This is a genomic window from Microvirga arsenatis (genome assembly GCF_009910705.1).
Taxonomy (GTDB): Bacteria; Pseudomonadota; Alphaproteobacteria; order Rhizobiales; family Beijerinckiaceae; genus Microvirga; species Microvirga arsenatis.
Genome location: NZ_JAAAXJ010000001.1, coordinates 508,942 through 565,482, shown reverse-complemented (window position 1 = coordinate 565,482; position 56,541 = coordinate 508,942). Strand labels below are relative to the sequence as shown.

Annotated in this window: 54 protein-coding genes (1 of these 54 only partly in view); 29 read left to right on the top strand and 25 right to left on the bottom strand. The window is 66.3% G+C overall.

Annotated elements, in window-relative coordinates; genetic code table 11:
* The 9 genes from alr to GR303_RS02570 all read left to right on the top strand — a co-directional run.
* Window positions 1-26: the final stretch of an alanine racemase gene (gene alr / locus GR303_RS02610; RefSeq protein WP_161721841.1), read on the top strand. Its footprint begins 1,141 nt before the window's first position; 26 of the gene's 1,167 nt are visible here — the last part of the coding sequence; the start codon falls outside the window, past its left edge; it ends in the stop codon at window positions 24-26.
* Complete coding sequence (gene radA, locus GR303_RS02605) at window positions 26-1,435, top strand: DNA repair protein RadA (protein WP_161721840.1); 1,410 nt, start codon at window positions 26-28, stop codon at window positions 1,433-1,435. Before alr ends, radA begins: the two co-directional genes overlap by 1 nt.
* Before the next feature lie 454 nt (window positions 1,436-1,889).
* Entirely contained in the window at window positions 1,890-2,819 is a 930-nt protein-coding gene (locus tag GR303_RS02600) for a cadherin domain-containing protein (protein WP_161721839.1), read from the top strand.
* A 173-nt stretch (window positions 2,820-2,992) separates the two neighbouring features.
* A complete protein-coding gene (locus GR303_RS02595; protein WP_425487090.1) occupies window positions 2,993-4,009 on the top strand; it encodes an NADP-dependent oxidoreductase in 1,017 nt (338 codons plus the stop codon).
* Between the two features lie 229 nt (window positions 4,010-4,238).
* Complete coding sequence (locus tag GR303_RS02590) at window positions 4,239-4,838, top strand: CvpA family protein (protein WP_161721837.1); 600 nt, start codon at window positions 4,239-4,241, stop codon at window positions 4,836-4,838.
* Window positions 4,839-4,948: 110 nt separating this feature from the next.
* On the top strand, window positions 4,949-6,436 hold the full coding sequence (gene purF, locus GR303_RS02585; protein WP_161721836.1) for an amidophosphoribosyltransferase: 1,488 nt from the start codon (window positions 4,949-4,951) through the stop codon (window positions 6,434-6,436).
* 6 nt (window positions 6,437-6,442) lie between these two features.
* Window positions 6,443-7,186, top strand: a complete 744-nt coding sequence (locus tag GR303_RS02580; RefSeq protein ID WP_161721835.1) for an SDR family NAD(P)-dependent oxidoreductase — start codon at window positions 6,443-6,445, stop codon at window positions 7,184-7,186.
* Window positions 7,187-7,358: 172 nt separating this feature from the next.
* Window positions 7,359-7,907: a M10 family metallopeptidase C-terminal domain-containing protein gene (locus tag GR303_RS25095; RefSeq protein ID WP_161721834.1), complete on the top strand. Its 549-nt coding sequence runs from the start codon at window positions 7,359-7,361 to the stop codon at window positions 7,905-7,907.
* A gap of 927 nt (window positions 7,908-8,834) precedes the next feature.
* Window positions 8,835-10,826, top strand: a complete 1,992-nt coding sequence (locus GR303_RS02570) for an ATP-binding protein (RefSeq protein WP_161721833.1) — start codon at window positions 8,835-8,837, stop codon at window positions 10,824-10,826.
* Window positions 10,827-10,926: 100 nt separating this feature from the next.
* On the opposite strand, the gene GR303_RS02565 is transcribed toward GR303_RS02570, so the two are convergent.
* Window positions 10,927-11,523, bottom strand: a complete 597-nt coding sequence (locus GR303_RS02565) for a hypothetical protein (protein ID WP_425487092.1) — start codon at window positions 11,521-11,523, stop codon at window positions 10,927-10,929.
* Window positions 11,524-11,574: 51 nt separating this feature from the next.
* Window positions 11,575-13,002 carry an aminotransferase-like domain-containing protein gene (locus GR303_RS02560; protein WP_161721831.1) on the bottom strand — a complete coding sequence of 476 codons (1,428 nt, stop codon included), beginning with the start codon at window positions 13,000-13,002 and terminating at the stop codon, window positions 11,575-11,577.
* Window positions 13,003-13,094: 92 nt separating this feature from the next.
* Here GR303_RS02560 and GR303_RS02555 point away from each other — a divergent pair, with 92 nt between their 5' ends.
* A complete protein-coding gene (locus GR303_RS02555) occupies window positions 13,095-14,036 on the top strand; it encodes a DMT family transporter (protein ID WP_161721830.1) in 942 nt (313 codons plus the stop codon).
* A gap of 9 nt (window positions 14,037-14,045) precedes the next feature.
* Here the strand turns inward: GR303_RS02555 and der are convergent, their stop codons facing one another.
* The 3 genes from der to GR303_RS02540 all read right to left on the bottom strand — a co-directional run bounded on the left by der (window position 14,046) and on the right by GR303_RS02540 (window position 16,772).
* A complete protein-coding gene (gene der / locus GR303_RS02550) occupies window positions 14,046-15,395 on the bottom strand; it encodes a ribosome biogenesis GTPase Der (protein ID WP_161721829.1) in 1,350 nt (449 codons plus the stop codon).
* 12 nt (window positions 15,396-15,407) lie between these two features.
* Window positions 15,408-16,082, bottom strand: a complete 675-nt coding sequence (locus GR303_RS02545) for a tetratricopeptide repeat protein (RefSeq protein ID WP_161721828.1) — start codon at window positions 16,080-16,082, stop codon at window positions 15,408-15,410.
* A gap of 99 nt (window positions 16,083-16,181) precedes the next feature.
* The gene (locus GR303_RS02540) at window positions 16,182-16,772 is read right to left on the bottom strand and encodes an NnrU family protein (protein ID WP_161721827.1); all 591 of its coding nucleotides are present in this window, start codon (window positions 16,770-16,772) and stop codon (window positions 16,182-16,184) included.
* 294 nt (window positions 16,773-17,066) lie between these two features.
* Between GR303_RS02540 and GR303_RS02535 the strand changes: the two genes are divergently transcribed.
* Both GR303_RS02535 and GR303_RS02530 read left to right on the top strand, forming a co-directional pair.
* Window positions 17,067-17,696, top strand: coding sequence for a TRAP transporter small permease subunit (locus GR303_RS02535; RefSeq protein ID WP_161721826.1), 630 nt, complete (start codon window positions 17,067-17,069; stop codon window positions 17,694-17,696).
* Between the two features lie 35 nt (window positions 17,697-17,731).
* On the top strand, window positions 17,732-19,624 hold the full coding sequence (locus GR303_RS02530) for a TRAP transporter large permease (RefSeq protein WP_161721825.1): 1,893 nt from the start codon (window positions 17,732-17,734) through the stop codon (window positions 19,622-19,624).
* 479 nt (window positions 19,625-20,103) lie between these two features.
* On the opposite strand, the gene GR303_RS02525 is transcribed toward GR303_RS02530, so the two are convergent.
* Genes GR303_RS02525 through GR303_RS02515 form a run of 3 tightly spaced genes read right to left on the bottom strand, consistent with a single transcriptional unit; the run spans window position 20,104 to window position 23,365 of the window.
* Window positions 20,104-20,451, bottom strand: coding sequence for an ArsC family reductase (locus GR303_RS02525; RefSeq protein ID WP_161721824.1), 348 nt, complete (start codon window positions 20,449-20,451; stop codon window positions 20,104-20,106).
* Between the two features lie 3 nt (window positions 20,452-20,454).
* Window positions 20,455-22,011 (bottom strand): glutamine-hydrolyzing GMP synthase, encoded by a 1,557-nt coding sequence (gene guaA, locus GR303_RS02520; protein ID WP_161721823.1) that lies wholly within the window; start codon window positions 22,009-22,011, stop codon window positions 20,455-20,457.
* A 55-nt stretch (window positions 22,012-22,066) separates the two neighbouring features.
* Window positions 22,067-23,365 (bottom strand): RsmB/NOP family class I SAM-dependent RNA methyltransferase, encoded by a 1,299-nt coding sequence (locus tag GR303_RS02515; RefSeq protein ID WP_161721822.1) that lies wholly within the window; start codon window positions 23,363-23,365, stop codon window positions 22,067-22,069.
* A 122-nt stretch (window positions 23,366-23,487) separates the two neighbouring features.
* Here GR303_RS02515 and GR303_RS02510 point away from each other — a divergent pair, with 122 nt between their 5' ends.
* Complete coding sequence (locus GR303_RS02510; protein ID WP_161721821.1) at window positions 23,488-23,637, top strand: hypothetical protein; 150 nt, start codon at window positions 23,488-23,490, stop codon at window positions 23,635-23,637.
* Between the two features lie 42 nt (window positions 23,638-23,679).
* Here the strand turns inward: GR303_RS02510 and GR303_RS02505 are convergent, their stop codons facing one another.
* Both GR303_RS02505 and guaB read right to left on the bottom strand, forming a co-directional pair.
* Window positions 23,680-24,111 carry an MAPEG family protein gene (locus GR303_RS02505; RefSeq protein ID WP_161721820.1) on the bottom strand — a complete coding sequence of 144 codons (432 nt, stop codon included), beginning with the start codon at window positions 24,109-24,111 and terminating at the stop codon, window positions 23,680-23,682.
* A 21-nt stretch (window positions 24,112-24,132) separates the two neighbouring features.
* Window positions 24,133-25,626, bottom strand: coding sequence for an IMP dehydrogenase (guaB, locus tag GR303_RS02500; protein ID WP_161721819.1), 1,494 nt, complete (start codon window positions 25,624-25,626; stop codon window positions 24,133-24,135).
* Between the two features lie 175 nt (window positions 25,627-25,801).
* Between guaB and GR303_RS02495 the strand changes: the two genes are divergently transcribed.
* Entirely contained in the window at window positions 25,802-27,259 is a 1,458-nt protein-coding gene (locus tag GR303_RS02495; RefSeq protein WP_161721818.1) for a DHA2 family efflux MFS transporter permease subunit, read from the top strand.
* Window positions 27,260-27,295: 36 nt separating this feature from the next.
* Complete coding sequence (locus GR303_RS02490) at window positions 27,296-28,156, top strand: dienelactone hydrolase family protein (protein ID WP_161721817.1); 861 nt, start codon at window positions 27,296-27,298, stop codon at window positions 28,154-28,156.
* 127 nt (window positions 28,157-28,283) lie between these two features.
* On the opposite strand, the gene GR303_RS02485 is transcribed toward GR303_RS02490, so the two are convergent.
* The 5 genes from GR303_RS02485 to efp form a co-directional block, all read right to left on the bottom strand.
* Window positions 28,284-29,219: a Gfo/Idh/MocA family protein gene (locus GR303_RS02485; RefSeq protein ID WP_161721816.1), complete on the bottom strand. Its 936-nt coding sequence runs from the start codon at window positions 29,217-29,219 to the stop codon at window positions 28,284-28,286.
* A gap of 40 nt (window positions 29,220-29,259) precedes the next feature.
* Complete coding sequence (locus GR303_RS02480) at window positions 29,260-29,958, bottom strand: SAM-dependent methyltransferase (protein WP_161721815.1); 699 nt, start codon at window positions 29,956-29,958, stop codon at window positions 29,260-29,262.
* A complete protein-coding gene (locus tag GR303_RS02475; protein ID WP_246205322.1) occupies window positions 29,955-31,073 on the bottom strand; it encodes a Ppx/GppA phosphatase family protein in 1,119 nt (372 codons plus the stop codon). The genes GR303_RS02480 and GR303_RS02475 overlap by 4 nt, the downstream gene beginning before the upstream one ends.
* A 113-nt stretch (window positions 31,074-31,186) precedes the next feature.
* Window positions 31,187-32,371 (bottom strand): aminotransferase, encoded by a 1,185-nt coding sequence (locus tag GR303_RS02470; RefSeq protein WP_161721813.1) that lies wholly within the window; start codon window positions 32,369-32,371, stop codon window positions 31,187-31,189.
* A gap of 251 nt (window positions 32,372-32,622) precedes the next feature.
* Window positions 32,623-33,189 (bottom strand): elongation factor P, encoded by a 567-nt coding sequence (efp, locus tag GR303_RS02465; protein WP_161721812.1) that lies wholly within the window; start codon window positions 33,187-33,189, stop codon window positions 32,623-32,625.
* Between the two features lie 142 nt (window positions 33,190-33,331).
* Between efp and epmA the strand changes: the two genes are divergently transcribed.
* Window positions 33,332-34,396: an EF-P lysine aminoacylase EpmA gene (gene epmA / locus GR303_RS02460; protein ID WP_161721811.1), complete on the top strand. Its 1,065-nt coding sequence runs from the start codon at window positions 33,332-33,334 to the stop codon at window positions 34,394-34,396.
* Complete coding sequence (locus tag GR303_RS02455; RefSeq protein WP_161721810.1) at window positions 34,393-35,448, top strand: lysine-2,3-aminomutase-like protein; 1,056 nt, start codon at window positions 34,393-34,395, stop codon at window positions 35,446-35,448. Before epmA ends, GR303_RS02455 begins: the two co-directional genes overlap by 4 nt.
* Here the strand turns inward: GR303_RS02455 and arfB are convergent.
* The gene (gene arfB, locus GR303_RS02450; RefSeq protein WP_161721809.1) at window positions 35,445-35,867 is read right to left on the bottom strand and encodes an alternative ribosome rescue aminoacyl-tRNA hydrolase ArfB; all 423 of its coding nucleotides are present in this window, start codon (window positions 35,865-35,867) and stop codon (window positions 35,445-35,447) included. The two genes, GR303_RS02455 and arfB, sit on opposite strands and share 4 nt — an antisense overlap.
* 159 nt (window positions 35,868-36,026) lie before the next feature.
* Between arfB and GR303_RS02445 the strand changes: the two genes are divergently transcribed.
* On the top strand, window positions 36,027-36,953 hold the full coding sequence (locus tag GR303_RS02445; RefSeq protein WP_161721808.1) for an AEC family transporter: 927 nt from the start codon (window positions 36,027-36,029) through the stop codon (window positions 36,951-36,953).
* A 105-nt stretch (window positions 36,954-37,058) separates the two neighbouring features.
* On the top strand, window positions 37,059-37,304 hold the full coding sequence (locus GR303_RS02440) for a hypothetical protein (protein WP_161721807.1): 246 nt from the start codon (window positions 37,059-37,061) through the stop codon (window positions 37,302-37,304).
* Here the strand turns inward: GR303_RS02440 and dprA are convergent.
* From dprA to GR303_RS02415, 5 genes are all read right to left on the bottom strand, one after another.
* Complete coding sequence (gene dprA / locus GR303_RS02435; protein WP_161721806.1) at window positions 37,301-38,485, bottom strand: DNA-processing protein DprA; 1,185 nt, start codon at window positions 38,483-38,485, stop codon at window positions 37,301-37,303. The two genes, GR303_RS02440 and dprA, sit on opposite strands and share 4 nt — an antisense overlap.
* A 4-nt stretch (window positions 38,486-38,489) precedes the next feature.
* Window positions 38,490-39,092 (bottom strand): glycerol-3-phosphate 1-O-acyltransferase PlsY, encoded by a 603-nt coding sequence (plsY, locus tag GR303_RS02430; protein ID WP_161721805.1) that lies wholly within the window; start codon window positions 39,090-39,092, stop codon window positions 38,490-38,492.
* A 10-nt stretch (window positions 39,093-39,102) separates the two neighbouring features.
* Window positions 39,103-40,398 (bottom strand): dihydroorotase, encoded by a 1,296-nt coding sequence (locus GR303_RS02425; RefSeq protein ID WP_161721804.1) that lies wholly within the window; start codon window positions 40,396-40,398, stop codon window positions 39,103-39,105.
* Between the two features lie 116 nt (window positions 40,399-40,514).
* Complete coding sequence (locus GR303_RS02420; protein WP_161721803.1) at window positions 40,515-40,955, bottom strand: hypothetical protein; 441 nt, start codon at window positions 40,953-40,955, stop codon at window positions 40,515-40,517.
* Between the two features lie 138 nt (window positions 40,956-41,093).
* A complete protein-coding gene (locus tag GR303_RS02415) occupies window positions 41,094-42,041 on the bottom strand; it encodes an aspartate carbamoyltransferase catalytic subunit (protein ID WP_161721802.1) in 948 nt (315 codons plus the stop codon).
* A 109-nt stretch (window positions 42,042-42,150) separates the two neighbouring features.
* Between GR303_RS02415 and GR303_RS02410 the strand changes: the two genes are divergently transcribed.
* The 3 genes from GR303_RS02410 to GR303_RS02400 all read left to right on the top strand — a co-directional run bounded on the left by GR303_RS02410 (window position 42,151) and on the right by GR303_RS02400 (window position 47,156).
* Complete coding sequence (locus GR303_RS02410) at window positions 42,151-43,785, top strand: isovaleryl-CoA dehydrogenase (RefSeq protein ID WP_161721801.1); 1,635 nt, start codon at window positions 42,151-42,153, stop codon at window positions 43,783-43,785.
* A gap of 138 nt (window positions 43,786-43,923) precedes the next feature.
* Window positions 43,924-46,644: a type I DNA topoisomerase gene (gene topA, locus GR303_RS02405; protein ID WP_161721800.1), complete on the top strand. Its 2,721-nt coding sequence runs from the start codon at window positions 43,924-43,926 to the stop codon at window positions 46,642-46,644.
* A 5-nt stretch (window positions 46,645-46,649) separates the two neighbouring features.
* Window positions 46,650-47,156, top strand: coding sequence for an MgtC/SapB family protein (locus tag GR303_RS02400; protein ID WP_161721799.1), 507 nt, complete (start codon window positions 46,650-46,652; stop codon window positions 47,154-47,156).
* On the opposite strand, the gene GR303_RS02395 is transcribed toward GR303_RS02400, so the two are convergent.
* On the bottom strand, window positions 47,145-47,333 hold the full coding sequence (locus tag GR303_RS02395; protein WP_161721798.1) for a hypothetical protein: 189 nt from the start codon (window positions 47,331-47,333) through the stop codon (window positions 47,145-47,147). The two genes, GR303_RS02400 and GR303_RS02395, sit on opposite strands and share 12 nt — an antisense overlap.
* A gap of 194 nt (window positions 47,334-47,527) precedes the next feature.
* Between GR303_RS02395 and parE the strand changes: the two genes are divergently transcribed.
* The 6 genes from parE (at window position 47,528) to rpmG (ending at window position 54,338) form a co-directional block, all read left to right on the top strand.
* Window positions 47,528-49,636, top strand: a complete 2,109-nt coding sequence (gene parE, locus GR303_RS02390; RefSeq protein ID WP_425487089.1) for a DNA topoisomerase IV subunit B — start codon at window positions 47,528-47,530, stop codon at window positions 49,634-49,636.
* A 103-nt stretch (window positions 49,637-49,739) separates the two neighbouring features.
* A complete protein-coding gene (locus tag GR303_RS02385; RefSeq protein WP_161721796.1) occupies window positions 49,740-50,144 on the top strand; it encodes a VOC family protein in 405 nt (134 codons plus the stop codon).
* Window positions 50,145-50,446: 302 nt separating this feature from the next.
* Window positions 50,447-52,765 (top strand): ribonuclease R, encoded by a 2,319-nt coding sequence (gene rnr / locus GR303_RS02380; protein WP_161721795.1) that lies wholly within the window; start codon window positions 50,447-50,449, stop codon window positions 52,763-52,765.
* A 14-nt stretch (window positions 52,766-52,779) separates the two neighbouring features.
* Window positions 52,780-53,211, top strand: a complete 432-nt coding sequence (locus GR303_RS02375) for a DUF983 domain-containing protein (RefSeq protein ID WP_161721794.1) — start codon at window positions 52,780-52,782, stop codon at window positions 53,209-53,211.
* A gap of 28 nt (window positions 53,212-53,239) precedes the next feature.
* Window positions 53,240-53,965, top strand: a complete 726-nt coding sequence (locus GR303_RS02370; protein WP_201751873.1) for an NUDIX hydrolase — start codon at window positions 53,240-53,242, stop codon at window positions 53,963-53,965.
* A gap of 205 nt (window positions 53,966-54,170) precedes the next feature.
* Window positions 54,171-54,338, top strand: a complete 168-nt coding sequence (gene rpmG, locus GR303_RS02365; protein WP_027317288.1) for a 50S ribosomal protein L33 — start codon at window positions 54,171-54,173, stop codon at window positions 54,336-54,338.
* Between the two features lie 78 nt (window positions 54,339-54,416).
* On the opposite strand, the gene GR303_RS02360 is transcribed toward rpmG, so the two are convergent.
* The 3 genes from GR303_RS02360 to GR303_RS02350 form a co-directional block, all read right to left on the bottom strand.
* A complete protein-coding gene (locus GR303_RS02360; protein WP_161721792.1) occupies window positions 54,417-54,986 on the bottom strand; it encodes a hypothetical protein in 570 nt (189 codons plus the stop codon).
* A 144-nt stretch (window positions 54,987-55,130) separates the two neighbouring features.
* Window positions 55,131-55,766, bottom strand: coding sequence for an SGNH/GDSL hydrolase family protein (locus GR303_RS02355; RefSeq protein WP_161721791.1), 636 nt, complete (start codon window positions 55,764-55,766; stop codon window positions 55,131-55,133).
* Window positions 55,763-56,143, bottom strand: a complete 381-nt coding sequence (locus GR303_RS02350) for a response regulator (RefSeq protein ID WP_161721790.1) — start codon at window positions 56,141-56,143, stop codon at window positions 55,763-55,765. The genes GR303_RS02355 and GR303_RS02350 overlap by 4 nt, the downstream gene beginning before the upstream one ends.
* Window positions 56,144-56,283: 140 nt before the next feature.
* Here GR303_RS02350 and GR303_RS02345 point away from each other — a divergent pair, with 140 nt between their 5' ends.
* Window positions 56,284-56,535 carry a hypothetical protein gene (locus tag GR303_RS02345; protein WP_161721789.1) on the top strand — a complete coding sequence of 84 codons (252 nt, stop codon included), beginning with the start codon at window positions 56,284-56,286 and terminating at the stop codon, window positions 56,533-56,535.
* The last annotated feature ends 6 nt before the right edge of the window (window positions 56,536-56,541 follow it).

Sequence of the window (56,541 nt, the reverse complement as noted above, 5' to 3'; positions counted from 1 at the left end):
GCGCCTATCGGGGCGGAGAAGGCTGATGGCCAAGCGTCACCCCTCCTTCGTCTGCCAGGAATGCGGCGCGGTCTACAACCGCTGGAAGGGCAAGTGCGAGGCCTGCGGCGGCTGGAACACCATCGTGGAGGAAGACGGCGCCGCAAGCCCGATGGCCGGGCCCGCCGCCACCCGCCCCTCCCGCGCCAAGGGCCGGGTCTTTCCGCTCGAAGGGCTCTCCGGCGAGATCAAGGAGGCCCCGCGCACGCCCTCCGGCATCGCCGAGCTCGACCGGGTCACCGGCGGCGGCTTCGTGCGCGGCTCCATCATCCTGCTCGGCGGCGACCCGGGCATCGGCAAGTCGACGCTCCTGATGCAGGCCTCGGCGGCGCTCGCCAATCGCGGCCAGCGCGTCGCCTACATTTCGGGCGAGGAGGCGGTGGCGCAGGTGCGCCTGCGGGCCGAGCGCCTCGGCCTCGGCCAGGCTCCCGTCGAGCTCGCCTCGGAGACCAATGTCGAGGACATCGTCGCGACCCTGAGCCAGGGCCGCCCGCCGGCGCTTGCGATCATCGACTCGATCCAGACCATGTGGACCGAGACCGTGGAATCGGCGCCGGGCACCGTCACCCAGGTGCGCGGCTCGGCCCAGGCGCTGATCCGCTTCGCCAAGACCACCGGCACCGCCGTGATCCTCGTGGGCCATGTGACGAAGGACGGCCAGATCGCCGGCCCCCGCGTGGTGGAGCACATGGTCGATGCCGTCGTTTCCTTCGAAGGCGACACGGGCCACCATTTCCGCATCCTGCGCGCCGTGAAAAACCGCTTCGGCCCCACGGACGAGATCGGCGTGTTCGAGATGTCCGATCTCGGCCTGCGGGAGGTGCCCAACCCCTCCGAGCTCTTTCTCGCCGGGCGCGACATGGCCACCCCCGGCACGGCGGTCTTCGCCGGGATGGAAGGCACCCGGCCCCTCCTCGTGGAGATCCAGGCCCTCGTCGCCCCCACGTCCCTCGGCACGCCCCGCCGCGCCGTGGTGGGATGGGACCAGAGCCGCTTGTCCATGGTGCTGGCGGTGCTGGAGGCCCATGGGGGGCTGAAGCTCGGCATGCACGACGTCTATCTCAACGTCGCCGGCGGCCTGCGCATCACGGAGCCTGCCGCGGACCTTGCCGCTGCGGCCGCCCTGGTCTCGTCGCTCTCCGGCAATCCCCTGCCGCCCGATACGGTCTATTTCGGCGAAATGGGCCTCTCCGGCGCCATCCGTCCGGTGGCCCAGGAGCAGGCGCGGCTGAAGGAAGCGGCGAAGCTCGGCTTCTCCAGCGCCGTCGGGCCCGCGCCCCGGGTGGACAAGGCGAAGAACGGCAAGGCGGAGCGCCTTCCGCTGGCCACCTCCGCCATCGGGCACATCACGGACCTGGTGGCGGGAATTGCCGCAAGGCGGAGGAAGGTGTCCTGAGTTGTCTTTGCAAGCAAGAAAGGGGCCGAACCGAGTTTACATATATAAAACCATATTGTTCATAGATACGAAGTAACATAACCTGAAGGGCGCCAGTGAGCGCCTCTTGCTCACCTCAGAGGGGCTTGAATCAATGCCGACCACCATTGAACTTAGCAGCACAAGCATTCCTGAAGACATTGGCTTTAGTACGACCGGGATCGGGAACATCGTCATCAGGGTCGATGGAACTCCGATCAGCAACTACTCAGGATACACATTCGAAATTACAGTAAACGGCGGGGAGAACACCCTCTTCAGCGGCTTTTCGTTTGGCGGCGGTGCGGCTCTCCACATTGAGCAATCAGCAATCGGCCTCTTCAACTTCGAGGGGAATGGCCCGAAGTCGTATGAAATCACGATCACTGCCAAGAAGGCGGGTGAAGCTGACGTTACGGCCGATTTCACGCTGAACGTGACCGACGTTGAAGAGAGTCCAACGGACATTCTCGTTGCCGGCGGCACCATTGCCGAGAATACAGCCGTTGGAGACGACGTCGCCACTCTGAATGGAGTGGATGAGGACCAAGGCGAGACTTTCACCTACAAGATCGTCGACGCCAACGGCACCGAGATCTCCCATTCGCTGTTCACCGTCGACGGCGCAAAGATCAAGCTGAAGGCACCCTTGGACGACGCGCAAGTCGGTTCGCACACGCTCCGTATCCAGGTGACGGACAGCTCCCAGCGCACCTATGCCGAGAATGTGACGATCACCGTCACGAACTCTGCCGAGACCTCCACCGGCACCAACAAGAACGACCGGCTTACCGGCACGGCCGACCACGACATCATCAACGGTCTTGCCGGCAACGACAGGATCGAGGGTCTCGCCGGCAACGACACGATCAACGGCGGCCTGGGCAAGGACAAGCTCTTCGGCGGCGAAGGCCAGGATACCTTCGTGTTCGACACGGCGGTGAAGAAGGGCCATTTCGACCATATCGAGGACTTCAAGCCCTCCGACGACACGATCCAGATCAGCCTTGCCGCCCTCAAGGCCTTCAAGGTGAAGGGTCCGAAATCGGGCGACGTCCATTCGAAAAAGGGCTCGGACGACGGGGGCAAGCCCGACGACCAGGGCGGCAGGCCGGACAAGGGACCCACCAAGTCGGTGGGCTTCGACAAGATCTTCGTGAAGGGCCAGAAGCTCCAGAAGAAGTTCTTCAACGTCGGCACCAAGCTCAACGACACGCCGGACGGCTCGAACGACTACATCTTCTACAACAAGAAGAACGGCATCGTTTACCTGGACGTGGACGGCTCAGGCAAAGGCAAGGGCATCGAGATCCTCAAGGTGAAGCCGGGCACCGCCCTCACCGCCGACGATTTCCTGTTCATCTGAAGCGAGGAGAGCTCCGCTCCTTCAAGGCCCCGGCATACCCGCCGGGGCTTTTTCCTTGTGACTTTCCCGAATTGGCATCGACGGAGGCTTGACGCCCGGCGGCTGCGCCCCTCCCCTTGGGGCAAAGGGCGGTCGGCCCTTGCATGCAAGCCTATCCGCTTCAGGAGAGCACTTTGCCAGATCGCAACCTCCGGATCGTCCTCGCCTCCCGGCCCGTCGGACCTCCCTCGCCCGACAACTTCAGGATCGAGCAGGCGCCGGTTCCGAGCCCCGGCGAGGGGCAGGTGCTGCTGAAGATCCTTTATCTCTCGCTCGATCCCTACATGCGGGGGCGGATGAGCGCCGCGAAGTCCTACGCGGCTCCGGTGGAGATCGGCCAGGTGATGGAAGGCGGCACGGTCGCCGAGGTGCTGGAGAGCCGGCATCCCGGCTACAGCCCCGGCGACCTCGTCCTCTCCCATTCCGGCTGGCAGACCCACGCCTTGTCGGACGGAGCCGGCCTCCGCAAGCTCGATCCGGCACAGGCCCCGGTCACGACAGCCCTTGGCGTGCTCGGCATGCCGGGCTTCACCGCCTATGCGGGCCTGCTCACCATCGGGCAGCCCAAGCCTGGGGAGACCGTGGTCGTTGCCGCGGCGAGCGGGCCTGTCGGCGCCACCGTCGGGCAGATCGCGAAGATCAAGGGCGCCCGGGCGGTCGGGATTGCCGGAGGGCCGGAGAAATGCGCCCTGGTGCGCGACGCATTCGGCTTCGACGCAGTCATCGACCACCGTTCGCCTACCTTCGCGGAGGAGTTGCGGGCCGCCTGCCCGGATGGAATCGACGTCTATTTCGAGAACGTGGGCGGCAAGGTCTGGGAGGCGGTCTTTCCGCTGCTCAACCCCTTCGCGCGCATCCCGGTCTGCGGGCTCATCGCCCAGTACAACGCCACCGGTCCCTTCGAGGGGCCGGACCGCCTCCCCGTCCTCATGCGGGACGTGCTGACGAAAAGCCTGACCATCCGCGGCTTCATCCAGCGGGAGTTCCAGGCCCAGCGCCCGGCCTTCTACCGGGAGATGGCGCAGTGGATCGCCGAGGGTCGGGTCAGGTACAAGGAGGACATCGTCCTGGGGCTCGAGAACGCGCCGGAAGCCTTCATCGGCCTGCTCGAAGGCAGGAATTTCGGCAAGCTCATCGTCCAGATCGCCTGATCCGCTCTCGTGTCATCCCCGGCGGTCCGCAGGACCGGAAAGGCGGGTCCATGGCGCTGAGCGTGTGAGTGGATTCCCTTCCCCTCCGCTGCGCGTCCTTCCGGAAATGACGCGAGAGCATCGTTCGCCGAGCTTCCCCGGGGTGACGAAAGCCTTTCTTAAGGCTATAGAGCCAGGCTTCGAACCCGCAAAGGCGGCTCCATTCCTGTTTTCTGCGTAGGCCCGGCCCATGCCCGTTTCCGTCCTGGATCTCGTCGTCATCGGTATCGTCCTGATCTCGGCCCTTCTCGCCGCCGTGCGCGGCTTCACCCGCGAGGTGCTGGCCATCGTGGCCTGGGTCGTCGCGGCCGCGGCCGCCTGGTACCTGCACCCCATGGCCCTGCCGATCGCGCAGCAATACATCAGCAGCAACACCGTAGCCCTGGTGGCCTCCATCGGCGGGATCTTCATCGTCACCCTGATCATCGTCTCGATCATTACGGTGCAGATCTCCGACCTGATCCTCGATTCCCGCATCGGCGCCCTCGACCGGACGCTGGGCCTCTTCTTCGGCGCCGCCCGCGGCTTCCTGATCTGCGTGATCGGCTGGGCCTTCCTGAGCTGGCTGCTCCAGGGCAAGGAGCCGCCATGGGCCACCGCCTCGAAGACCCGGCCCGCCATGGAGAACGCCCGCGACAGCATCATCGCCATGCTGCCGGAGAACGCCGAGACCCTGCTCCAGCGCCTGCGCAACCGGGATGCGGCGCCGGAGGCCGAGCCCGCCGAGCCCGACCCGCAGCGGCCGGCGGCCCCGCCTGCCGCCCCCCAGCCGCCCCAGCGGCGCAGCTGAGGCGCAGCCTTCACGTTTGGGACAGCCTCAGAATAGTCGTTGGCGTTCCGCCTCAGGACGACTATGTAAAGGCGGCGCCGGTGGGGGCGCGAATCCCGAAGGTTAGATCGATGTCTGCTTTGTCTGAGACGTGGCAGGTCACGCCGAAACAGGTGGACCTCGACCTCGACGGCGATACCCTGCGCGAAGAATGCGGCGTCTTCGGCATCTACGGACACCCGGATGCCGCCGCCATCACGGCGCTGGGCCTCCACGCCCTGCAGCATCGCGGCCAGGAGGCGGCGGGCATCGTCACCTACAACGGCTCCGTCTTCCATTCCGAGCGCAAGCTCGGCCTCGTGGGCGACAGCTTCTCCGACCGGGCGACCATCGAGCGCCTGGAGGGCCTCTCCGCCATCGGCCACGTCCGCTACTCGACCACTGGCGAGACGGTTCTGCGCAACGTGCAGCCGCTCTTCGCCGAGCTCGACGGCGGCGGCTTCGCCGTCGCGCACAACGGCAACCTCACCAACGGCCTGACGCTTCGCCGCAACCTGATCCGCGACGGCGCCATCTGCCAGTCGACCACCGACACGGAGGTGATCGTCCACCTCGTCGCCCGCTCCCGCAAGAGCCGGGTGGTGGAGCGCTTCGTGGAGGCGATCCAGAAGATCGAGGGCGCCTACGCCCTCGTGGCGCTCACCAACAAGAAGCTGATCGGCGCCCGGGACCCGATGGGCATCCGCCCGCTGGTGCTGGGCGAGCTCGACGGCCGCTACATCCTCACCTCCGAGACCTGCGCGCTCGACATCATCGGCGCCCGCTTCGTCCGCGATATCGAGAACGGCGAATGCGTGGTGATCTCGGACGATGGGCTTGAGTCCTTCCGCTTCGCGCCGGAGGTGGCGCCCCGCCCCTGCATCTTCGAATACATCTACTTCGCCCGCCCCGATTCCGTCGTGAACGGCCGCAGCGTCTACGAGGTGCGCAAGGGCATGGGCCGCGAGCTTGCCGCCGAGGCCCCCGCCGATGCGGACGTGGTGATCCCGGTGCCGGATTCCGGCGTGCCGGCGGCGCTCGGCTATGCCCAGTCCTGCGGGCTGCCCTACGAGCTCGGAATCATCCGCAACCATTATGTCGGCCGCACCTTCATCCAGCCGACGCAATCCGTGCGGGAGCTCGGGGTGCGCATGAAGCACTCGGCCAACCGCGCGGCCATCGCCGGCAAGCGGATCGTGCTCGTGGACGACAGCCTCGTGCGCGGCACCACCTCGGTGAAGATCGTGCGCATGATGCGCGAGGCCGGCGCGAAGGAGGTGCATTTCCGCATTGCCAGCCCGCCGATCACGCATCCGGACTTCTACGGCATCGACACGCCGGAGAAGGAGAAGCTGCTGGCCGCCACGCACAACCTGGAGCAGATGCGCGAGTATATCGGGGCGGATTCGCTGGCCTTCCTCTCCATCGAGGGCATCTACCGGGCCATGGGCGAGGCGCAGCGCGATCCCGCGCAGCCGCAATTCACCGACCATTGCTTCACCGGCGACTACCCGACGCCGCTGACGGACCTGACCGTCGCCACCCCGCGCCGTCTCGCCGTTCTCGCCGAAGCCGACTGAGGAACCATGGACAAGCCCCTTCAGAACCGCGTCGCGGTCGTCACCGGCGCCTCCCGCGGCATCGGGCGCGCGGCGGCGCTGGCTCTCGCCGAAGCCGGCGCGCATGTGATCGCGCTCGCCCGCACCCAGGGAGCCCTCGAATCCCTCGACGACGAGATCCGCGCCAAGGGCGGCTCGGCCACCCTCGTGCCGGTGAACCTGAAGGACCTCGAGGCCCTCGACCGCCTCGGCGCCGCGATCTACGAGCGCTGGGGCAAGCTCGACATCCTCCTCGGCAATGCGGGCCAGCTCGGCGAGCTCGCGCCGATCACCCATGTCGACCAGCCGGTCTGGGACGAGGTGATGACCGTCAACGTGACGGCGAACTACCGCCTGATCCGCTCCCTCGACCCGCTGCTGCGCGCGTCCGATGCGGGCCGGGCGATCTTTCTCACCTCCGGCGCCGCCCATAAGCACAAGGCCTATTGGGGCGTCTACTCCGTCTCCAAGGCCGCGCTCGAGGCCCTGGTGCGCACCTATGCGGCCGAGACGGTGACGACCCCGGTCCGGGTCATGCTGCTCAATCCCGGTCCGCTGCGCACGAACATGCGCCGCGCCGCCATGCCCGGCGAGGATCCGCTGACCCTTAAGACCCCGGAGGACCTGGCTCCTCACGTGGTGAAGCTCGCCCTGCCCTCCTGGACCGAGACCGGCAAGATCTACGACTTCACGCAAGGTGGCAAGGTCATCGAGCCGCAGCCGCCGGCCTGAGCCGCAGGCCTCCGTCCGCTCCCTCACAGTTTCTCGAACGGCCGACGTGCGCTCGCGCACGGACCGGATCATCCGGCCAATCTGACGCAAGATGATAGCATTGCGTTAAGGATCGTTTGTTCTTATGCAAAGCTGCTTCGACAAGCGACTCGACTGATTTGAGGACCAGAGCATGAGCACCAGAACCACAAGCTGGACTTTTTCCGGCAGCCAGATGGAAAGCGCCCTGTGGGGCCAGGCGAGCATGACCCTTCCCCCCATCGGCACTCCCGGAAACGACGTGCTGAAGGGCACCAGCGGCATCGACGGCTTCTACGGCCTCAGCGGCAACGACGTCATCTACGGCTACGGCGGGAACGATGCCCTCGCAGGCGGCTCCGGCAACGACCGGCTCTATGGCGGCGCCGGGAACGACTACTTCTTCTTCGACAGCCGCCTGAACGCCACGACCAACGTCGACAAGATCATGGACTTCCGCGCTGCCGACGACGCCATCGGCCTGTCGCGCTCGATCTTCAGGAAGATCGGCTCCGGCCCCCTGAAGGAGTCCGCCTTCCACGTGGGCAAGAAGGCTCACGACAAGGACGACCGCATCATCTACGACAAGGCGACCGGCTCCCTCTACTACGATCCGGACGGCACCGGCGCCGCCGCGAAGATCAAGTTCGCGATCCTGGCGAACAAGGCCACGATCACCTTCGCGGATTTCGCGGTGAGCTGAGCCGTTCCGCAGGACGTCAGAACAGGCCCCTCCGGCATCCGGAGGGGCTTTTTCGTTGGCGCCGCCTCACGGCCCCGAAGCGGGGGCGCCCTAAGCCCTCATCCCCCCACAAGCCTGGGCTTGCCCGAGACTTGTCTTGGGTCTGCCGCAAGTCGGGAACACCCGACTTGCGCTGGGGAGGAGGTGGAGGTGGGGGTATGAGCGAGAGCCTATGCAGGCCTGGCGCTGGCTCACCTCTCCCTGAGGGAGAGGTCGGACCGTCAGGTCCGGGTGAGGGGTTAGTGTCCTCTCCGGCACCCGCTCTCCCCCTCACCCTCGCGTTCGCTCGACCTCTCCCCGCCGGGGAGAGGTGGGCTGTGGCAGCCGTGGCGCCTGAAGCGAGAACAGCGCCGGCACCCCCACCCTGGCTCTCCCCACAAGGGGGATGGAAAGAGCGCCTCATGGGTCATGCGATCCCGGATCGGCGTGCGCAGTCCGGGATGACGCTGTTGCTTAGCGTGTCACAGATCCAGCGCCTTCGGGCCCGCAGCGTGAGCTGCGAGCCGTCAGGGTTTGCTCGAGGGTGGCGCGGAGTAGCAGCCCAGCTCGATGGGTGGTGGTGTGGATGGAAGAGCCGGACTGCCTCTTCGCGCACGGTTCTTTTCAGGCGGACCTGGAGCAGGCCAGGGTCGGCCTCCCGCGACCACAGGAGTGCGAGCCCTGCGGCGGGACCGTGCCTGCTCCCACACTGCGACGCCTCGCGAGCGCGCCCCTCGACAGGAGCAGATCTACACAATGATATAGCCGAGCTTGCAGCCGAAGTCAAGAACAAAATGAGAACATGAAGCGGTCTGCCTTCGGTGTGCATAACACCCGCTCAACTTGACCGGTATATAATTACCAGCTTAGGTTGAAAACAAAACACCAGCTTAAAGAATGGGGGCAGAAATGGCGGACATGTTGGGGGATATCGTCAACCGAGTTAAGCGTCTGCCTAAACCATCAAATAATACCGAGGCTCTCCAACCACTGTTCGAAGCTATTAGCAACGCGATCCACGCGGTAGATGACAGATTTAAAGAGCATGCACCTGAGCATGGTCATATCTCTGTCTCAATCTCAAACCTCGGTGATGTGTCAAATCTTGAGATAGTGGTTCGCGACAATGGAGTAGGACTAGAGCGTGATCGTTTCAATGCATTCCGTACGACGGACACACCATTCAAGATTGAACGCGGCGGCAAAGGCATAGGACGACTGCTTTGGCTTGATGCGTTCGATCAAGTGTCGGTTGACAGCACGTTTATGACTAATGGTTCACCTGAAAGGCGCGTATTCGACTTTCAATTAACCTCAACAAATCAGATCGCTGAGCATCCTGAGTTCACAGCGAGCACGAACTCCCAGACAGGAACTGTGGTTAGGTTTAAAGGTCTACGTGGCACGGCGTACCAGAAATATTTTCCCGCCTATCCTAAGACGTTGATAAGGCACTTTGGATCCCACTTTCTTGCCGACTTCATTTTAGGACGGTGCCCTAGAATTGATCTCTCAGTGAATGGTGAGACGACACAATTCCCTGAAGGAGTTACCGCATTCCTAGTCGAAAAGCGCCCTTCTGAACTAATCAGCACGGAAGAGTATGGAGAACTCAAATTGTCGAACTTCGTATTTAGGAAGGAGGCTAGTTCAGAGTTCGATGGATTACATCAGCTTCATTTCATCGCTGGACGCAGGACAGTTATTACGCGAAAGATTGATGGATTGCTCGGTGTTGGCAGGTTCGGCGACGAAAACGATTATGTCTATCACGGTTGCGTAGAAGGGACATTTCTAGATGAACGTGTAAATCAGGAACGCACCTACTTCAATTTCAGTGATCAGATAGCTGAAGATATCGCCAAGCTCTGTGCCGAAAGAATTCGAAAAACATCATTAGAGAAAGAGGTCACTTCATTTGATGCTGGCAGGCTTTCGGGAATACAGAGATTCCTGGAAGTTTATCCGTCCTTCCAATTCGATACTCCTGAAGAGCTTCTCAGTAAGACTCCAAAAAATGCGACCAAACCAGAAGAGTTTGCCCGCGCCCTTATTCCTCATCGAATTCGCCGAGATAATGAACGGCGCAACCAGGTACAGGAGATCGTTGCGAAGTTGAACTCTGAAGATGAGGTGCCTGAGGATTTTGCAGTCGCTGTTCGGAAGGCTGCAGATGATGTACGGGCGGAGGAACAACGTCAGCTTACCGAGTACGTTCTCCGCCGAAAGATGGCCCTAGACGTTCTTGAAGTATTGATACGCCGAGTTCGTGAGACGGCCAGCGGCGAGCGCATTCCTCATCTTGAGCAAACACTTCATAAATTCATTTGTCCCATGCGAGTGCGAGGGGATGATGCAAGACGTATAGAAGCAACAGATCACGACTTATGGATTATCGATGAGCGGTTAGCATTCGCACGGTACTTCGCATCTGATGTTCCATTTACTCAGATCATTGAAGAGTCAAGAAACTCAGAGCGCCCTGACCTACTGATTTTCGACAGATTGCACGGTTTGGGAATAAAGGGGGAAGACCCTCTCGAACGTATCATGTTAGTAGAGCTTAAGCACCCAGGTCGCACAGACTATGATGAAAAGTATTTACCTGGAAATCAGATAATCCGGTACTTGCATGAGCTTTCCGGAGGTACGATTATGGCGTATAATGGAGAGGATCTTCGGATTTCAAAAGATTGTGTTTTTCACTGTTTTGTTGTCGCCGACATTGTGGGAAAATTGAAGGTGCATACTAGCGGATGGGAGACCACAGCAAATGGGCGTGGAAAGTGGATGGCTCTAAAGGGCGACTATCGTGGTTCGATAGAGATTATTGAGTGGAAAGACCTAATCAAGGATGCACGACTTCGCAGTCACGCATTCACCCATGCTGCGGGAATGTGAATTACTTTGGCAGTTCCTTTGTGCACTCACAAGCAGGAAGTGAGGGGCGGGTTATCCGTACTTTATTGATGTAGGTGGAAAGCAGGAATTGCGGCCCGCCCTACCGCACCGCATCTGCCGTTACCTCTCCCCGCCCGGCCCTCCGAAACAGCCAGGCCGAGAGGAGCCACAGGGCGGCGAAGAAGGCGGTGAGGACCACGATCACCCTGGGCCAGTTCGCGCCCGTGGAGCCCCATCCGGCGAGGACGGCGATGGCGCCCGCCAGGGTCTGGGCGAGCGCGGTCGCGGCCAGGGTCAGCGCCATGCCGCCGGGCCGGAAGCGCGCCATGAGGGAGCCGAGGAGCGCCACGGCGAGGACGCCGGCATAGATGAGGTTCGCCGGGTTGTCCTCGGAGCCGACGATGCCGACGGCGAGGTTCATCCAGACCAGGATGAAGGCCGCCGCGAGGGCGACGGCGACGGCGGCCCGATAGGCGATGTTCGCCGTCATCCGCGCAGCCAGCTCCCAGGCGCCGCAGGCGCCGAACAGCATGGCGCCGAAGACGATGAAATCGGTCTCGTCCCAATCCATCTCGTCGGTGAAGAGCATGGCGACCAGGGGCAGCAGGAGAAGGAAGGCTGCCGCGATCCAGGGCGCTCTGCGCCAGAGATGCCCGCGCCGTCCGCCGTGATTGCCCGTGTGTCCTGCCATCGCGATGCCTTTCCTGCTGAAGGACGCCGGGAAGGATACCCGGCTTTCCCGGCCGCATCACCCCCGCGCCGCGAGCCGCATCGCCCTCTCGAGTTCCCTGAACACCCGCTCGTCCGCGCATTGGGCCACATTGAAGCGCATGAAGCTCCTGGCGGATTGCGCGGCGCTGAAGACGTTGCCGGGGGCGAGCACGACGTTCTCGTTCAGGGCATGGCGGGCGACGGCAGCCGCGTCGAGATCGTCGGGCAGGCGGCACCAGACGAACATGCCGGCCTTCGGCTCGGTCCAGGGCGTGACGCCGAGCGCCTGCAGGCGCGGGACGACGGACGCCATGCTTTTCGCCAGCCGCGTCCTCAAGGCGTCCAGGTGCCGGCGGTAGCCGCTGGAGCCGAGAACGGCGAGGACCAGCTCTTCCGACAGGCGATGGCTGGAAAAGCCGGCGGCGATCCTCAGGTCCGTGAGCTTGTCGATCCAGTCGGGCCGGGCGGCGATGTAGCCGCAGCGGAACGAGGCCGAGAGGGTTTTCGAAAAGCTGCCGATGCGCACCACCCGCTCGAAGCCGTCGAGGGCGGCCAGCCGCGGGGCGGGGTCGTGCTCGAAATCGGCGAAGATGTCATCCTCGACCACGACGAGGCCGTACTGCTCGGCGAGCTTCAGGAGCCGGTGCGCCGTGACGGCGGAGAGGGCAGCACCCGTCGGGTTGTGCAGGCCGGAATTGGTGATGTAGAGGCGCGGTTTGTGCGCGGCGAGCGCCTGTTCGAAGAGGCTCAGATCGGGGCCCGTCGGCGTGAACGGCACGCCGACGACCGTGACCTGATGGGCACGCAGCAGGGCCAGGAAGTTGAAGTAGCAGGGGTCGTCCACCAGCACCGTGTCGCCGGGCTGGAGCAGCAGCCGGCCCACGAGGTCGATGGCCTGGGTGCCGGAATCGGCCAGCAGGATCCCGTCGGGCGCGGCCTCGACGCCCTGCTCCGCCAGACGGCGCGAGAGGAAGGCGCGCAAGGGAGCAAGGCCGAGCGGCGTGCCGTAATCGGTAAGGCCCGTGGGATCCTTGGTGCGCGCCAGGCCGCGCAGGGCGCGGCGGATCTCGTCCTCGGGCATCCAGGCGCCCGGCAGCCAGCCGCAGCCGGGCTTGAGCACCTCCCGGCGCGCTTCCAGGGATTGCCGGGAGACCCAGAACGGATCGACCGCCCGGTCGAGGCGCGGGGCAATCTCGGCCAGCGACAGGGGCGCGAGAGCGGCCGCGCTGAAGAAGCCGGAGCCCGGCCGCGAGCGGATGACGCCCTCGGCGGCGAGCCGCTCATAGGCCTCCACCACGGTGGATTTCGACACCTGCATGGTTTGCGCGAGCGCCCGGATGGACGGGAGCTTGCCGCCCGGCGCCAGGGAGCGGCTGGCGATCCGGTGGCGGATCGCCGCCATGACGTGCTCGACGAGGGTGCCGCCGCTCTTGGTGAGGGTGAGGTCGTCCACTGTACCGGCCATCGTTCCATGACAGTTCGGCCCAACCGTACTGCACTGTCCCTGGAAAGGCCATGCCGTCCGCGCCGAGAATACGAGGCGGCGGAGGATGGCGCATGGACAGGACGACCGAGGGGTGGATCAGCGGTTTTCTCGGGGTGCTGATCTTCAGCGGCTCGTTGCCTGCAACCCGCATCGCCGTGCTCGACATCGACCCGCTGTTCCTCACCCTGGCGCGGGCCACGATCGCCGGGCTGCTCGCGATGGCGCTGCTCGTGCTGTTGCGTCAGAAGCGCCCCGGCCGAGGCGATCTCCTGTCGCTCGCCATCGTGTCGCTCGGCGTGGTGGCCGGCTTTCCGCTGCTGACGGCGCTGGCCCTGCAGTACATCACCTCCGCGCAATCCATCGTCTTCGTCGGCCTGCTGCCCCTGGCAACGGCGATCTTCGGCATCCTGCGCGGCGGGGAACGGCCGCGGGCGGCCTTCTGGATCTTCTCCTGCCTGGGGGCCGCTCTCGTGGCGGGCTTCGCCCTGCTGCAGGGCTCGACGACATCCCCCGCCGGCAGCCTCCTCATGCTCGCTGCCATCGTGCTCTGCGGCCTCGGCTACGCGGAGGGGGCCAAGCTGTCGCGGACGCTCGGCGGCTGGCAGGTGATCTCCTGGGCGCTCGTCCTTTCCCTGCCGCTCACCGCGGGCCTGATGCTGTTCACCCTCCCCGCCTCCTGGAGCGGGATCGGGATGCCCGCCTGGATCGCGCTCGCCTACGTCTCCCTGTTCTCCATGCTCATCGGTTTCGTGTTCTGGTATCGCGGCCTGGCGCTGGGCGGCATCGCGGGCGTGTCGCAGTTGCAGCTGCTCCAGCCCTTCTTCGGGCTCATGCTGGCGGCGATGCTTCTCAACGAAACGGTCGGCTGGGGAATGGTGGCCGTCAACGTCGCGGTGATCGCCTGCGTGGCGGGGGCGAAGCATTTTGCGAAGCCCGGAGCCGCGAGCGCCGCATCGAGCCCCGGAAACGCAGATGCCCGGAACGAGCCCGGGCATGGCGCGATGAAGGCGTGACGAAGGCCCCTACCCGCGCCTGTCCTTGTCGAACGGGTTCTGCCCCATGCGCAGCGACACCCGGATCGGGGTGCCGGGCAGGTCGAAGGCCTCGCGGATGCCGTTGACCAGGTAGCGGGTGTAGCTCTTCGGCAGGGCGTCGAGCTGGTTGCCGAAGACCGCGAAATGCGGCGGGCGCGACTTCACCTGGGTCATGTAGCGGATCTTGATCCGGCGACCGGAGACGGCGGGCGGCGGGTTGGCCTCGAGGGCCTCGGTGAGCCATTGGTTCAGCCGCGCGGTCGAGATGCGGGTGTTCCACTTCTCGTAGACGTGCAGCACCGCCTTCATGAGCGGGTCGATTCCGCTGCCGGCGAGGCCCGAAAGCGGCACCACCGGCGCCCCGCGCACCTGCGGCAGGAGGCGCGTGGCCTTCTCCTTCAGATCGCTCAGCAGGCCCTTCTGATCGGCCACGAGATCCCACTTGTTGAGGCCGATCACGAGGGCGCGGCCCTCCTGCTCCACCAGGTCGACGATGGAGAGATCCTGCTTCTCGAACGGGATCGTGGCGTCGAGGAGGACCACCACGACTTCCGCGAAGCGCACGGCCCGCAGGGCATCCGCGACGGAGAGCTTTTCGAGCTTGTCCTCGACCCGGGCGCGCTTGCGCAGGCCCGCGGTGTCGAAGAGCTTGATCGGCCGCCCGCGCCATTCCCAGTCGAGGGAGATGGAATCGCGGGTGATGCCGGCCTCGGGGCCGGTGAGCAGGCGTTCCTCGCCGACCATGCGGTTGATGAGGGTGGACTTGCCCGCATTGGGCCGCCCGACGATGGCCACCTGCAGCGGCTTGCCCGGGTCGTCCTCGTCCTCCTCCACGTCCTCCGGATCGGGGAAATGGGGCATCAGTGCCTCGAAGAGGTCGGCCATGCCCTCCCCGTGCTCGGCGGAGAGCGGGACCGGCTCGCCCAGGCCCAGGGAGAAGGCGTCGTAGGCGCCCGCCATGCCGCCGGCGCCCTCGGCCTTGTTGGCCACGAGGATCACGGGCTTGCCGGAGCGGCGCACCATCTCGGCGAAGGGCCGGTCGGCGGGCAGGATGCCGGCGCGGGCATCGACCACGAAGAGGATGACGTCGGCATCCTCGATGGCGGCCTCGGTCTGGGCGCGCATGCGGCCGAGGAGCGATTCCTCCGTGGCCTCCTCCAGGCCCGCCGTGTCGATGACGCGGAACTCGAGGTCGCCGAGCCGGGCCTCGCCCTCGCGGCGATCGCGGGTCACGCCCGGGCGGTCGTCCACCAGGGCGAGCTTCTTGCCGACGAGACGGTTGAAGAGGGTCGATTTGCCGACATTCGGCCGCCCGACAATGGCGACGGTGGGCGTCATGCCTGTCCTACCTTATTGGGTCGCCTGCACCGGACCGCCCGCCACGAGGGCGGTATAGACGGCAAGGCGCTGCCGCAAGGTGGCGGGCGTCTCGCGGTCGGCTGCGATCTGGTCGAACCAGCGACCGGCGTAATCCATGTCACCGGCCTTAAGGCCGGACAGGCCCAAGAGTTCCCGTGCGGAATGGCGCCAGGCATTGGACGGCGCGGCCAGCGGCTCGAGCGCCTGGCGGATGCGCGCGGGCTCCGCGGTGTCGAGGCGCAGCCACGCGGCGCGCAGGCGCGCCAGGTCCTTCCACAGGGCCGGGACGGAAGCGTCGTTGGCGAGCGCATCGAAGGCGGAGGCGCCGTTCTCCGCATTCTGCTGGCCGAGCTCGGCGGCGAGGCGGAAGCGGGCGAGCATGGCATAGCCGTTGCCGCCATCCTCCTTCGCCAGGGCCTCGAAGGCGCTTTGCGCCTCCTGCCCCTTGTCCTCGGAGGACAGGCGCAGGGCCTCCTCGTAGCGGAGCGCCGCGGCCTGGGCGCGGGTTTCCTGGTGATGCTGCCAGTAGCGCCAGCCTCCGACCGAGGCGACGATCAGGACCACTATGCCGATGATGATTCCGTTGTAGCGCTGCCAGATCTGGGCGAGCTGGTCGCGGCGGTATTCCTCGTCGACTTCGCGAATGAACTCGTCGTTCGGGGCCATGGCGTCTCTCATGCGGCCAACAGGCGGCCGCCTCCTGCAATCGAAGGAGGGTCGCCTAGCACACACCTCCGCACAAGGCGAGAGCCTTCATGCCCTCCTTCATGCCCGCATGGGCAGAACCGAGACGCCGATGAGCCAGGGGTGAAGCCAGTACACGAAGGCGAGATAGGCCGCCGTGCCGATCGTCACCGCCAGGACATCGTTGCGCCAGCCCGCCGGGGCCGCCGTGCCGCCGTGCTGGGCCGCCACGTCCCGGCGCTTGGCGCTGATGCGCGCGAGCACCGCCCAGGCCAGGAAGGAGCCGAAGAGCAGGATCGAGCCCAGGTCCCCATTGGCGATGAGGTGCGCGAAGGCCCAGATCTTCACGCCGGCGAGCATGGGGTGCTTGAGCCGCGCCTTGATGCGGCCCGGCAGATAGGCCGCCACGAAGCAGATGAAGGCGACGAGAACCAGCAGCAGGGCGAGGTGGCGCGTCCAGACCGGCGGGTCCCAGACCGGGATGTAGCCGTTGGCGCGATACTGCCCGTAGCCGATGGAGACCAGGACGATGCCGGCGAGCGAAGCCAGGGAGTAAAGCCCCTTGTACGGCCCCTCCCCGATGCGGCCGATGAGGGCCGCCCGGCGCGTCCGCGCCATGCTGAAGGAATGGGTGCCGAGAAAGATCACGAGGCCGAGAACGAGCAGCGTCACAGGTACCCTCCGGAAGATAGGAACTTATAGCCTCAGGCTTCCGGAAACGACAACCGGCGCGGCGAAAGGGGCGGCAGGGCAAAGGCTCGATGGCCGCAGCCCGCAAGGTTCGGGCGCGCATCAAAGTCTTGGACTGCCTAAACTTTTAACAAGGCCTCCTCTTGCAGCCCGAAAATTTCCCGGCTAGGACCCGTCGAAACCTTGCATTCGACTAAAACGGCACTAGCGGGGCTGGTCCAAGTCCGATAGCTAGGCCGCAAGATTTCCAACCAACAAGTTCCAAGGGGGAGACAGGTGACGGCGCTTCTTCGGCTATCCCGTGTCATCGACTCGTTCAACGAACGCATCGGCAAGGTGGCGGCCTGGGCCATCGTGGTGGCCATCCTGGTCTCCGCCGTGAATGCCATCATCCGGCGCATCTTCGGCGTCTCGTCCAATGCCTGGCTCGAGCTGCAATGGTACCTGTTCGGCGCCGTGTTCATGCTCTGCGCCGCCTGGACCCTGAAGGCGAACGAGCACATCCGCATCGACATCGTGTCCAACAAGCTCACGAAGCGCGGGCGCGACACCATCGACTTGATCGGACACCTCTTCTTCCTGCTCCCCTTCGTGGCCCTGATGCTCTATCTGGCCGTCCCCTACTTCCTGAACTCCTACCGCTCCGGCGAGGTCTCCTCCAATGCGGGCGGCCTGCTGATCTGGCCGGCCAAGGGTCTGATTCTCCTCGGCTTCATCTCGCTCGCCTTCCAGTGGCTGAGCGAGCTCATCAAGCGCGTGGCGATCATGAACGGCCAGCTCGTCGACGAGCACGATCACGTGGGCGCCCACGCCGCGGCCGAGGCGGAAGCCGAGCGGCTGATCGCGGAACTGGCCGATACCAGCACCACCAAGGGCGGCGAGCCCCCAGGCGACGGCATCCGCTGACGCCCCCGCCCTGATCTGATTCCGGAGTCACTCGCATGGCTGCCTTCATTGCCCAGAACCTCGCACCGATCATGTTCGGCGCGCTGGTGATCTTCCTTCTCCTCGGCTACCCGGTCGCCTTCTCGCTCGCGGCCAACGGCCTCCTGTTCTTCTTCATCGCGGTCGAGCTCGCTCCCTATGCGCCGGCCAACATCAACCTGTCATGGCCGCTCCTGCAGGCCCTGCCGGACCGCATCTACGGCACCATGTCGAACGAGGTGCTGCTGGCGATCCCGTTCTTCACCTTCATGGGCTACATCCTCGAACGCTCCGGCATGGCGGAGGACCTGCTCGACACCATCGGCCAGCTCTTCGGCCCGCTGCGCGGCGGCCTCGCCTATGCGGTGATCTTCGTGGGCGCCCTGCTCGCCGCCACCACCGGCGTCGTCGCCGCCTCCGTGATCTCCATGGGCCTGATCTCCCTGCCGATCATGCTGCGCTACGGCTACGACCGGCGCCTCGCCTCGGGCGTGATCGCCGCCTCCGGCACGCTGGCCCAGATCATTCCGCCCTCGCTGGTTCTCATCGTCATGGCCGACCAGCTCGGCCGCTCGGTGGGCGACATGTACGAGGGCGCGTTCCTGCCGGGCATCATCCTGGCGGGCCTCTATGCCGTCTATGTGCTCATCGCCTCGCTCATCGATCCGAAGGCCGCCCCCGGCCTGCCGCTGGAGGCGGTCGGCTACCGCGAGCCCAACGGCTCCCGCGGCGTGTGGCAGCTCGGCGTCCTGGTGCTGTTCTCCGGCCTCGTCGGCTACTACGTCCTGTCGCAGACCGGCACCCGCGCCGGTGCGGACTTCGTGATCCTGACCATCTGCGTCGGCACGGTCGTGGCCCTGATCTGCGCCGTGATGAACAAGCTGCTCGGCGCCAAGCGAATCGCGATCTCCGCGGTGCTGGTCGTGCTGCTCGTCGGCGCTTATGTGGTCCTGCACAACCAGGGCTATGAGGGTCTCGCGCTCACCATGGAGATGGTCCTCGCGGGCGCCGTCTATGCGCTCGTGGTGGGCATCGTCGAGCGGTTCACGGGCCTTCGCCTGATGTCGAACATGGCCCAGCAGACCACCTTCGTCATGGTGCCGCCGCTGCTGCTGATCTTCCTCGTGCTCGGCACCATCTTCATTGGTCTCGCCACTCCGACCGAGGGCGGCGCCATGGGCGCGCTCGGCTCCGTCATCCTGGCGGCGGTCAAGCGCCGGCTGGACAACAACCCCAACCGCTTCAACTTCACCATCGTGCGCCAGGCGACGGAGGCGACCGCGAAGCTCTCCGCCTTCGTGCTCTTCATCCTGATCGGCGCCCGCGTGTTCTCGCTCACCTTCTACGGCGTGAACGGGCACATCTGGGTGGAGCACCTGCTGACCTCGCTTCCGGGCGGTCAGGTGGGCTTCCTGATCGTGGTGAACGCCCTGGTCTTCCTGCTGGCCTTCTTCCTCGACTTCTTCGAGCTGGCCTTCATCGTGGTGCCGCTGCTCGGCCCCGCGGCCGAAAAGCTGGGGATCGACCTGATCTGGTTCGGCGTCATGCTGGGCGTGAACATGCAGACCTCGTTCATGCACCCGCCCTTCGGCTTCGCCCTGTTCTTCCTGCGCTCGGTGGCCCCGAAGGTGCCCTATGTCGACCGGGTGACGGGCAAGCGCATGGAGCCGGTGACCACGGGCCAGATCTACTGGGGCGCCATCCCCTTCGTGGTCATCCAGCTCATCATGGTCGGCATCGTGATCCTGTTCCCGAACATCGTGATGCACTACAAGGCGGCCGGCCCCGCGGTCGATCCGGCAGCGGTGCAGAAGAAGCTCGACGAGCTGCTGGTCCCCGGCCTCGGCGCCCCCGGAGACCCGGGCGGCCTCCCCGGCCTGAACTTCAACGAGCCGCCGAAGATCCAGTAAGGCGGCCTACTTCAGACACGAAAAAGGCGGGCTTTGCGGCCCGCCTTTTTGCTTGACCAAGTGGGATTATGACTGCTGAAGCGCACCACCTGGCATCCCCGCGAAGGCGGGGATCCATAACCGCGACGTCTCAGGAAAGAGTGATCAGCGTTGCGTGCTATCCTGCATCGTCAGCGGCTATGGATCCCGGGCTCCGCTGCGCGGCCCCGGGATGACACCCGCCCCTTCACGGCCGGGCTTGTCCCGTCCATCCACGTCTTTGCACACAGTTAAGCAGTCTCGAACCTCATCCTGAGGAGCAGACCTCAGTCTGCGTCTCGAAGGATGATCCAGTGCTCTCTGGAGCCTCCTTCGAGACGCCGCTGCGCGGCTCCTCAGGATGAGGTTTGAGTGTTGTTAGCCTCGAACGCGAATGCCCGGCTCAAGGCCGGGCATGACGATGAAGGGTGATCGATGACAGTGCAGGGTAGGAAACGCGCCTACCGAACCGCTTCCTCATACATCTCCGGCTTGAACCCGACGAGAAGACGTCCGCCGAGATCGAGCACCGGGCGCTTGATCATGGAAGGCTGGTCGAGCATGAGCGCGAGCGCCTTGCGCTCGTCGATGCCGGCGCGCTCGGCCTCCGGGAGCTTGCGGAAGGTCGTGCCGGCGCGGTTGAGCAGCGTCTCCCAGCCCACGGATCGCGCCCAGGATTCCAGCCGCGCCCGATCGATCCCGTCCACCTTGTAGTCGTGGAACCTGTAGGCCACGTCCCTGACGTCGAGCCAGGCGCGGGCTTTCTTCATCGTGTCGCAGTTCTTGATGCCGTAGAGCGTCACTGCCATCGCTTATTCCCATTCGATGGTGCCCGGCGGCTTCGAGGTGATGTCGTAGGTGACGCGGTTGATGCCCTTCACCTCGTTGATGATGCGGGTGGCGACCCGGCCCAAAAACTTCATGTCGAAGGGATAGAAATCGGCCGTCATGCCGTCGATGGAGGTCACGGCACGCAGCGCGCAGACATGGTCGTAGGTGCGCGCGTCGCCCATCACGCCCACGGTCTTCACCGGCAGCAGCACGGCGAAGGCCTGCCAGATCTCGTCGTAGAGGCCGGCATTGCGGATCTCCTCGAGATAGATGGCATCGGCCTTGCGCAGGATCTCGAGCTTCTCGCGGGTGATCTCGCCGGGCACGCGGATGGCCAGCCCCGGCCCCGGGAACGGGTGACGGCCGACGAAGGCGTCCGGCAGGCCGAGCTCGCGGCCGAGCACCCGCACCTCGTCCTTGAACAGCTCGCGCAGGGGCTCCACGAGCTTCATCTTCATGCGCTCGGGCAGGCCGCCCACGTTGTGGTGGCTCTTGATGGTGACGGAGGGGCCGCCGGTGAAGGAGACGCTCTCGATCACGTCCGGGTAGAGCGTGCCCTGAGCCAGGAAGTCGGCGCCGCCGATCTTCTTGGCCTCCTCGTCGAAGACCTCGATGAAGAGCCGGCCGATGGTCTTGCGCTTGACCTCCGGGTCCGACACGCCCTCGAGCGCGCCGATGAACAGGTCCTGCGCCTGCACGTGGACGAGGGGGATGTTGTAGTGGTCGCGGAACAGCGTCACCACCTGCCCGGCCTCGCCCATGCGCAGCAGGCCGTGATCGACGAAGACGCAGGTGAGCTGGTCGCCGATAGCCTCGTGGATCAGCACCGCCGCCACGGCGGAATCGACGCCGCCGGACAGGCCGCAGATGACGCGGCCGGAGCCGACCTGCGCGCGGATGCGCTCGATGGCCTCCTCGCGGAAGGCCTTCATGGTCCAGTCGCCCTTGCAGCCGGCGATGTCGCGCACGAAGTTGCGGATGAGCTGGGCTCCTTGAGGGGTGTGCACCACCTCCGGATGGAACTGCACGCCGTAGAACTTGTGCTCCTCGTCGGCCACCACCGCGAAGGGCGCGTTCTCGGACGCCGCCAGAACCTCGAAGCCCTCCGGCAGCCGGGTGACCCGGTCGCCATGGCTCATCCAGACCGGGTATTTCTTGCCGACCTGCCACACGCCCTGGAAGAGCGGGCTCTCGGTGAGCACCTCGACCTCCGCGCGGCCGAACTCGGAATGGTGGCCTCCCTCGACCTCGCCGCCGAGCTGGGCCGCCATGGTCTGCTGGCCGTAGCAGATGCCGAAGACCGGCAGCCCCGCCTCGAACAGCTCCTTCGGCGCCCGGGGGGATGCGTCGGTCGTCACCGATTCCGGGCCGCCCGACAGGATCACGCCCTTCGGCTTCATGGTCCGGATCGCCTCGGCCGCCTTCTGGAACGGCACGACCTCGGAATAGACCCCGTCCTCGCGCACGCGCCGGGCAATGAGCTGGGTCACCTGGGAGCCGAAATCGACGATGAGGATCTTGTCGTGGGTCTGGGTCATGGCGAGGTCTTTACGGCCTTTGGGGTCGGGTCAACAACGGGAATATGACGCTTATTCATGGCTTTCGCACCAGCACGGCGGCATAAAAGCCGTCCGTCCCGGTCTTCAGCGGAGTCATCTGCAGCCCATGAGCGGTCGGGCGCACGACATCCGCAAGATGGGTGAGGCCTACCGCCCCGAGCACCTGAGCGACGGGCTTCGACGCGAAGCCCTCGTGGCGCTCCATGAAGGCGGAGAGCGCGTCGTCGTTCTCCTCGGGCAGGATTGAGCAGGTGATGTAGACGATGCGCCCGCCCGGCTTCACCAGGGCTGCGGCGCGGTCGAGCACCGTCGCCTGCTCCTTGCGCCGGGTTTCGAGGCTGCCGGGGCGCAGGCGCCACTTGGCGTCGGGGTTGCGCCGCCAGGTTCCGATTCCGGTGCAGGGCGCGTCCACGAGAACGCAGTCCATGCGCCCGTCGAGATCCGTCACGGCATCGGCCTTGGCCCTGGGCGTGCGCACCTGTACGTTTCGGACGCCCGCCCGGGTCAGCCGGTCGTGGATCGGCGCGAGGCGGCGGGCGTCGTTGTCGGTGGCGTAGATCTGGCCGTGGTTCTCCATCATGGCCGCCAGCGCCAGGGTCTTGCCGCCTCCGCCGGCGCAGAGGTCCACCACCTGCTCGCCGGGCCTGGCGCCGGAGAGCAGCGCCACGAGCTGCGAGCCCTCGTCCTGGATCTCGATCCAGCCTTTCAGGAACTCCGGCTCGGACTGCACGGCGGGCCCGCGCCCGTCCTCCCCCGGCATGATGCGCAATCCCAGCGGCGACAGCGGCGTCTCCACGGCGCCGAGATGCGGCAGGGCATCGTGCGCCTCCTCGCGGGAGGAGACCTTCAGGGTGTTCACACGCAGATCCAGCGGCGCGCGGGTGGCGAGCGCCTGCATCTCAGGAGCCAGGTCCTCGCCGAAGAGGCGCTGCAGGGAGGGCTCGATCCAGTCCGGAAAGTCGCCGGCGACGTGGGCCGGAGCGCCGGACAGGTCCGCCTTCTCCAGCCGCTCGCGCTCGTTCTCCGCGAGCGGCTCCGGCGCGAAGCGCTCGCCGGAGCAGAGCGCCGCGATGTCGCGCGCACCGAGCCCGCGCTGCAGCCGGAGCATGCCGAGCACGATGGCGCGAGGGGTGTTCTCGCCCATGATCCAGGCGGCGGAGGCCTTCCGGCGCAGGGCGTCGTAGACGAGGCTCGCGATGGCGGCCCGGTCCTTGGAGCCGGCGAAGCGGTGCGCGAGGCCCCAATCCTTCAGGGCATCGGTGGCCGGGCGGCGCCGGGCATCGATATCGGCCAGGACCTCGATGGCGGCGGAGATGCGGGCGGCAGGTGTCATGAGAAAAGCACACTCGAGCTTGGCCGTAGATACGACACAAAGTTTCCTATTTTCCGTCAGGATCGGACGTGATTGGGGAAAGCGCGTGCAGTCCGCACGATTCCTTTCCGGAGACACCGCCCATGCTGACCCGTCTGACCCGCGGCCTCGTCGCCGTCGGCCTCACCCTCGCGATTGCCGCCTGCGCCACCGCCCCGGCTGCCGACCTCACGCCGCCTCCGATGAAGCAGACCGACGCCAAGACCCAGCTCGAGAGCGGCCGCCGCTATTAACGGCACCGGCGGGACGGGGGCAACGCCCGTCCCGTCCGCCTCTCAAGCGCCGGCCTCCGCCGAAAAGATGCGGATGCCGAAGATCACCCACATGGCGGCCAGGATCAGCACCCCGACCGCGAAGGCCTGGAAACGCCAGGGCACCTTGTTCGAGGTGACGTGGATCGCCGCATGGACGAGGCGGCTCGCCACGAACATCCAGGCCATCACCACGAAGAGCATGTCCGCCTTGCGGGTGATCAGCGCCAGCGCCACCAGGGCATAGAACAGCACCGGCAGCTCGAACTGGTTCTGATACGAGTTCTGAAGCTGCAGGATGCGCTTGGGCCAGACGCGCTCGCCCAGCGCGATGTCCCTCACCTTCAGCTCGCCGGATTTCAGCGTCGCGAGGCGCGAGCGGCCGAGGGCGAACAGCAGGACGAGGGTGAGCCCGACCTGGACGAGAACGGGCAGGATGACGGCGGAGATGCTCATGGACGGAGACTCGCGAAAAGCTTAGCTGCGAGTCGGATAATTAGGGCTTTCCCGCGTGATCGTCACGTCGTGGACGTGGCTCTCGCGCAGGCCGGCGGAGGTGATGCGGATGAACTGCGCCTTTTTGCGGAATTCCGCTAGCGTCGCGGCGCCCACATAGCCCATGGAGGCGCGTAGCCCCCCGGTGAGCTGGTGCAGCACGCCCGCCACCGGCCCCTTGTAGGCGACCTGCCCCTCGATGCCCTCCGGCACGAGCTTGAGGGTGTCGCGCACCTCGGCCTGGAAATAGCGGTCGGCGGAGCCGCGGGCCATGGCGCCCACCGAGCCCATGCCGCGATAGGCCTTGTAGGAGCGGCCCTGGTACAGGAACACCTCGCCGGGGGTCTCGTCCGTGCCCGCGAGCAGGGAGCCCACCATGGCGCAGGAGGCGCCGGCGGCGAGCGCCTTGGCGAGATCGCCCGAGAACTTGATGCCGCCGTCGGCGATCACCGGGATGTCGGCCGTTGCTGCCGCCTCGACGGCCTCCATGATGGCGGTGAGCTGGGGTACGCCGACGCCCGCCACGATGCGGGTGGTGCAGATGGAGCCCGGCCCGATGCCGACCTTGATCGCATCCGCTCCGGCGTCGATGAGCGCCTGGGCGCCCTCCCGGGTCGCCACGTTGCCGGCCACCACCTGGACGGCGTTCGAGAGCTTCTTCACCCGGGCGACGCTCTCCAGCACCTTCACCGAGTGGCCGTGGGCGGTGTCGACCACCACCACGTCGCAGCCCGCATCGATGAGGCGCTCGGCGCGCTCGAAGCCCTGCTCGCCCGTGGTGGTGGCGGCAGCGACCAGAAGGCGTCCCTGGGCATCCTTGGCGGCGTTCGGATAGGCCACCTGCTTCTCGATGTCCTTCACGGTGATCAGACCGATGCAGCGGAAGTGATCGTCGACGACCAGAAGCTTCTCGATGCGGAACTGGTGCAGGAGGTGGCGGGCCTCGTCCTGGCTCACGCCCTCGCGGACCGTGATCAGCCGGTCCTTGGTCATGAGCTCCGAAACCTTCTGGCCGGGATTGCTGGCAAAGCGCACGTCGCGGTTGGTGAGGATGCCGACGAGCTTGCCCTTGGCGCCGGCCGGTCCGCGTTCGACCACCGGAATGCCCGAGATGCCGTGGTGCTTCATCATGGCCAGCGCATCGGCCAGGGTCTCGTCCGGATGGATGGTGATGGGGTTCATGACCATGCCGGACTCGTAGCGCTTCACGAGGCGCACCTGCTCGGCCTGGGCCTCCGGCTCGAGATTGCGGTGGATCACGCCCAAGCCCCCGTTCTGAGCCATGGCGATGGCCATGCGGGCCTCCGTTACCGTATCCATGGCCGAGGCGATGATCGGCATGTTGAGGCGGATGGTCTTGGTCAGGCGGGTCGCGACGTCCACCTCGCTGGGCATGACCTCCGAGCGGCCGGGCCGCAGCAGCACGTCATCGAAGGTCAGTCCCTCGATGATCTTTTCGGCGAATAGGGAGGCCATGGACCAACTCCTTTAAGGGGTGCGCGGTGGACGGATAACGCTTTGGCGAGTTGGCACGGGTCCGTAGCACGGGGTTTCGACTTAGCAAAGGGGCCAGAGACGCGTCCCCAGAAGATCTGCAATGCGCCGTTTCACCCTTTGCATCGGGGTTACATGGCGCTAAGTCCGACGAGTCATGCGCCAATCCCGCCTTCTCCCGCTGATCATCGCGACGGCCCTGTTCATGGAGAACATGGATTCGACCGTGATCTCCACCTCCCTGCCGATGATCGCCCGGGACCTGGGAACGGAGCCCATCGCCCTCAAGCTGGCGCTGACCTCCTACCTGGTGAGCCTCGCGATCTTCATCCCGATCTCGGGCTGGATGGCGGACAAGTACGGCGCCAGAACCATCTTCACGGCCGCCATCGGCGTGTTCATGGCAGGCTCCCTGGCCTGCGCGGCCGCCAATTCCCTCGAATGGTTCGTGTTCTCCCGCTTCGTCCAGGGCGCCGGCGGGGCCATGATGGTGCCGGTCGGGCGCCTCGTGCTCCTGCGCAGCGTCGCCCGCAGCGAGGTGGTGCAGGCCTTGGCGACCCTGACAATCCCCGCCCTCATCGGCCCCATCATCGGGCCGCCGCTCGGGGGATTCATCACGGAATTCGCTCACTGGCGCTGGATCTTCTTCATCAACATCCCCATCGGGATCCTCGGCATCGTCTGCGCCGTGATGTTCGTGCCGAATATCAGGGAGGACGACACCCCGCCCCTCGACCTCATCGGGTTTCTGCTCACCGGCGTGGGATTCTCCCTGCTGATGCTCGGCTTCTCCACCAGCGGGCAGCATCTCATTCCGGCCGAGATCTCGCTCGGATGCACCGTGGTCGGGGCCGTCAGCCTGATCCTCTACGTCTTTCATGCGAGGCGCACCCCCTACCCGGTCCTGCATCTCAGCCTGCTCAAGGTGCCGACCTTTCGGGCGAGCGTCGTGGGCGGCTCCCTGTTCCGCATCGGCATCGGGGCGATCCCGTTCCTGCTGCCGCTGATGCTGCAGGTGGGCTTCGGCCTGGGTCCGCTCGCCTCGGGCTCCCTCACCTTCATCGCGGCCGTGGGCGCCCTGTTCATGAAGACCATGGCCAAGCGCATCCTCGAACGCACGGGCTTCCGACGGCTCCTGACCATCAACGCCTTCATCGGGGCCGCCTTCGTGGCAGCCAACGGGTTCTTCACCCCCGAGACGCCGCACTGGCTCATCATGATCGTCCTGCTGGTCGGCGGCTGCTTCCGCTCGCTCCAGTTCACCAGCCTCAACGCCATCGGCTATGCGGAAATCTCCAACCGGGAGATGAGCTACGCCACGAGCCTGGGAAGCGCCCTGCAGCAGGTCTCGCTCAGCATCGGCGTGGCCTTCGGCGCTCTCGTGCTGGAGACCGCCTCGACCCTCGACGGCACGCCCGGGATCACGGCGGCGGATTTCGGACCCGCCTTCTGGGCTGTCGCCGCCGTGTCGGCCCTGTCCGGCTTCGTCTTCCTGCGCCTCTCGGCCAATGCGGGCGCCGAGATGTCGGGCCACCGGGCCGTGGAGCGCAGGCCTCCCGCCACCGGCCTGGGCGACGGCACTACAAATCTCGGTGAGGAGGTAGAACGGCGATAGGATTGCTTTACCATGCCCTCCGGACCAGGAGGCACCATGGACCAGCGCATCATCGACCTCTACGACGACTTCACCCATGGCGGCATGAGCCGCCGCTCCTTCCTCGACAGGCTCGCGGCTCTCGCGGGCAGCACGGCGGCCGCGACGGCCCTCCTGCCGATCCTTCAGAACAACTACGCCCAGGCGCAGACGATCCCCGAGAACGACCCGCGGATCACGGCCGAGACCGTGGATATTCCAGGCGCGCAGCCCGGCCTCAAGGGCTATCTGGTGAAGCCGAAGGACGCTCAGGCCAAGCTGCCGACCGTGATCGTCATCCACGAGAATCGCGGACTTAATCCGCATATCAAGGACGTCACCCGTCGCATGGCGGCGGAAGGGTTCGTTGCGCTCGGCGTCGACTACCTCTCCCCCATGGGCGGCACGCCCGCCGACGAGGACAAGGGCCGTGAGATGATCGGCCAATTGAAGCAGCCCGACGTGATCGCCAACGGCAGGGCGGCGGCGGCCTACCTGAAGGGCCGCCCCGACAGCAACGGCAAGGTCGGCGCCATCGGCTTCTGCTGGGGCGGCGGCGCGGTGAACAACCTCGCGGTCAACGAGCCGAACCTGAATGCGGGCGTGGCCTATTACGGCGGTCAGCCGAAGGCAGAGGACGTTCCGAAGATCCAGGCCGCGATCATGCTGCACTACGCGGGCCTCGACGAGCGCATCAATGCCGGCATCGCGGCCTACGAGGCGGCGCTGAAGCAGGCGGGCAAGACCTACGAGATCCACATGTACGAGGGCGTCAACCACGCCTTCAACAACGACACCAACGCCGCCCGCTACGACAAGGCCGCCGCCGACCTGGCATGGCAGCGGACGGTGGCGTTCTTGAAGAAGAATTTGGCGTAGAGGCCATTCATAGCGTCATCCCGGGGCTGCGGAGCAGAACCCGGGATCGCAAGACGAGAATGGCGCTTTGTCCTGAGAACGATCCCGGATCGGCTCCGCCGTCCGGGATGACGCTTTAGAACGAGGATCAATCCTCGAACGCCTCCACCTGCACCCGCTTACCCACCATGAACGCATCGGCCACGAGGCGGAACGGGGCGTCGTCGACCTCGGAGTGGCCGATGGTCAGGAGGGCGTCGAAGCGCCGGTAGATGCCCTGGTACTCGGCAGGCTCCTCCTGCACCACCAGCCGCCCGCCGATCTCCAGGCAGCTGCCGCCATGGGTGAGCTTCAGGTGCATGCCCGCTTCTGTCTCCACCTCGATGTCCCAGGTCTGCGGCCCGGTCTGGCGCCAGTCGAACACCGCCTGAAGATCGCCCGCCCCATGGCTCATGGAGAAGGTCAGGTCGGCGGCGATCGGCGCGTCGCGGTTGGCCGGGAACTGCAGGGCCGAGGCCTTGATGAAGACCGGCTCCGGCATGATGCGGGTCACGATGGAGAGCGCGTTGATGCCCGGATCGAAGACCCCGAAGCCGCCCGCCTCCCAGATCCATTGCTGGCCCGGATGCCAGTGCCGCACGTCCTCCTTCCAGGTGACCTGAAGGCGCTTGATCGACCAGCCGGCGAGCGCCTTCTTGGCCTCCTCGACGGCCTTGTTGTACTGGGCATGCCAGGTAGTGAAGACCACCTTGCCGGTCTTTGCAGCAAGGGCCTTCAGATCCTCGAGTTCGCTTAAAGTGGCGGCCGGCGGCTTTTCCAGCAGCACGCTCTTGCCGGCGAGCAGCGCCTCGCGGGCGATGATGTGGCGGACCTGCGGCGGGGTGCAGATCGACACCGCATCGAGGTCGGGCAGCTTCAGGAGCTCGCGGTAGTCCTGGAAGGTGTGTTTCGCATCCTCATGCGAGAGCCCGCGCGTGCTCGACACGGCGAGAAGCTCGAAGTTGGGGTTGGTCCTGATCACGGGCAGATGCTGGTCCTGCGCGATCTTGCCGAGGCCGATAATGCCGATGCGGTGCGCTGCCATGGTCGAGGCTCCCTGGTATCCGAGACTTGAGTGGAAGCCGTCAGGCTTCAGGCGTTTCGTCCGCCCGTCCCCGGAAACCGGTCGCCAGCACGTAGAGTTCCGCCGAATCAGCCCGGCTCGCCGCCGGCTTGACGTGGCGCACCACGGCGAAGTCGCGCTTGAGGTCGGCCAGAAGCTGGTTTTCCGTGCCCCCCTGGAACACCTTGGCGATGAAGGCGCCGCCCGGGGCCAGGATCTCTCGGGCGAAGTAGATCGCCGCCTCGGCGAGGCCGATGATCCGCAGGTGGTCCGTCTTCTTGTGGCCGGTGGTGTTGGCGGCCATGTCCGACATCACGATGTCGGCAGGCCCGCCCAGCATCTCGATCAGCTTGCCGGGGGCGCTCTCGTCCAGGAAGTCGAGCTGGATGAACTCGACCCCGGGCATGGGATCGATGGGCAGGAGGTCGATGCCGACGACCCTGCCCTTCGCTCCGACCTTCCTGGCGGCGATCTGCGACCAGCCCCCAGGTGCCGCGCCGAGGTCGACGACGCGCTGGCCGGGCTTCAGGAGGTGGTACTTTTCGTCGATCTCGAGCAGCTTGAACGCCGCGCGCGAGCGATAGCCCTCGCGCTTGGCGCGGGCGACATAGGGGTCGTTGAGCTGGCGCTCCAGCCATTTCTGCGAAGACAGGGACCGCTTGTTGGCGGTCTTCACGCGCTGCTTGAGGTTGCGGACACCCGAACCGGACTTGGCACTCACCGTTGGCTGCCCCCTCGCCACACCGAATCCTCTCGCATCATCTTCATCAACATTCCTTCGCGCAGCCCGCGGTCCGCGATCCGCAGGCGTTCCGAGGGGAAGGCCCGCCGGATCGCCTCGAGAATGGCGCAGCCCGCCAGCACAAGATCGGCGCGTTCCTTGCCGATGCAGGGATTCTCGGCGCGCTGCCTGAAATTGGAATGGAGCAGGCGCTGCATCACTGTCGAGATCTCGCCGTGACGCATCCACATCCCGTCGACCCGGCGCCGGTCGTAGCGCGCAAGCCCGAGGTGAATGCCGCCGACCGTGGTGACGGTTCCCGAGGTTCCGAGCAGATGGAAGTTCTGCGCCCGCCCGGCCTGCGCCGCCACGAGGGCGAAGTCCATCAGCAGCTCCGACACCTCCTCCACCATGCCCTCGAAGCTCTCGGGCGTCACGTCGATGCCGCCGTGGCGCTCCGCCAGCGTCACCACGCCCACGGGGAGCGAATCCCAGGCACGGATGCGCTTGCACGGATCGTCGTAGGCATGGGGCGCCTGGCCGTCGAGCCATGCGATTTCCGTGGAGCCGCCGCCGATGTCGAACACGATCACCGAATGGGCCTTGGGATCCACCAGAGAGGCGCAGCCCGTCACGGCGAGATAGGCCTCCGTCTTGCGGTCGACGATCTCGAGTTCCAGGTCGAGCTCGTCGCGCACGCGCTCCACGAAGGCGGGGCCGTTCTCCGCGAGGCGGCAGGCCTCCGTCGCCACGAGGCGAGCGCGCCTCACATCCTTCGCCGCCATCTTCTCGCGGCACACGCTCAGGGCGTCGAGGGTGCGCTCGATCGCACCGTCGCTCAGGCGGTTGCCGAGGCCCAGCCCCTCGCCGAGGCGCACGATGCGCGAGAAGGCATCCACGACGCGGAAGCCGAAATGGGCAGGCTCGGCAATGAGAAGGCGGCAATTGTTCGTGCCGAGATCGAGCGCGGCATAGGTCCGGGAGGGGCGGCGCCGCGCCTCCGGCCGTCGGGGAGCGGAGCGGTCGAGCGCCCAGGACGAGCCGTTCGCCGATCCGCCCAGTGGCTCGGCAAGCCTGTCGCCTGCATCTGTCGTCGCGTCTGCCTTGACGGTCAAAACGATTCCCCGAGCATCCATCCGGATGCCTTGTCTCCTCAAGAGAGTAACCGTCGCCCCACCATCCGCCAAGGGTCGGGCCGGCAGAATGTGGTCTTGCCTCCGAGGAGGTATCAGAGCGTCAGGCCGCGAAAGCGCTCCGTCAGCCCGCTCAGGATATCCGCACCCACATTGGCGATGGCCACCCGCAGATGGCCCTCCTGGCCTGGACCGAAATAGCTTCCCGGCAGGCACAGAACGCCCCGCTCCGTCGCCAGCCTCTCCGCCACCTGCTGCGCTTTCGCCTGTGGGAACGGGTGGCTGAGATAGGCGAAATAGGCGCCGACCGACTCGATCCTCCATTCCGGCAGAGGCGCGAGCGCGGCCTGAAAAACCTGTGCACGCCGGTTGATCTCGGCCCGGTTCTCCTCGCGCCAGTCGCGCAGGGCGTCGATGGCCCAGGGCAGCGCGCCCTGCGCGGTCCGCGGTGCGCAGATCTGGATGCAGTCGAGAATCTTGGCAATCTGCTCGATGAGTTTCGCGTCCGCTGCGATGGCGCCGGTGCGATGGCCAGGGATCGCATAGGATTTTGAGAACGAGTAGAGCTGGATCACCGTGTCGCGCCAGTCCTCGGCGGTGAACAACCCGTGCGCGCGGTTCACACCCTGCGGCAGGAAATCCCGGTAAGTCTCGTCTATCACGAGATAAATGCCGCGCCGCCGGCAGAGCTGGGCGAAGCTCTCGATCACATGCGCGGGATAGACGGCGCCGGTCGGGTTGTTGGGCGTCACCAGCACGATGGCCCGCACCTTGCCGTCGATCAGCGCCTCGGCATCCTCGATGCGCGGCACGAATCCATGCTCCGCGCGGCAGGGCAGCGGGCGGGGCTCGATGCCCAGCATGTCGAGCGTCATCTGGTGGTTGAAGTACCAGGGCGTCGGCAGCAGCACCGCCTCGCCGCGATGGGCGAGAAGCATCATGGCGGCGAAGAAGGCCATGTTGCAGCCGGCGGTGACCGCAATGTCCCCCGGCTGGATGCGCCCCTCATAGAGGCGCGAGAGGTCGGCCGCATAAGCTTCTCTTAGGGAAGCATCGCCGTTGATCGGGCCGTATTGCGAGCCTGTGGGTGAGCCGGCGATGGCGGCCATCCGCTCCAGCAGGTCCGCATGGGGCGGGTTGCCCGGCACGGCCTGGGAGAGGTTGATGAGCGGCCCGTAGGACCCGTCATAGCGCCGGACCCAAGCCTGCGCTTCCGGAATCGGAGGGCTGCCGACATCGGCGACCAAAGGGTTGATAGGATTGGCGAAACCGCTCGTCATGAAACCGCTCGTCATGAAACCGCTCGACTTGGCAGAATGAGAAAGGGCAGGACGGCCGGTGAGCCTCCACCGAAACCTCCTGCCCTGCAAGGTCTGTTAGCCTTTTCACATACACCGACCTCATCCTGAGGAGATCGCGGAGCGACCGACTCGAAGGATGATCCAGTGAGCACTGGAGACGCCCTGATCGTTCGAGACGGACCTAACGGTCCTCCTCAGGATGAGGGCTTCGTGGCGCTGTTAGAGGACCCTCAGTCCTTCGCACGCTCCACGTAGGAGCCGTCTTCCGTCATGATCACGACGCGGGTGCCGGCGGTGATGTGGGGCGGCACCATGGTGCGCACGCCGTTGGAGAGCGTGGCGGGCTTGTAGGACGAGGAGGCCGTCTGGCCCTTCACCACCGGCTCGGTGTCCACGATCTCGAGGGTGACGCGGGCGGGCAGCTCGATGGCGATCGGAACGCCGTTGTGGGTCGAGAGCATCACGGCCATGCCTTCCTGGAGGTAGGGCTTCTGGTCGCCGATGATGTCCTCGGGCACGACCACCTGGTCGTAGGTCTCCGGATTCATGAAGTGGAAGCCCTCGCCGTCCTCGTACAGGAAGGTGTGCTCGCGGTCCTCCACGAAGGCGCGCTCCACCTGCTCCGTGGTGCGGTAGCGCTCGGAGACCTTCACGCCATCGGAGATGCGGCGCATGTCGAGCTGGGTGACAGGCGTGCCCTTGCCGGGGTGGATGTTCTGGGCAGTGAGGACCACATAGAGCCTGCCGTCGATGTCGACGACATTGCCTTTGCGGAGCGAAGAGGCGATGACCTTCACGGGAAGCTTTCCTTGTGACAGATAGGGGCGCGTCGTGAGGGTCGGATCGTCCTGCCCCCAGTGGCACCGAAAACGGATTTCGGAGCCGCAAGTAGCCTATCTTCGCGCAATTCGCCAGCCCGACCTCGCGGAACCCGTTGGAATGGACAAGCCCCTCGCCGCCCCCTCTCCCTGGTGGATGCCCCACGTCCATGCCGACCGCCGCCCCTTCCTCTTGGGCCGGAACCGGATCCAGGCGGCCCTGCGCGGCTTCTTCGCCGCCCGCGACTTCGTGGAGGTCGACACCGCCACGCTCCAGACTTCGCCGGGCAACGAGGCCCATCTTCATGCCTTCGCGACGGAGGCCATCGGCCTCGATGGCTCCCGGGCGCCCCTCTATCTCCACACCTCTCCGGAATTCGCCTGCAAGAAGCTTTTGGCTGCGGGCGAGAGGCGCATCGCGTGCTTCGCCCATGTCTACCGCAACCGGGAGCGCGGCCCCCTGCACCATCCGGAGTTCACGATGCTGGAATGGTACAAGGCCGGCGAGCCCTATGAGACCCTCATGCGGGATTGCGGGGAGATCCTGGCTCTGGCCGCCGAGACGGCGGGCACCCGTACGCTCCGCTATCGCGGTCGCGAGACCGATCCGCTCCGGGAGCCGGAGCGCCTGAGCGTGGCCGAGGCCTTCGAGCGCTTCGCCGGCATCGACCTCTTGGCCTCCATCGACCGGAACGGCGAAACCGACCGGGAGCACCTGGCCGCCAGCCTCAAGGCGGCGGGTCTGCGGGTGGCCGAGGACGATACCTGGGCGGACCTGTTCAGCCGGGTCATCGTGGAGCGGGTGGAACCCCATCTCGGCCTCGGGTGCGCCACGATCCTGGACGAATACCCGGTGGCGGAGGCGGCCCTCGCCCGCCCCACCGCCCGCGACCCGCGGGTGGCGGAGCGGTTCGAGCTCTATGCCTGCGGGGTGGAGCTCGCCAACGCCTTCGGCGAGCTGACCGATCCGGCGGAGCAGCGCCGCCGCTTCGAGGCGGAAATGGCCGAAAAGATGCGGGTCTATGGCGAAAGCTATCCCGTGGACGAGGACTTTCTGGCAGCGCTCGCCCACATGCCGGAGGCCAGCGGCATCGCGCTCGGCTTCGACCGGCTGGCGATGCTCGCCACCGGCGCCTCCCGCATCGAGCAGGTGCTCTGGGCGCCCGTGCCGGAGACGGGCCGATGAACGCCCCGCGCCCCCTGCGCACCCCGGCGGAACTCATCGAGGCCGGCCTCATCGCACCCGAGGATCTGCGGGAGATCGAGCGCGTGGCCGAGCGCTATGCCGTCGCCATCAGCCCCGCCATGGCCGGGCTGATCGACCGGGGCGACCCGAACGACCCGATCGCCCGGCAGTTCGTGCCCGATGCGGCGGAGCTGACCACCACGCCCGAGGAGCGGGGCGATCCCATCGGCGATCTGGCGCATTCCCCCGTCGAGGGCATCGTCCATCGCTACCCGGACCGGGTGCTGCTCAAGGCCGTTCATGTCTGCCCGGTCTATTGCCGCTTCTGCTTCCGCCGCGAGATGGTGGGGCCGCAGGGGCTCGGCACCCTGTCGCCGGAAGCCATGGACAGGGCCTTCGCCTACATCGCGGAGCACAAGGAAATCTGGGAGGTGATCCTCACCGGCGGCGATCCGCTGGTGCTCTCCCCGCGGCGGCTGACCGAGATCATGCGCCGGCTTTCCGCCATCGAGCACGTGAAGATCGTCCGCTTCCACACCCGCGTGCCCGTGGTGGAGCCGGAGCGGATCGATGCGGCGCTGATCGCGGCGCTGAAGGCGAGCGGCAAGACGGCCTACGTGGCGCTCCATGCCAACCATCCGCGCGAGCTGACCGCGGACGCACGCGCCGCCTGCGCCCGGCTGGTGGATGCGGGCATCGTGATGATCAGCCAGTCGGTGCTGCTGAAAGGGATCAACGACGATCCCGACACGCTTGCCGCCCTCATGCGGGCCTTCGTGGAGACGCGGGTGAAGCCCTACTACCTGCACCATCCCGACCTTGCCCCCGGCACGAGCCATTTCCGCCTCTCCATCGAGGAGGGGCGCGCCCTCGTGGCGGGCCTGCGCGGCCGGATCTCGGGCCTGTGCCAGCCCACCTACATCCTCGACATTCCCGGCGGTCACGGGAAGGCCGTCATCGGGCCGGATGCCCTTCGGGAGCATGCAGGCTGCCACACGGTCTCGGATTTCCGGGGCGGCGAGCACAGCTACCCGCCCCGGCATGAGGGTTAGTCGAGACCCAGCTTGGCGCTGCGGCCCTTCTTGATCTGGGAGCGGCGGCCCTTCGCCTCCAGCCGGCGCTTCTTGGAGGCGAGCGTCGGCCGCGTGGGCCGGCGCGGCTTCGGCCGCTCGGTGGCCTGCCGGACCAGCTCGACGAGGCGCTCGACCGCATCCTCCCGGTTGCGCTCCTGGGAGCGGAAGCGCTGGGCCGTGATGATCAGCACGCCGTCGTTCGTCATGCGACTGCCGGCTATCCGCTCCAGCTTCTCCTTCACGAAGTCCGGCAACGAGGGCGAGTTGCGCACGTCGAAGCGCAGCTGCACGGCGGTTTCCACCTTGTTGACGTTCTGGCCTCCCGGGCCCGAGGCGCGGATGAAGCTCTCCTGCAGTTCGGCCTCGTCGAGAGCGATGGAATGGGTCACCTGGATCATGGGGCCTCTGCTGGGCGAGGAGAAGGACAAGTGGAGCACCGTAGCCCAATTCCAATGCAAGCTTGACGGGCGCTTGTCGAGCGCCCCGCCAGCCTTTAAGCGGCTCCTGCGCACCGCTCCTGCCCGGCCGTTCCCTCCGGCCCCTTCCCCGGCTCGTCCATGTCCGCCGTCTTCGCCAGCCTGATCCCCACCTTCCTCATCATCGCCACCGGCTGGCTCTGCCGGTCGACGGGCTTCGTGAGCGAGCAGCAATGGTCCGGGCTGGAGCGGGTCACCTACGTGATCTTCTTTCCGGCCCTCATCATCGACACCCTGTCCCGCGCCGACCTCACCACCGTGCCGGTCCTCGGCGTCGGCGGCGCGCTCGTGGGTGCGATCCTGACCATGGCCGTGCTGGTGCTGGCGCTGCGCCCCCTGCTGGAGCGCCGCTGCGGCATCGACGGCCCGAGCTTCACCTCGATCTTCCAGGGCGCGACGCGCTGGAACACCTTTGTGGGCCTTGCCGTCGCAGGCAGCCTGTTCGGGCAGCGCGGCATCGCCCTGATCGCCGTCGCCATCGCGGCCATGGTGCCGCTCCTCAACCTGCTCGCCTTCTATGTCTTCATCCGCTTCGCCGGCCAGCCCCGGCAGAGCCCCTGGGCGATCCTGCGCTCCTTCGTGACCAACCCGTTCATCTGGTCCTGCGCGGTGGGGCTCGCCCTCAACCTCCTGGCCCCGCCGCTGCCGAAGCCGCTTGCCGCCTATATCGACGTCATCGGTAGGGCGGCGCTCGCGGCGGGGCTCCTCATCGTCGGAGCGGGGCTGGACATCCGCCGGCTCGCCAGCCCCGGCCTGCCGCATGCCCTCTCAGCCGCCTTGAAGCTCGTTCTCCTGCCGCTGACCGCCTGGGCCTATGCCGGTTCCGTCGGCGTTTCGGGCAGCGACATGACGGTCACCGTGATCGCCGCTTCCGTGCCCTCGGCCAGCGCGTCCTATGTCCTCGCCCGCCAGATGGGCGGCAATGCCGGGCTCATGGCCGAGATCCTGACGCTGCAGACCCTCCTGGCCCTGGTCTCGATGCCGCTTCTGATCTCGCTGCTTGGTTGACGATCGAAAAATTCTTTACAACCAAAGGTTAAATAATACATCTTGTATTGATTATGGTTGTGTTGCTAAGTAGGCAAATTGCAACACTGGGACAGTTTCGCCCTCATGACCAAAGCCCTGCGCCGTTCCGGGAAGGCTCCGTCCGCACAAGAGGATCCGCTGGCGACCGATGGCGACGCTTTGCACGATCTCCCCATGACGCAGGCCGAGACGGCCCGATACGTGGCGGAGTTCTCGGCGGAACTGTCCTACCTCGCCCGGCGGGCGAAGCTCGACCTCCTCGCCTATCTTCTCGACATGGCGCGGCTGGAGGCGATCCGGGCCGTGCAGGACGACGAGAAAGGGCCCTAAGGCCCGATCAGCGACACCGCGTTGCCCCCGTGGCGCTCGAGGCGCCCGGCGATCTCGAGTTCCAGGAGCGCCATCTGGACGGTGCGGATCGGCAGGCCCGACTGCCGGACGAGGTCGTCGATGGCAACGGGCGAGGGTCCGAGGAACGTGATCAGGCGCACCTCGCCGTCCCCTTCCTCCTCATCGAGGCCCGTTGCAGGCATGACCGGCCGGGTCGGCGCCGGGGCGATGCCGGGCAGGTCGAGTTCGTCCCAGAGTTCCTCGATTCCGATCGGGTGATGGGGTTCCTCGGCGTGGCGGTCCAGGCGTGGGCCCGAGGCGATCAGGGGCTCCAGCACGGCGGTGACATGCTCGATACCGGCGCAGAGAGTGGCGCCGTCGCGGATGAGGTCGTTGGTGCCCTCCGCCCGCGGGTCGAGCGGCGAGCCCGGCACGGCAAAAACCTCGCGCCCCTGCTCCAGGGCGAACCGCGCCGTGATGAGCGAGCCGGAGCGTCGGGCGGCCTCCACCACCACGACCCCGTAGGAAAGGCCGGAGACGATGCGGTTGCGGCGCGGGAAGTCGCGCCCGCGCGGCTCCCAGCCCATGGGCATCTCGGAGATCACCGCCCCGCCCTGCTCGAGAATCGCCTGCAGCAGCGGCTCGTTCTGGGCGGGATAGACCCGGTCGTGGCCGCCGGCCAGCACGGCGATCGTCCCGGTCCCGAGGCTCGCCTTGTGCGCCTTGGCGTCGATGCCGCGCGCCAGCCCCGACACGACGACATAGCCCGCCTCGCCGAGCTGCCGCGAGAGGCGCTCGGCGAAGGTCAGGCCCGAGGCGGAGGCGTTGCGCGAGCCGACGATGGCGACGGAAGGCTTGGCCAGCACCGCGGCGCTGCCGCGCAGGCCGATCAGCGGCGGCGCGGTGTCGATGGCCTGGAGGGTCTTCGGGTAATCCGGCTCGCCCATGGCGACGAAGCGGACGCCAAGGCGCGCGGCCGCCGCCATTTCCTTCTCGGCCTCGGCCCGGCTGCAGACCTTGAGCATGAGGCGCCCGCCGCGCCGGGCGAGGTCCGGCAGGGCGTCGAGGGCGGCGGCCGCGCCGCCATATTGGTTGACCAGGGCGCGGAAGGTGCGCGGTCCCACATTTTCCGAACGGATGAGGCGAAGCCAGTCGAGACGCTGCTCATCCGTCAGGATCATGGGCTCACCCCTTCTGCCCGATCTTGCCCTCGGTGCCGGCAAGCAGGCGGCTGATGTTCTGGCCGTGCTTCCACCACAGGAGGGCGACGAGGATCACCGCAATCCCGGCCATGCCGGGCTCGCCCAGGAGCCAGAGGACGACCGGTGTCGCCGCGCTGGCAACGAGGGCCGAGAGCGAGGAATACTTGGAGGCGAAGGCCACCCCGAGCCAGATCAGGCAGAAGATCAGCGCCGCCAGGGGTTTCAGGCCGATCAGGACGCCGATGAAGGTGGCGACGCCCTTGCCGCCCTTGAAGCCGAGCCATACCGGAAAGAGATGGCCGAGGAAGGCGCCCAGGGCCGCGGCCGTGGCGAATTGCGGGCCCCATTGGGCGGCGACGACCACCGCCGCCGTGCCCTTCAGGGCATCGGCCACGAGGGTCGCCGCCGCGAGGCCCTTGCGGCCCGTGCGCAGGACGTTGGTGGCGCCGATATTGCCCGAGCCGATCTTGCGCACGTCGCCCAGGCCGGCCATGCGGGTGAAGATCAGGCCGAACGGGACCGAGCCCAGGAGATAGCCGAAAAGCAGAGCCGCCAGCAGGTACAGGAGATTGGCCTCGTCAGACATTCACTACCCGTTACATCGTTTCGCGTTGAAAAACCACCCGGCCCGCGACCATCGTGACCGTCACCTGACCTTCAAGACGCGCCTCGTCGAAGGGCGTGTTCTTGGACAGGGATTTGAGCTGGCGCTTGTCGAGCACGTAAGGCGCGTCCGGATCGAAGACGATCAGGTCCGCCGGCGCGCCGACTGCGAGCCGCCCGCCCGGAAGACCCAGGATTTCGGCCGGTTTCGTCGACAGGGCGCGCAGGAGCTTGGGCAGCGAGATGCGATCCGAATGGACGAGGCGCAGGGCCGCCGAGAGCAGGGTCTCGAGCCCCACGGCGCCATTGGCCGCTTCCGCGAAGGGCAGCCGCTTGTTCTCAACATCCTGTGGATTGTGGTCCGACACGATCACGTCAACGGTGCCGTCCGCCAGCGCCTCGATCATCGCCTGCCGGTCGTCCTCGTGCCGGAGCGGCGGCGAGAGCTTCAGGAAGGTGCGGTAGTCGCCGATGTCGTTCTCGTTGAGCGCCAGGTGGTTGATGGAGACGCCGCAGGTGACGGGCAGCCCTTTTCCCTTCGCGCCCCGCACGATCTCGGCCGAATCGGCACAGGAGATCATCGCCGCGTGGTAGCGCCCGCCGGTCAGGCGCACGAGGCGGATGTCGCGCTCCAGCATCACCGTCTCGGCCTCGCGCGGGATGCCCGGCAGGCCGAGGCGAGAGGCGAACTCGCCCTCGTTCATGACGCCCTGCCCGACCAGGTCGGGATCTTCCACGTGATGGATGATGAGCGCGTCGAAGTCGCGCGCATAGGTCAGCGCCCGGCGCATGACCTGGGCGTTCGTGACCGAGCGCGCCCCGTCCGTGAAGGCGATGGCGCCGGCCTCCTTCAGGCGGCCGATCTCCGCCATCTCGGCCCCTTCCAGGCCCTTCGTCAGGGCGGCGGCCGGGCGGATGTTGACGATGGAGGTGTCGCGGGCGCGGCGGACGATGAAGTCGATGACGGCCGGATCGTCGAGAACCGGACTCGTATCCGGCATCGACACGACCGTGGTGACGCCGCCGGCGGCGGCAGCCTCGCCGGCACTCTTCAGAGTTTCGCGATAGGGCCCGCCCGGCTCGCCGATGAAGGCGCGCATGTCGATGAGGCCGGGCGCCAGCACCTGGCCTGCGCAATCGATCACCTGCGCATCGGCGGCTTCCGTCACCTGCGGGCCGAGGGCTGCGATCAAGCCGTCGCGCACCAGCACGCCGCCGCGCTCCTCGCGGTCGCTGGCGGGGTCGACGAGGCGGGCGTTTTTCAGCAGGATCGGCTGTTCAGAGGGCATTACGGGCGGTCTCCTTTCCCTCTCCCCTCTGCGGGAGAGGGTGCCCTGCGAAGCAGGTCGGGAGAGGGGCCGAGTTCGGCTTCAATCGCTTGGCGCACAGAGTCAAGGAAGATACTTCACTCATGCGCCTGCACGACGGGCACCTGGACAGCGTTCTCGGCGTCGAAGCGCCATGAATAATCAGGCGTCATCCAGATTTCACTACTGAACATACTCAAACCACACGCTCCTATTTTGTAGAGTGTGGACTTGGATTTATCCCTTCTGGCAGCATCCTCTAAGAACAGGATCACCTTTTCAGCCTCCTCTTTTAATTGGATGCCACAAGTGGCCATGACTATCAGAGGGTGAAGTTCTCTACCGCTATGGTCCGGGTTCTTGGGGCTCTTGATCGATACAAGTTTCTTTTCAGATAAGCTTTCGCTCAGCTCTAGCTTGGAATCAGCTATCTCAAAACGGCAGTGGTATAAGCCTGTCTTGAAGTCTCTCCTGCAAGGGGTTGATCGTTGAATGTCTGACGCCCCGACCTCCTTTAATGAAGCGAGGAATTGCTCCATTCTGGGAGTTTCAGCAGAAAAGTAGAGAAACTGTCGACACCCGAATAACTCGCAATACAAGAGGGAAAACCCACCTACTATAAGAGCTAATAGTACTAAGAGAGCTTTCAGGACAGTTGGCAAACGTCAGGCCCCCCCTCACCTGTTCGGCAGATGGCTCGCCAGAGCCTCCAGCACCGCCATGCGCACGGCGACGCCCATTTCGACCTGTTCGCGGATGAGGGACTGCGCGCCGTCGGCCACGTCGGAGGAAATCTCGACGCCCCGGTTCATGGGGCCGGGATGCATCACGAGGGCGTCGGGCTTGGCGTAGGAGAGCTTTTCCTGGTCGAGCCCGTAGAAGCGGAAGTACTCCTTCACGGACGGCACGAAGGAGCCGTTCATGCGCTCGCGCTGGAGGCGCAGCATCATGACGATGTCGGCGTCCTTCAGGCCCTCCTTCATGCTGGTGAAGGTCTCGAAGCCCAGCCGCGCGATGCCCGGCGGCAGCAGGGTCGAGGGCGCGACGAGCCTCACCCGCGCGCCCATGGCGGCGAGCAGGATCATGTTGGAGCGCGCCACCCGGGAATGCAGGATGTCGCCGCAGATCGCGACGGTCAGGCCCGCGATGCGGCCCTTGTTGCGGCGGATGGTGAGCGCGTCCAACAGCGCCTGGGTCGGATGCTCGTGCGCGCCGTCGCCGGCATTGACCACCGAGCAGTCGACCTTTTGGGCGAGCAGATGCACCGCGCCTGCCGCGTGATGGCGCACGACGATGATGTCGGGCCGCATGGCGTTCAGCGTCACGGCCGTGTCGATCAGGGTCTCGCCCTTCTTCACGGAGGAGGAGGCGACGGACATGTTCATCACGTCGGCGCCGAGCCGCTTGCCGGCGATCTCGAAGGAGGATTGCGTGCGGGTCGACGCCTCGAAGAAGAGGTTGATCTGGGTCCGGCCCCTCAGGGTCGTCTTCCGCTTCTCGACCTGCCGGCTCACCTCGACCTGCTCGTCGGCCAGGTCCAGAAGCGCCTGAATGTCCAAGGGAGACAGCCCCTCGATGCCGAGGAGATGCCGGTGGGGGAAAACGGATCGGGGGGCGTCGCTCATCTTAAAGCGATGGCTATAGGCGGTCCCGGAAACGGCGGCAAGCCAGCTCTCTACGGGAAGCCGCTCCGCGCTAGAATAAATTAGGTTCATGTCGCGAGGGCCGGTAGCCATGCTCCCGTTCGAGACCCATGATGTCGTCAACCAGACGCCGCCCTTCGGCGACGTGAACCTCGTCGCGAGCAACCGGCCCCTGCTCGACGCCCTGAAAGCGAACGGCGTCGATCCGGAGGCGGAGGGCCTCATCGCCTTCGGAGCCGCCTGGGGCTCGGCGGAGCGGATCGATCTCGGGCGGCTCGCCAACGAGAACTTGCCGAAACTGCGCACCCATGACGCGCGGGGCTACCGGATCGATGCGGTCGAGTTCCACCCGGCCTATCATGTGCTCATGCGGGCGAGCATGGAGGACGGCCTCCACGCCTCGACCTGGGACGAGCCGGGGTCGGGCCATGCCCATGTGGCGCGGGCGGCGCGGATCTACACGGCGGCGGGCGTCGAGAGCGGCCATGTCTGCCCGATCACCATGACCCATGCCTCGGCGGCGGCGCTGGCCGCCGCCCCGACCCGGCTCGCCGATTGGCTGCCGAAGATCCGTTCGCGCATCTACGATTCCCGCTTCATCCCCTTCTGGGAGAAAACGGCCGTCACCCTCGGCATGGGAATGACCGAGAAGCAGGGCGGCACGGACGTCCGGGCGAACACCACCCGGGCCGACCGGAAGGCCGGGGACGAATATGCCCTGACCGGGCACAAGTGGTTCATGTCGGCGCCCATGTGCGACGCCTTCCTGGTGCTGGCCCAGGCGCCGGGCGGGCTCACCTGCTTCCTCGTCCCGCGCTTCCGGCCCGACGGCTCGCTCAACGCCCTGCGTCTCCAGCGGCTGAAGGACAAGCTCGGCAACCGCTCGAATGCCTCGTCCGAAGTCGAGTTCCATGAGACCTTCGGGTGGAGAATCGGGGAGGAAGGCCGCGGGGTGCGCACCATCATCGAGATGGTGCAGCTGACCCGCCTCGACTGCGCCGTGGCCTCGGCCGGCCTCGTGCGGATGGGGCTGGCGCTCGCCATGCACCACGCCCGGCATCGCGGCGTGTTCCAGAAGAAGCTCATCGACCAGCCGGCGATGCGGATGGTGCTGGCGGACCTCGCCCTGGAAAGCGAGGCCATGACGGCGCTGGCCCTGCGGGCCGCCAACGGCTTCGACCTTCAGGGGACGGACGATCGCGAGGCCGGCTACGCCCGTCTCGTGACGCCGGCAGCCAAGTTCGGCATCTGCAAGGCGGCCCCGCGCCTCCTCTACGAGGCCATGGAGTGCCTCGGCGGCAACGGCTATGTGGAGGAGAGCGCCCTGCCCCGGCTCTACCGGGAGGCCCCGGTCAACGCGATCTGGGAAGGCTCGGGCAACGTGATCGCCCTCGACATCCTCCGCGCCGAGACCCGCGAGCCGGAGATCGCCAGCGCCGTGCTGGAGCGCCTGATGGCCGAGATCCGCGACCTTCCGGGGGCTTCCGACGCGGCGCGGGATCTCGTCATGGCCCTCCACTCGCCCGAAGCCGAGGCGCGGGCCCGTTTCATTGCCGAGAGGCTTTTCGTCCTGGCCGCAACCGCGGCGCTGGCCCGCTCCGCGCCATCCCAAATCACCGAAGCCTATGCCCTCACCCGCCTTGCCGCTCCCTCCCGGACGATCGGGGCCAACGATCTCGGCCAAGCTGTCAATCCCTTGCTGGAACGGGCATTCGTGGCCATATGAGAGCCATCCGGACAGGTCCGATTTGACTTGTCCGCGATCATCAACCACTTATCGCGCCCTGCGGCGGTCAGCCTCTGGCCGCCGTCTGTCGTCTTGGCAGCAGGGCACCGGTCCGCTGCCGCTTTTGGGAAGCCGTTCATGAAAGTCCTCGTCGTCGAGTCGCCTGCCAAGGCCAAGACGATCAACAAATATCTCGGCAAGGATTACGAGGTCCTGGCCTCCTTCGGGCATATCCGCGATCTGCCCGCCAAGGACGGCTCGGTCGACCCGGATGCCGATTTCCGCATGATCTGGACGCTCGAGGACAGGGGCTCGAAGCGGGTTTCCGACATCGCCAAGGCGATCAAGGGGGCCGAGAAGCTCATCCTGGCCACCGACCCGGACCGCGAGGGCGAGGCGATCTCCTGGCACGTGCTGGAGGCGCTCCGCGAGAAGCGGGCGCTCAAGGACCTGCCGGTGGAGCGCGTGACCTTCAACGCCATCACCAAGGAGGCGGTGCAGGCGGCTTTGCGCCAGCCGCGCCAGATCGACCAGGCGCTGGTCGACGCCTATCTCGCCCGCCGCGCCCTGGACTATCTCGTGGGCTTCACCCTCTCGCCGGTGCTCTGGCGCAAGCTCCCGGGCGCCCGCTCGGCCGGCCGCGTGCAGTCGGTGGCGCTTCGCCTCGTCTGCGACCGCGAGCTCGAGATCGAGACCTTCAAGCCCCGGGAATACTGGTCGCTGATCGCGACGCTCGCCACCAAGGACGGCGGCGTGTTCGACGCGCGCCTCGTCGGTGCCGACGGCAAGAAGATCCAGCGCCTCGACATCGGCAACGGCAAGGATGCCGAGGCCTTCAAGAAGGACCTGGAGCTTGCCACCTTCTCGGTGGCGAACGTCGAGGCCAAGCCCGCCAAGCGCCACCCCTACCCGCCCTTCACCACCTCGACCCTGCAGCAGGAGGCCTCGCGCAAGCTTGGGCTGGCGCCGGCCCAGACCATGCGCATCGCACAGCGCCTGTACGAGGGCGTGGACATCGGCGGCGAGACGGTCGGCCTCATCACCTACATGCGAACCGACGGCGTCGACATGGCGCCCGAGGCCGTGCAGGCCGCCCGCCGGGTGATCGGCAAGGAATACGGCGACCGCTACGTGCCGGGCGTGCCGCGCCGGTACACCACCAAGGCCAAGAACGCCCAGGAAGCCCACGAGGCCATCCGCCCGACGGACATGAGCCGCCTGCCGAAATACGTGGCCAAGTACCTGGAGCCGGAGCAGGCGCGGCTCTACGATCTCATCTGGACCCGCACGATCGCGAGCCAGATGGAATCGGCGGAGCTGGAGCGCACCACCGCCGACATCACGGCCCAGGTGGGCCCGCGCAAGCTCGATCTTCGCGCCACCGGCCAGGTGATCAAGTTCGACGGCTTCCTGACCCTCTACAACGAGAGCAAGGACGACGAGGCGGACGAGGACGAGGGCCGCCTGCCGCCCATGAAGGCGGGCGATCCGCTGGAGCGACGCCGCATCAACGCGACCCAGCATTTCACCGAGCCGCCGCCGCGCTATTCGGAGGCCTCCCTCGTGAAGCGCATGGAGGAGCTCGGCATCGGCCGCCCCTCGACCTATGCCGCCGTGCTGCAGACCCTGCGCGACCGGGAATATGTGCGCATCGAGAAGAAGCGGCTCGTCCCCGAGGACAAGGGCCGCATCGTCACCGCCTTCCTGGAGAGCTTCTTCCGCCGCTACGTGGAATACGACTTCACGGCCGATCTGGAGGAGCAGCTCGACCGCATCTCGAATTCCGAGATCGACTGGAAGCAGGTCCTGCGCGACTTCTGGCGCGACTTCTCGGCCGCCATCGGCGAGACGAAGGAGCTGCGCACCACGGAAGTGCTCGACGCCCTCAACGAGCTGCTTGGGCCCCATATCTTCCCGGATAAGGGCGACGGCTCGAACCCGCGCACCTGCCCGAATTGCGGCACCGGCCAGCTCTCGCTGAAGCTCGGCAAGTTCGGCTCCTTCATCGGCTGCTCGAACTATCCCGAGTGCAAGTACACCCGCCAGCTCGCCGCCTCGGGCGTCGAGGGCGACGGCGAGGGTTCGTCTGAGAACGGCGGCCAGCCGGGCGTGAAGGTTCTGGGCACCGACCCCGAGACCGGCCTCGAGGTCACCCTGCGCGACGGCCGTTTCGGCCCCTTCGTCCAGCTCGGCGAGGGCGAGAAGCCCAAGCGCTCCTCCCTGCCCAAGGGGATGTCCCCCGCCCTGGTCGACCTGGACAAGGCCCTGAAGCTGCTCTCCCTGCCCCGCCCCGTGGCGACGCATCCGGAATCGGGCGAGCCGATCCTGGTCGGCATCGGCCGCTACGGGCCCTACGTCCAGCACGGCAAGACCTACGCCAATCTGGGAGCGGGCGACGACGTGCTCGAGATCGGCGCGAACCGCGCCATCGACCTGATCGTCACCAAGGAAAGCGGCGGAGGCGGCCGCCGCGGCGCCGCCGATCCCGGACGGCCCCTGGGCTCCGATCCGCAATCCGGCAAGACCATCGTGGTGAAGGCCGGCCGCTTCGGCCCCTACGTCACGGACGGGGAGACCAACGCCACCCTGCCGCGGACCCTGGCCCCCGAGGCGGTGACGTTGGACGAGGCCGTCGGCCTCCTGAACGCGCGGCGCGCGGCAGGGCCTGCCAAGAAGCCCGCCCGCGGCCGCAAGGCTCCGGCCAAGAAGGCTGCCGCGAAGGCTCCGGCCGCAAAGAAGGCGGCCACCAAGACGGCAGCCAAAAAGACCGGTGTCAAAAAGACGGCCACGAAGAAGCCGGCGGCGAAGAAGACCGCTTCCAAGGCGGCTTCGGCCAAGAAGACCGCCAAGGCAGGTTGAGTGCGATGGAACAGTGGGCGTTCTGGCTCTGGGAGGAGCACAGCGACCAGATCGAGATCACGCTGCGGCTCATCGTGGCGACGGTTGCCGGCATGGTCGTCGGCATCAACCGGGACATCCACAACAAGCCCATCGGGATGCGGACGCTCGCCCTCGTCTCCCTCGGCTCGGCCATCGTGATCCTGTCCGGCTCCGTCTATGAGGGGCTGCACTTCGGGCAGGACGCGGTCAGCCGCGTGGTTCAGGGCATCCTGACGGGCCTCGGCTTTCTCGGGGCGGGCTCGATCCTGCGCGGCAAGGACGGGATGGAGGTTCAGGGCCTGACGACGGCGGCGACGGTGTGGATTGCCGCGGGCCTCGGGGTCACTGCGGGCCTGGGCGCATGGTTCATCACGGTAGCCGGAACCCTGGTCACCCTGTTCCTGCTCACCTATGGAACGCAGCTGGAGGAAAAGCTGATCCGCTTCTTCGGCAGGAGCGAGCGTTCGCGGGAAGGAACCTTAGAAGACTAGGCTCAGGCCCAGCACCGCGACGGCGGCCATGCCGAGCCAGACCAGGCTCGATCCGTAGGAGCGTGATCCGACCGGAGCGGTATCGGGCTCGTCGAAGGCGAAGGCCTCGCCCGCATTGCGCGCCGCGCGGTCCAGGTGGAGCTTCTGTGCCGGTCCCAATGTCGTCCGCGTCGTCACGCCCAAATCTCCCGTTAAGCTCATGCTTAACCATTCAACGTGAATGGAATTTAAACAGTTCCTGATGACATCCAGAAGACAGCCTTTCGGGGGAGTTCGTTGGTAACCTTTACAGAGTATGGTTCTCCCCACTTTGAGTGCTTGTGACGTAAAACCACCTTCACGTTTCCGTTTTGTTCTCGTATAAAAACGGGATGAGACAGAGTTTAAAGAAGCGCGAATCATCACGGACCAAGGTCCCAATGACAGACAACGACGATCTCTTCGGGGGCGCCGCGGCCAAGCGCGCCGCGCCGGCCACGGCCCGCAATGCCGCCGTCAAGGTCTCCCGCCAGGCGCCCCAGCAGGGCACCCCGGGCGAGGCCGGCTACGACGCGTCGGCCATCGAGGTGCTGGAGGGGCTCGAGCCCGTCCGCCGCCGGCCGGGCATGTATATCGGCGGCACGGACGAGAAGGCCCTGCACCACCTCTTCGCCGAGGTGATCGACAACTCCATGGACGAGGCGGTGGCGGGCCACGCGACCTTCATCGAGGTGGAGCTGGAGGAAGGGGGCTGGCTGTCCGTGACCGACAACGGGCGCGGCATCCCGGTCGATCCGCATCCCAAGTTCCCGAAGAAGTCGGCGCTCGAGGTCATCATGACCACCCTGCACGCGGGCGGTAAGTTCGACTCGAAGGTTTACGAAACCTCGGGCGGCCTGCACGGCGTCGGCGTGTCGGTGGTGAACGCGCTGTCCGAGATCCTCGAGGTGGAGGTCGCCCGCGGCCAGACCCTGTATCGCCAGGTCTTCGCCCGCGGCCTCCCTCAGGGCAAGCTCGAGACGGTGGGCCGCGTGCTCAACCGGCGCGGCACCAAGGTGCGCTTCAAGCCCGATTGGCAGATCTTCGGCAAGGAGGCCCATTTCCAGCCCCGCCGCCTGTTCAAGATGGCCCGCTCCAAGGCTTATCTGTTCGGCGGCGTCGAGATCCGCTGGAAATGCGCCCCGTCCCTGATCGAGGGGGTCACCAACGTCCCGGCTGAGGCGACCTTCAAGTTCCCGAACGGCCTTAAGGACTACCTGCTCCACGACATCGAGGGGAAGGAGCTGGTCACGGACGCCATCTTCTCCGGCAAGATCACCAAGCCCGGCAGCCACGGCTCGCTGGAATGGGCGGTCGCCTGGATGGCGAACGAGGACGGATTCTCCACCTCCTACTGCAACACGGTGCCGACCCCGGAGGGCGGCACCCACGAGAACGGCCTGCGCATCGCCCTGCTCCGCGGCCTGCGCGAGCATGCCGAGCGCGTGAACCAGGCGAAGCGCATGGCGGCGGTGACCACCGACGACGTGATGGCCACCTGCGCCTCCATGCTGTCGGTCTTCATCCGGGAGCCGGAATTCCAGGGTCAGACCAAGGACAAGCTGGCGACGGTCGAGGCCGGCCGCATCGTCGAGAACGCGATCCGCGACAGCTTCGACCACTGGCTCGCCGCCTCGCCGCAGCAGGCGAACAAGCTGCTCGACTGGGTGATCGACCGGGCGGAGGAGCGCCTGCGCCGGCGCCAGGAGAAGGAGGTCGCCCGCAAGACCGCGACCCGCAAGCTGCGCCTGCCCGGCAAGCTCGCCGACTGCTCCAATGCGGGCGCCAAGGGCTCCGAACTTTTCATCGTCGAGGGCGATTCGGCCGGCGGCTCCGCCAAGCAGGCCCGCGACCGCGCCACCCAGGCGGTTCTTCCGCTGCGCGGAAAGATCCTGAACGTGGCCTCGGCGGGCCGGGAGAAGCTGCACCAGAACCAGCAGCTGTCCGACCTCGTCCAGGCGCTCGGCTGCGGCACCGGCTCCCACTACAAGTCCTCGGACCTGCGCTACGAGAAGGTCATCATCATGACCGACGCGGACGTGGACGGCGCCCACATCGCCTCGCTGCTGATCACCTTCTTCTACCGGCAGATGCCCAAGCTCATCGACGACGGGCACCTGTACCTGGCGGTCCCGCCCCTCTACCGCCTCAGCCAGGGCGCCAAGACGGCCTATGCCCGCGACGAGGCAGACCGCGACCGGCTGCTCAAGACCGTGTTCAAGGGCAACGGCAAGGTGGAGATCGGCCGCTTCAAGGGCCTCGGCGAGATGCTGCCGGCGCAGCTCAAGGAGACCACCATGGACCCCAAGAAGCGCCTGCTTCTGAAAGTGGTCGTGGAGGCCGACGACAAGCCGGAAGCCAACGATGCGGTGGAGCGCCTGATGGGCAACAAGCCGGAAGCCCGCTTCGCCTTCATCCAGGAGCGCGCAGCCTTCGCCGACGAGGCGGACCTGGATATCTGATTGTATCATCAGTAAAATCCCAGCCCATAGCGGTCAGGACAAGACGCGCAGACAGGCTGGGATTTGCCGGTTGACCCTGCATGGGCCCGGCAAAGGGGGTCACTTGAAGCAGAGCATCGCCCATGTCGCTCTCGTCGTGCGCGACTACGACGAAGCCATCGAATTCTACGTGAACAAGCTCGGCTTCGAGCTGGTCGAGGATACCTATCAGCCGGAGCAGGACAAGCGCTGGGTCGTCGTTCGCCCGCGGGGAGATGGGATGACGTCGCTGCTTCTGGCGCGCGCGTCGAACCCGCACCAGGAGACGTTCATCGGCAACCAGGCCGGCGGCCGTGTTTTCCTGTTTCTGCAGACCGACGACTTCCAGCGCGATTATGCCGCTTTGGTGGAGGCCGGCATTACGTTTGTCCGGGAACCCAAGCAGGCCTCCTACGGGACCGTCGCCGTATTCCAGGACCTCTACGGCAATCTCTGGGATCTGGTCGAATTCGCCGACGGTCGCGGATGACGGCGCTTCACCCGGAACCCCCAAGACGGCCGTTCGGCAGCCTCCAAAATTTTTTCAAAAAAATTTCGGAAAGCCTGGAACCTTCCTCAAGCAGGCGCGTTTCATAGGCTCACCGGCTCATTCTGCCCCCACGGGCCGGTCCCTCAAGGCTCCCTTTCGGGAGCCTTATTTTTTGCCCGATAGCCTCCCTGCCCCATGGATCTCCGGCCCGGCCCGAGCGTCATTTCTAGAGCAGGCTGCCAGGGCTAGCCGCGCCCAAGCTTGCATGCGACAAGATCCCGTAAACCTCACGAGCTCCTCCATTGTCCAAACGTTCGAAAGCCGACCCTTCCGCCTCTCTGCCCTCCCGCGAGGAGGTCGTCTCCTTCATCACCCAGGCCCAGGGCAAGGTGGGCAAGCGGGAGATCGCTCAGCGCTTCGGGATCAAAGGCAGCGACCGGATCTGGCTGAAGCAGGTCCTCAAGGATCTGGAGGTGGAAGGCGTCGTCGACCGGCGGGGCAAGACTGTCCACAAGGCGGGCCAGCTTCCTCCCGTGGTGCTGGCCGACATCACCCGCCGCGACCGGGACGGCGAGCTGATCGCGGTGCCGACCGAGTGGGACGAAGAAGAGCATGGCTCGATTCCCACGATCATCATCCTCGCCCCCCGCAAGCCCCGGCCGGGACAGCCGGTGGCGGGCGTCGGCGACCGGGCGCTGCTCAAGGTCGAGCCGCTCCGGCCGGGCGACATCCACCGCTATTCCGGACGCGTCACCAAGATCATCGCGAAGAAGCAGGCTCAGGTGCTCGGCATCTTCCGCTCCCTGCCCGAGGGCGGCGGGCGACTCATCCCCGTGGACAAGAAGGCCCGCGAGCAGGAACTCCAGATCAGGCCGGGTGACGAGGGCGAGGCCCAGGACGGGGACCTGATTGCCGTTTCGGTGGTCAAGCACGGCCGCTTCGGCCTGCCCACCGCCAAGGTGAAGGAGCGCCTGGGCTCCATCCAGTCCGAGAAGGCCGTAAGCCTCATCGCGATCCATGCCCACAGCATCCCCAACGAGTTCCCGAAGGCCGTGCTGGACGAGGCGGCCGCGGCGAAGCCCGCGTCGCTCGAAGGCAGGGAGGACTGGCGCAGCCTGCCCCTCGTCACCATCGACCCGCCGGACGCCAAGGACCACGACGACGCGGTCCATGCCGTGCCGGACGACGATCCGAGCAATGCGGGCGGATTCATCGTCACCGTGGCGATTGCCGACGTATCGGCCTATGTGCGCCCCGGCTCCGCCATGGACCGGGAGGCGCAGGAGCGCGGCAACTCGGTCTACTTCCCCGACCGGGTCGTGCCGATGCTGCCGGAGCGCATCTCGAACGACCTCTGCTCCCTGCGCCCGCGGGAGGACCGTCCTGCGCTTGCGGTCCGCATGGTGATCGGTCCCGACGGGCGAAAAATCCGCCACAGCTTCCACCGCGTGATGATGCGCTCGGCGGAGAAGCTCTCGTACCAGCAGGCTCAAGCCGCCATCGACGGCAGGCCCGACGACGTGACGAAGCCGATCCTCGACACGATCCTGAAGCCTCTCTGGGCCGGCTACGAGCTGGTGAAAAAGGCCCGGGACATCCGGGAGCCGCTCTTCCTCGACCTGCCCGAGCGCAAGATCGTGCTCAAGCCCGATGGCACCGTCGAACGGGTTTTCATGCCCGAGCGGCTCGAGGCGCACAAGCTGATCGAGGAGTTCATGATCCTCGCCAACGTGGCGGCGGCGGAGGAGCTTGAGAGGGCCGAATCCGACCTGATCTACCGCGTCCACGACGAGCCCTCGCTGGAGAAGATGCGGGCTTTGAGCGAGGTGCTCGCCTCCATCGGCCTCAAGGTCCCGACCCAGGGCGCGCTCAGGCCGGAGCTGTTCAACCGCATCCTGCGCAGCGTGGAGGGCTCCGAGCATCAGCTCTTCATCAACGAGGTGGTGCTGCGCTCCCAATCCCAGGCCGAGTACGCGGCGGAGAACTACGGACATTTCGGCCTCAACCTCAGGCGCTACGCCCATTTCACCTCCCCCATCCGCCGCTATGCCGACCTCATCGTCCACCGGGCGCTCATCTCCGCCCTGAAGCTCGGCAAGGACGGGCTGTCTGAGGGCACCACCCGGGCGGAGCTCGTCGAGATCAGCGCCAAGATCTCGGCGGCCGAGCGCCGGGCCATGGCGGCGGAGCGCGAGACCAACGACCGCCTCATCGCCCACTTCCTCGCCGACCGGATCGGAGCCACGTTCGACGGGCAGATCTCCGGCGTGTCCAAGGCGGGGCTCTTCATCAAGCTGAACGAGACGGGCGCGGACGGCTTCGTCCCGGCGGCCACCATCGGCAACGATTACTACCGCTACGACGAGGCGACCCACTCCATGCGCGGAGAGGACACCGGCGAGACCTACCGCCTGGGCGACAAGGTCGAGGTGAGGCTGGTGGAGGCCGCTCCCGTGGCGGGGGCGCTTCGCTTCGAGCTGCTCACCAAGGGGCGCTTCACCGGCAAGCCCGGCGGCGGCAGGAAAGGCGGCAAGCGGCCCGCCCGCAGGGCCAAGGCGGCGGCAGAAGCCGGCCGCTCCTCCCCGACCCGGGTCAGGGTCAAGCGGCGCACCCGCGCCTGACGGAAGGATCGAACATGCCTTTGACGATCAAGACCGGCGCTGCGGCGGAACCGGGCGAGATCAAGGTCATCCCGGCCATGCGCCGCGGCTTCATGGGCCGTTGCCCGGCCTGCGACAGGGGGCGGCTCTTCGGCCGCTTCCTCAAGGTTGCGGACCGGTGCGAGGCCTGCGGGACCGAGCTCCATCACCACCGGGCCGACGACCTGCCGCCCTATCTGGTGATCTTCATCGTAGGCCACCTCGTCGGCTACGGGATCCTCATGACCGAGACCAAGCTCGAGGTGCCGATGTGGGTGCATCTGGCCACTTGGCCGGCCCTGACCCTGATCCTGTGCCTCGCCCTGCTCCAGCCCATGAAAGGTGCTGTCGTGGGGCTGCAATACGCGCTAGGAATGCACGGCTTCGGCGCCGCCCGGGCCGGAGAGAACGCCGACGAGGACACGTAACGTGACGGACATCGAAACCCTGGCGAAGATGGATCGCCTCGTTTCCGCCGAGACCAACCCCAAGGCCCCGACCCTCCGCCCCGTCGACGCCGCAACCCTCATCATCATCGACCGCAAGCCCAAGACCCCGAAGGTGCTCATGGGCAAGCGCCATGAGGGTCTCAAGTTCATGCCGGGCAAGTTCGTCTTCCCCGGCGGTCGAATCGAGGCCGGCGACCGGGCCATGACTGTGACCGGCGCCCTTCATCCGCGCGCCGAGCAGGCCCTGATGGCCCGGGTGACCCGCCCCTCGGCCCAACGCTGCCGCGCCCTGGCGCTCGCGGCCATCCGGGAGACCTTCGAGGAAACGGGCCTGCTGCTCGGCACGAAGGATTACGGCCCCCCGGAGCGCGTGCCTGCCGGAACCGCCTGGGAGAGCTTCCAGGAGCGCGGGGTCTATCCGGACCTGGAATCCCTGCACTTCATCGGCCGGGCCATCACCCCGCCGAAGCGCGTGAGGCGCTTCGACACCCGCTTCTTCGCCGTGGACCGCACCGCCATTGCGGAGGAGGTGGAGGGGGTCGTCGGGCCGGAGGCCGAGCTGGTGGAGCTCGCCTGGGTCACCATCGCCCAGGCCAAGACGCTCGACCTGCCTCCGATCACCACCGTGATCCTGGGTGAGCTGGAGGCCCGGATCGCCGCGGGGTTCGGCCACCAGCTCCCCGTCCCGTTCTTCCACCAGCAGCGCGGCCGGTTCGTGAGGGAACTGCTGTAGCCCGGATTGCCGTCCCTGACGAAGCGCGGCGAAGATCCGGGATTGGGAACAGGATGGGGTGCTCTTCTCCCCTCTTCACCCTTGACTGGTTCCCGATAATCGGGCATGGGAACGGCACGATTTTCCGGCCGGGTTCGCCCGGCCTTTGCGTTTCGGCAAAGCCCTGAGGCGAACCGAGCGCCTGAACTGAACAAGAGGTCCGACCATGGCCAAAGCCGCAACGATCAAAGTGAAGCTCGTCTCCACCGCCGACACGGGCTATTTCTACGTGACGAAGAAGAACTCGCGCACGATGACCGAGAAGCTCAGCTTCAAGAAGTACGACCCGGTCGCGAAGAAGCACGTCGAGTTCAAGGAAGCCAAGATCAAGTAAGGCTTCCGCAAGAGCTATTCATACGAAAACCGCCCCTTGTCGGGGCGGTTTTTTGTTTGGAGCGAAGAGATCTTCGCCTTAGCGGCTCGATCCGACGATCCCGCGCATCTGGCGACCTTCCCAATCGTCCCTGTATCTGATCGCGCCGGTCGCGCCGACGTCGCGGCGGATCACGCGAACCACACGCCCGCGGTAACGGTCGCGGTCACGGTAGACCACCTGGGTCCGGTAGCGGGGCTCACGGTAGACGACCCGATTCACCACACGCGGTTCCCGGTACACGACCTGGGTCCGGTAGACCGGAGCCGGCCGGTAGACGACGCGGGTTACGGGCGCCGAATAGTAGCCATAGGCCGGGTAGGAATAAGTCGGGTAGTCGTAGTCATAGCCGTAGGACACAGGGTAGCTGTGTCCGTACCGGTATCCATAGGCCGGGTAGCTGGCGGGGTAGTACCCGTAGCCGGGATAGGCATAGGACGGGGTCGCCGCGGCGGTGATCAGGCCGCCGAGGAGAGCGCCGCCGATGAGACCGGCGGCCACGGCGGCGCCTCGATCCGAGCCATGGCCGCGGCGGTGGCGGGCATCCGCCGATTCGACGCTCGCGACCGTGAGAGCGGCGACGCTTGCGAGTAACGCTAACTTCTTCATGGTCAACCTCTCAAGAAAAGGCAGACAGCCTTCTTTGCAAAACAATTCGCAGCCTAAGCTTTGGTTCGCAGCTTGGCACGCGAAATCGTCGATTTTCTTCGGAAGAACAATGGTTTCTGACAATTTGTTCAGAATTGGCCGCTCTCACTGCGCATAGACCTGCGATCGCGGGAAAATCGTGTTCCCCGCTGCCGCCTGGGCGATGACGCCAGCGATCTTGTCGCCGCCCTTGGCCGAGGGTTCGATGGGATTGGCATAATCGTCCGGCTCGTTGCAGATGAGGCGCAGGTCGATCAGGGGAAGGCGCCGGGCGAAGGCCTCGCGGGTGATGACGTCGTTGAAGATCGACAGGGCCGTCACCACGAGGCGCTGCTCCTGCGGGTCGGGAAAGCGGGCATCGTAGATCGTGCAGATGGCGGTCGGCAGGCGGCGCTCCAGAACCCGGTCGAGCATGGCCCGGTAGCTGCGGGCGAACTCGTCCTGCACGAGCGCGAGCCTTCCGACGACGTCGGCGACCGAGCGGGCCTGCTCGCGAAGGATGCCGCTGTGGCGAAGGGCATCGTTGCCGCCGGCGCTGACGACGAGATGGCTGGCGTCCGGCGGCACCCGGTCCATCTGCCGCTCGACCCCCGTCGTGACGGCGCCGTCGACCGCGCACAGCGTCGCCCTCCAGCCGTGGGGCAGCTTGGCCTGAACCTGCTTCACCACGTCCGGTTCGCCGCGCCGCACATAGGCGCCGTTGTCGAAGATGCTGTCCCCGAGCAGAACGACGTGGCTCATGAGAGCCTCCCGATCATGCGGTTCAGGGTTGGGACGAGCCGGTCCGTCAGATAGGCCTTGGCGATGAACTCGCCGCCTTCCGGCACCGGACCCGAGGTGTCGTCCGAATGGCCGGACATCATCACCACGGCGAGACCGGGCAAGCGCCCGCGGGCCTTTGCCGCCAGCTCGAACCCGTCGATCCGGCCCGGCACATGGGCATCGACGACGAGGGCGTCGGCAGCCGGCTCCTTCTCGAGGATCCGCGCGGCCTCGTCGGGATCGGCTGCTTCGTGAACATCGAAGGAGGCCTCCTGCAGGAGGCGGGCAACCGCCTGACGGATGGAAGGCTCCTCGTCGACCAGGACGACCACCGGACGTCGCTCTTGCGTGGGCACCTGCGGATCCTCCTGCATAACCAGCTGTGCCGCATCAACATGGGCGAAGCAGCCCTTGTTCCGATGAGGATTGTCGGGCGGAACACTGTAACCGGAGGGGCGTTGATCCTGCGCCCGATGGCGGGCCGAGGAGACATTCCATGCTCGAGCAACTCAAAGCATTCCTGCTGACCACGATGCTGACCGTCTGGAGCACCGTCGCGATGGCCCAGACTTCCCCGGGCGGCACCACGGGCGGCGGAACCGCATCCCCGTCCGGCACCACGACCGGCGCCAATCCCGGTGGAGCCGCCGGAGAAGGCATGGACTGGGTCTGGATCATCGTCGCCGTCGTCGTGATCGGGGCGCTGCTTTTCTACTTCCTGGGCCGCGGCCGCAGCACGCGGGTCTGAACGGAC

Coding starts and splice junctions, on each gene's coding strand:
- GR303_RS02420 (WP_161721803.1), bottom strand. CDS start 40,955: ATGGAGCAATTCCTCGCTTCATTAAAGGAGGTCGGGGCGTCAGACATT.
- GR303_RS02505 (WP_161721820.1), bottom strand. CDS start 24,111: ATGAGCATCTCCGCCGTCATCCTGCCCGTTCTCGTCCAGGTCGGGCTC.
- GR303_RS02510 (WP_161721821.1), top strand. CDS start 23,488: ATGCTGACCCGTCTGACCCGCGGCCTCGTCGCCGTCGGCCTCACCCTC.
- rpmG (WP_027317288.1), top strand. CDS start 54,171: ATGGCCAAAGCCGCAACGATCAAAGTGAAGCTCGTCTCCACCGCCGAC.
- GR303_RS02515 (WP_161721822.1), bottom strand. CDS start 23,365: ATGACACCTGCCGCCCGCATCTCCGCCGCCATCGAGGTCCTGGCCGAT.
- GR303_RS02355 (WP_161721791.1), bottom strand. CDS start 55,766: ATGAGCCACGTCGTTCTGCTCGGGGACAGCATCTTCGACAACGGCGCC.
- GR303_RS02525 (WP_161721824.1), bottom strand. CDS start 20,451: ATGGCAGTGACGCTCTACGGCATCAAGAACTGCGACACGATGAAGAAA.
- GR303_RS02590 (WP_161721837.1), top strand. CDS start 4,239: ATGCCCGTTTCCGTCCTGGATCTCGTCGTCATCGGTATCGTCCTGATC.
- GR303_RS02490 (WP_161721817.1), top strand. CDS start 27,296: ATGGACCAGCGCATCATCGACCTCTACGACGACTTCACCCATGGCGGC.
- guaA (WP_161721823.1), bottom strand. CDS start 22,011: ATGACCCAGACCCACGACAAGATCCTCATCGTCGATTTCGGCTCCCAG.
- GR303_RS02555 (WP_161721830.1), top strand. CDS start 13,095: ATGGACAGGACGACCGAGGGGTGGATCAGCGGTTTTCTCGGGGTGCTG.
- GR303_RS02360 (WP_161721792.1), bottom strand. CDS start 54,986: ATGAAGAAGTTAGCGTTACTCGCAAGCGTCGCCGCTCTCACGGTCGCG.
- GR303_RS02345 (WP_161721789.1), top strand. CDS start 56,284: ATGCTCGAGCAACTCAAAGCATTCCTGCTGACCACGATGCTGACCGTC.
- GR303_RS02470 (WP_161721813.1), bottom strand. CDS start 32,371: ATGACGAGCGGTTTCGCCAATCCTATCAACCCTTTGGTCGCCGATGTC.
- GR303_RS02560 (WP_161721831.1), bottom strand. CDS start 13,002: ATGGCCGGTACAGTGGACGACCTCACCCTCACCAAGAGCGGCGGCACC.
- GR303_RS02455 (WP_161721810.1), top strand. CDS start 34,393: ATGAACGCCCCGCGCCCCCTGCGCACCCCGGCGGAACTCATCGAGGCC.
- GR303_RS02445 (WP_161721808.1), top strand. CDS start 36,027: ATGTCCGCCGTCTTCGCCAGCCTGATCCCCACCTTCCTCATCATCGCC.
- GR303_RS02495 (WP_161721818.1), top strand. CDS start 25,802: ATGCGCCAATCCCGCCTTCTCCCGCTGATCATCGCGACGGCCCTGTTC.
- purF (WP_161721836.1), top strand. CDS start 4,949: ATGTCTGCTTTGTCTGAGACGTGGCAGGTCACGCCGAAACAGGTGGAC.
- GR303_RS02425 (WP_161721804.1), bottom strand. CDS start 40,398: ATGCCCTCTGAACAGCCGATCCTGCTGAAAAACGCCCGCCTCGTCGAC.
- GR303_RS25095 (WP_161721834.1), top strand. CDS start 7,359: ATGAGCACCAGAACCACAAGCTGGACTTTTTCCGGCAGCCAGATGGAA.
- parE (WP_425487089.1), top strand. CDS start 47,528: ATGAGACAGAGTTTAAAGAAGCGCGAATCATCACGGACCAAGGTCCCA.
- GR303_RS02415 (WP_161721802.1), bottom strand. CDS start 42,041: ATGAGCGACGCCCCCCGATCCGTTTTCCCCCACCGGCATCTCCTCGGC.
- GR303_RS02545 (WP_161721828.1), bottom strand. CDS start 16,082: ATGGCCCCGAACGACGAGTTCATTCGCGAAGTCGACGAGGAATACCGC.
- plsY (WP_161721805.1), bottom strand. CDS start 39,092: ATGTCTGACGAGGCCAATCTCCTGTACCTGCTGGCGGCTCTGCTTTTC.
- GR303_RS02530 (WP_161721825.1), top strand. CDS start 17,732: ATGGCTGCCTTCATTGCCCAGAACCTCGCACCGATCATGTTCGGCGCG.
- GR303_RS02580 (WP_161721835.1), top strand. CDS start 6,443: ATGGACAAGCCCCTTCAGAACCGCGTCGCGGTCGTCACCGGCGCCTCC.
- dprA (WP_161721806.1), bottom strand. CDS start 38,485: ATGATCCTGACGGATGAGCAGCGTCTCGACTGGCTTCGCCTCATCCGT.
- GR303_RS02410 (WP_161721801.1), top strand. CDS start 42,151: ATGCTCCCGTTCGAGACCCATGATGTCGTCAACCAGACGCCGCCCTTC.
- GR303_RS02370 (WP_201751873.1), top strand. CDS start 53,240: ATGGATCGCCTCGTTTCCGCCGAGACCAACCCCAAGGCCCCGACCCTC.
- epmA (WP_161721811.1), top strand. CDS start 33,332: ATGGACAAGCCCCTCGCCGCCCCCTCTCCCTGGTGGATGCCCCACGTC.
- GR303_RS02400 (WP_161721799.1), top strand. CDS start 46,650: ATGGAACAGTGGGCGTTCTGGCTCTGGGAGGAGCACAGCGACCAGATC.
- GR303_RS02570 (WP_161721833.1), top strand. CDS start 8,835: ATGGCGGACATGTTGGGGGATATCGTCAACCGAGTTAAGCGTCTGCCT.
- topA (WP_161721800.1), top strand. CDS start 43,924: ATGAAAGTCCTCGTCGTCGAGTCGCCTGCCAAGGCCAAGACGATCAAC.
- der (WP_161721829.1), bottom strand. CDS start 15,395: ATGACGCCCACCGTCGCCATTGTCGGGCGGCCGAATGTCGGCAAATCG.
- arfB (WP_161721809.1), bottom strand. CDS start 35,867: ATGATCCAGGTGACCCATTCCATCGCTCTCGACGAGGCCGAACTGCAG.
- GR303_RS02485 (WP_161721816.1), bottom strand. CDS start 29,219: ATGGCAGCGCACCGCATCGGCATTATCGGCCTCGGCAAGATCGCGCAG.
- GR303_RS02375 (WP_161721794.1), top strand. CDS start 52,780: ATGCCTTTGACGATCAAGACCGGCGCTGCGGCGGAACCGGGCGAGATC.
- GR303_RS02440 (WP_161721807.1), top strand. CDS start 37,059: ATGACCAAAGCCCTGCGCCGTTCCGGGAAGGCTCCGTCCGCACAAGAG.
- radA (WP_161721840.1), top strand. CDS start 26: ATGGCCAAGCGTCACCCCTCCTTCGTCTGCCAGGAATGCGGCGCGGTC.
- guaB (WP_161721819.1), bottom strand. CDS start 25,626: ATGGCCTCCCTATTCGCCGAAAAGATCATCGAGGGACTGACCTTCGAT.